This window comes from Kitasatospora sp. DSM 101779 (genome assembly GCF_025655475.1).
Lineage (GTDB): Bacteria > Actinomycetota > Actinomycetes > Streptomycetales > Streptomycetaceae > Kitasatospora.
In genome coordinates this window covers 4,563,743-4,618,653 of sequence record NZ_JAHTIK010000001.1, presented here as the reverse complement: position 1 = coordinate 4,618,653, position 54,911 = coordinate 4,563,743, and the positions used below count along the sequence as shown (strand labels likewise).

The 54,911-nt window shown below is 75.3% G+C and carries 53 protein-coding genes and 1 pseudogene (1 of these 54 cut by a window edge); 22 read left to right on the top strand and 32 right to left on the bottom strand.

From position 1 onward, the window contains the following. Positions 1–342: the final stretch of an MDR family MFS transporter gene (locus KSNIM_RS21060; protein WP_263104747.1), read on the top strand. It extends 1,008 nt beyond the left edge of the window; only the last 342 of its 1,350 coding nucleotides appear in the window; its start codon lies beyond the left edge, outside the window; the stop codon is at positions 340–342. Between the two features lie 39 nt (positions 343–381). On the opposite strand, the gene KSNIM_RS21055 is transcribed toward KSNIM_RS21060, so the two are convergent. Then, the gene (locus tag KSNIM_RS21055) at positions 382–948 is read right to left on the bottom strand and encodes a YbjN domain-containing protein (RefSeq protein WP_263104746.1); all 567 of its coding nucleotides are present in this window, start codon (positions 946–948) and stop codon (positions 382–384) included. Positions 949–1,042: 94 nt separating this feature from the next. Next, positions 1,043–2,323 carry a D-inositol-3-phosphate glycosyltransferase gene (gene mshA / locus KSNIM_RS21050; RefSeq protein WP_263108047.1) on the bottom strand — a complete coding sequence of 427 codons (1,281 nt, stop codon included), beginning with the start codon at positions 2,321–2,323 and terminating at the stop codon, positions 1,043–1,045. A 443-nt stretch (positions 2,324–2,766) separates the two neighbouring features. Here mshA and KSNIM_RS21045 point away from each other — a divergent pair, with 443 nt between their 5' ends. Continuing rightward, positions 2,767–3,585, top strand: coding sequence for a class I SAM-dependent methyltransferase (locus KSNIM_RS21045; protein ID WP_263104745.1), 819 nt, complete (start codon positions 2,767–2,769; stop codon positions 3,583–3,585). 318 nt (positions 3,586–3,903) lie between these two features. Here the strand turns inward: KSNIM_RS21045 and KSNIM_RS21040 are convergent, their stop codons facing one another. After that, a complete protein-coding gene (locus KSNIM_RS21040; RefSeq protein WP_263108046.1) occupies positions 3,904–4,452 on the bottom strand; it encodes an O-acetyl-ADP-ribose deacetylase in 549 nt (182 codons plus the stop codon). 216 nt (positions 4,453–4,668) lie between these two features. On the opposite strand from KSNIM_RS21040, the gene KSNIM_RS21035 reads away from it, so the two are divergent. Beyond that, entirely contained in the window at positions 4,669–6,279 is a 1,611-nt protein-coding gene (locus KSNIM_RS21035; RefSeq protein ID WP_263104744.1) for a PP2C family protein-serine/threonine phosphatase, read from the top strand. Between the two features lie 86 nt (positions 6,280–6,365). Here KSNIM_RS21035 and KSNIM_RS21030 read toward each other — a convergent pair whose 3' ends face one another. The 5 genes from KSNIM_RS21030 to KSNIM_RS21010 all read right to left on the bottom strand — a co-directional run bounded on the left by KSNIM_RS21030 (position 6,366) and on the right by KSNIM_RS21010 (position 9,310). Then, a complete protein-coding gene (locus KSNIM_RS21030) occupies positions 6,366–6,695 on the bottom strand; it encodes a DUF2516 family protein (RefSeq protein ID WP_411543877.1) in 330 nt (109 codons plus the stop codon). Between the two features lie 123 nt (positions 6,696–6,818). Then, positions 6,819–7,379, bottom strand: a complete 561-nt coding sequence (locus KSNIM_RS21025) for a hypothetical protein (protein ID WP_263104742.1) — start codon at positions 7,377–7,379, stop codon at positions 6,819–6,821. A gap of 83 nt (positions 7,380–7,462) precedes the next feature. Then, a complete protein-coding gene (locus KSNIM_RS21020) occupies positions 7,463–7,849 on the bottom strand; it encodes a helix-turn-helix domain-containing protein (protein WP_263104741.1) in 387 nt (128 codons plus the stop codon). 127 nt (positions 7,850–7,976) lie between these two features. Next, positions 7,977–8,864: a nucleotidyltransferase gene (locus KSNIM_RS21015; protein ID WP_263104740.1), complete on the bottom strand. Its 888-nt coding sequence runs from the start codon at positions 8,862–8,864 to the stop codon at positions 7,977–7,979. After that, positions 8,861–9,310: a MarR family transcriptional regulator gene (locus tag KSNIM_RS21010; protein WP_263104739.1), complete on the bottom strand. Its 450-nt coding sequence runs from the start codon at positions 9,308–9,310 to the stop codon at positions 8,861–8,863. The genes KSNIM_RS21015 and KSNIM_RS21010 overlap by 4 nt, the downstream gene beginning before the upstream one ends. Positions 9,311–9,374: 64 nt before the next feature. Between KSNIM_RS21010 and KSNIM_RS21005 the strand changes: the two genes are divergently transcribed. Further along, positions 9,375–9,932 carry a MarR family winged helix-turn-helix transcriptional regulator gene (locus KSNIM_RS21005; RefSeq protein WP_263104738.1) on the top strand — a complete coding sequence of 186 codons (558 nt, stop codon included), beginning with the start codon at positions 9,375–9,377 and terminating at the stop codon, positions 9,930–9,932. Positions 9,933–9,998: 66 nt separating this feature from the next. Here KSNIM_RS21005 and KSNIM_RS21000 read toward each other — a convergent pair whose 3' ends face one another. The 4 genes from KSNIM_RS21000 to KSNIM_RS20985 form a co-directional block, all read right to left on the bottom strand. Then, positions 9,999–10,571 (bottom strand): DUF4291 domain-containing protein, encoded by a 573-nt coding sequence (locus KSNIM_RS21000; protein ID WP_263104737.1) that lies wholly within the window; start codon positions 10,569–10,571, stop codon positions 9,999–10,001. Between the two features lie 86 nt (positions 10,572–10,657). Then, the gene (locus KSNIM_RS20995; RefSeq protein WP_263104736.1) at positions 10,658–11,218 is read right to left on the bottom strand and encodes a carboxymuconolactone decarboxylase family protein; all 561 of its coding nucleotides are present in this window, start codon (positions 11,216–11,218) and stop codon (positions 10,658–10,660) included. Positions 11,219–11,312: 94 nt separating this feature from the next. Beyond that, positions 11,313–11,528: a hypothetical protein gene (locus KSNIM_RS20990; RefSeq protein WP_263104735.1), complete on the bottom strand. Its 216-nt coding sequence runs from the start codon at positions 11,526–11,528 to the stop codon at positions 11,313–11,315. 5 nt (positions 11,529–11,533) lie between these two features. After that, positions 11,534–14,626: a DEAD/DEAH box helicase gene (locus tag KSNIM_RS20985; RefSeq protein WP_263104734.1), complete on the bottom strand. Its 3,093-nt coding sequence runs from the start codon at positions 14,624–14,626 to the stop codon at positions 11,534–11,536. A 143-nt stretch (positions 14,627–14,769) separates the two neighbouring features. Between KSNIM_RS20985 and KSNIM_RS20980 the strand changes: the two are divergent. The 4 genes and pseudogenes from KSNIM_RS20980 to dmpI all read left to right on the top strand — a co-directional run. Continuing rightward, positions 14,770–15,281: pseudogene (locus KSNIM_RS20980) on the top strand (DinB family protein); the annotation flags it as partial. 319 nt (positions 15,282–15,600) lie between these two features. Beyond that, positions 15,601–16,218, top strand: a complete 618-nt coding sequence (locus KSNIM_RS20975) for a YceI family protein (protein ID WP_263104733.1) — start codon at positions 15,601–15,603, stop codon at positions 16,216–16,218. A gap of 129 nt (positions 16,219–16,347) precedes the next feature. After that, complete coding sequence (locus tag KSNIM_RS20970; protein ID WP_263104732.1) at positions 16,348–17,256, top strand: LysR family transcriptional regulator; 909 nt, start codon at positions 16,348–16,350, stop codon at positions 17,254–17,256. Between the two features lie 26 nt (positions 17,257–17,282). After that, on the top strand, positions 17,283–17,579 hold the full coding sequence (gene dmpI, locus KSNIM_RS20965; RefSeq protein WP_317634112.1) for a 4-oxalocrotonate tautomerase DmpI: 297 nt from the start codon (positions 17,283–17,285) through the stop codon (positions 17,577–17,579). Between the two features lie 29 nt (positions 17,580–17,608). Here dmpI and KSNIM_RS20960 read toward each other — a convergent pair whose 3' ends face one another. Continuing rightward, positions 17,609–18,580 (bottom strand): LysR family transcriptional regulator, encoded by a 972-nt coding sequence (locus tag KSNIM_RS20960; RefSeq protein ID WP_317634041.1) that lies wholly within the window; start codon positions 18,578–18,580, stop codon positions 17,609–17,611. A 131-nt stretch (positions 18,581–18,711) separates the two neighbouring features. Between KSNIM_RS20960 and KSNIM_RS20955 the strand changes: the two genes are divergently transcribed. After that, entirely contained in the window at positions 18,712–19,998 is a 1,287-nt protein-coding gene (locus tag KSNIM_RS20955) for an MFS transporter (protein ID WP_263104731.1), read from the top strand. Between the two features lie 91 nt (positions 19,999–20,089). Then, on the top strand, positions 20,090–20,572 hold the full coding sequence (locus KSNIM_RS20950) for a macro domain-containing protein (protein ID WP_263104730.1): 483 nt from the start codon (positions 20,090–20,092) through the stop codon (positions 20,570–20,572). Here the strand turns inward: KSNIM_RS20950 and KSNIM_RS20945 are convergent. Next, a complete protein-coding gene (locus tag KSNIM_RS20945; protein WP_263104729.1) occupies positions 20,560–21,087 on the bottom strand; it encodes a GNAT family N-acetyltransferase in 528 nt (175 codons plus the stop codon). The two genes, KSNIM_RS20950 and KSNIM_RS20945, sit on opposite strands and share 13 nt — an antisense overlap. A 233-nt stretch (positions 21,088–21,320) precedes the next feature. On the opposite strand from KSNIM_RS20945, the gene KSNIM_RS20940 reads away from it, so the two are divergent. Beyond that, a complete protein-coding gene (locus KSNIM_RS20940; RefSeq protein WP_263104728.1) occupies positions 21,321–22,100 on the top strand; it encodes a TetR/AcrR family transcriptional regulator in 780 nt (259 codons plus the stop codon). A 44-nt stretch (positions 22,101–22,144) separates the two neighbouring features. Here the strand turns inward: KSNIM_RS20940 and KSNIM_RS20935 are convergent, their stop codons facing one another. The 6 genes from KSNIM_RS20935 to KSNIM_RS20910 form a co-directional block, all read right to left on the bottom strand. Next, complete coding sequence (locus KSNIM_RS20935; protein WP_263104727.1) at positions 22,145–23,449, bottom strand: GNAT family N-acetyltransferase; 1,305 nt, start codon at positions 23,447–23,449, stop codon at positions 22,145–22,147. Between the two features lie 224 nt (positions 23,450–23,673). Continuing rightward, the gene (locus tag KSNIM_RS20930) at positions 23,674–24,885 is read right to left on the bottom strand and encodes a hypothetical protein (protein ID WP_263104726.1); all 1,212 of its coding nucleotides are present in this window, start codon (positions 24,883–24,885) and stop codon (positions 23,674–23,676) included. 56 nt (positions 24,886–24,941) lie between these two features. Next, positions 24,942–26,783, bottom strand: coding sequence for a threonine/serine exporter ThrE family protein (locus KSNIM_RS20925; protein ID WP_411543748.1), 1,842 nt, complete (start codon positions 26,781–26,783; stop codon positions 24,942–24,944). A gap of 118 nt (positions 26,784–26,901) precedes the next feature. Beyond that, a complete protein-coding gene (locus KSNIM_RS20920; RefSeq protein ID WP_263104724.1) occupies positions 26,902–29,250 on the bottom strand; it encodes a hypothetical protein in 2,349 nt (782 codons plus the stop codon). A gap of 157 nt (positions 29,251–29,407) precedes the next feature. Continuing rightward, the gene (locus KSNIM_RS20915; RefSeq protein WP_263104723.1) at positions 29,408–31,240 is read right to left on the bottom strand and encodes an ATP-binding protein; all 1,833 of its coding nucleotides are present in this window, start codon (positions 31,238–31,240) and stop codon (positions 29,408–29,410) included. Between the two features lie 23 nt (positions 31,241–31,263). Further along, positions 31,264–32,511 (bottom strand): TetR/AcrR family transcriptional regulator, encoded by a 1,248-nt coding sequence (locus KSNIM_RS20910; protein ID WP_263104722.1) that lies wholly within the window; start codon positions 32,509–32,511, stop codon positions 31,264–31,266. Positions 32,512–32,669: 158 nt separating this feature from the next. Between KSNIM_RS20910 and KSNIM_RS20905 the strand changes: the two genes are divergently transcribed. Both KSNIM_RS20905 and KSNIM_RS20900 read left to right on the top strand, forming a co-directional pair. Further along, complete coding sequence (locus KSNIM_RS20905; protein ID WP_263104721.1) at positions 32,670–33,827, top strand: acyl-CoA dehydrogenase family protein; 1,158 nt, start codon at positions 32,670–32,672, stop codon at positions 33,825–33,827. 13 nt (positions 33,828–33,840) lie between these two features. Continuing rightward, a complete protein-coding gene (locus tag KSNIM_RS20900; protein ID WP_263104720.1) occupies positions 33,841–35,520 on the top strand; it encodes a class I adenylate-forming enzyme family protein in 1,680 nt (559 codons plus the stop codon). A gap of 45 nt (positions 35,521–35,565) precedes the next feature. Here the strand turns inward: KSNIM_RS20900 and KSNIM_RS20895 are convergent, their stop codons facing one another. Beyond that, a complete protein-coding gene (locus tag KSNIM_RS20895; protein WP_263104719.1) occupies positions 35,566–35,838 on the bottom strand; it encodes a hypothetical protein in 273 nt (90 codons plus the stop codon). A gap of 112 nt (positions 35,839–35,950) precedes the next feature. Here KSNIM_RS20895 and KSNIM_RS20890 point away from each other — a divergent pair, with 112 nt between their 5' ends. Continuing rightward, complete coding sequence (locus KSNIM_RS20890; protein WP_263104718.1) at positions 35,951–36,283, top strand: cupin; 333 nt, start codon at positions 35,951–35,953, stop codon at positions 36,281–36,283. A 6-nt stretch (positions 36,284–36,289) separates the two neighbouring features. Here the strand turns inward: KSNIM_RS20890 and KSNIM_RS20885 are convergent, their stop codons facing one another. After that, positions 36,290–36,892, bottom strand: a complete 603-nt coding sequence (locus KSNIM_RS20885; protein ID WP_263104717.1) for a TetR/AcrR family transcriptional regulator — start codon at positions 36,890–36,892, stop codon at positions 36,290–36,292. 109 nt (positions 36,893–37,001) lie between these two features. Here KSNIM_RS20885 and KSNIM_RS20880 point away from each other — a divergent pair, with 109 nt between their 5' ends. From KSNIM_RS20880 to KSNIM_RS20865, 4 genes are all read left to right on the top strand, one after another. Next, on the top strand, positions 37,002–38,576 hold the full coding sequence (locus KSNIM_RS20880; protein WP_263104716.1) for an MFS transporter: 1,575 nt from the start codon (positions 37,002–37,004) through the stop codon (positions 38,574–38,576). 122 nt (positions 38,577–38,698) lie between these two features. Continuing rightward, entirely contained in the window at positions 38,699–38,977 is a 279-nt protein-coding gene (gene tatA / locus KSNIM_RS20875) for a Sec-independent protein translocase subunit TatA (RefSeq protein ID WP_263104715.1), read from the top strand. Positions 38,978–39,099: 122 nt separating this feature from the next. Next, positions 39,100–40,365, top strand: coding sequence for a hypothetical protein (locus tag KSNIM_RS20870; RefSeq protein ID WP_263104714.1), 1,266 nt, complete (start codon positions 39,100–39,102; stop codon positions 40,363–40,365). Further along, positions 40,362–40,895, top strand: a complete 534-nt coding sequence (locus KSNIM_RS20865; RefSeq protein ID WP_263104713.1) for a potassium channel family protein — start codon at positions 40,362–40,364, stop codon at positions 40,893–40,895. The genes KSNIM_RS20870 and KSNIM_RS20865 overlap by 4 nt, the downstream gene beginning before the upstream one ends. A gap of 9 nt (positions 40,896–40,904) precedes the next feature. Here the strand turns inward: KSNIM_RS20865 and KSNIM_RS20860 are convergent, their stop codons facing one another. The 5 genes from KSNIM_RS20860 to KSNIM_RS20840 all read right to left on the bottom strand — a co-directional run bounded on the left by KSNIM_RS20860 (position 40,905) and on the right by KSNIM_RS20840 (position 47,028). Further along, the gene (locus KSNIM_RS20860; RefSeq protein WP_263104712.1) at positions 40,905–42,458 is read right to left on the bottom strand and encodes a protein kinase domain-containing protein; all 1,554 of its coding nucleotides are present in this window, start codon (positions 42,456–42,458) and stop codon (positions 40,905–40,907) included. A gap of 63 nt (positions 42,459–42,521) precedes the next feature. Further along, positions 42,522–44,690 carry a bifunctional polysaccharide deacetylase/glycosyltransferase family 2 protein gene (locus tag KSNIM_RS20855; RefSeq protein ID WP_263104711.1) on the bottom strand — a complete coding sequence of 723 codons (2,169 nt, stop codon included), beginning with the start codon at positions 44,688–44,690 and terminating at the stop codon, positions 42,522–42,524. A gap of 10 nt (positions 44,691–44,700) precedes the next feature. Beyond that, the gene (locus KSNIM_RS20850) at positions 44,701–45,171 is read right to left on the bottom strand and encodes a hypothetical protein (protein ID WP_263104710.1); all 471 of its coding nucleotides are present in this window, start codon (positions 45,169–45,171) and stop codon (positions 44,701–44,703) included. Between the two features lie 280 nt (positions 45,172–45,451). After that, the gene (locus KSNIM_RS20845; RefSeq protein WP_263104709.1) at positions 45,452–46,297 is read right to left on the bottom strand and encodes a hypothetical protein; all 846 of its coding nucleotides are present in this window, start codon (positions 46,295–46,297) and stop codon (positions 45,452–45,454) included. Then, a complete protein-coding gene (locus KSNIM_RS20840; protein WP_263108043.1) occupies positions 46,294–47,028 on the bottom strand; it encodes an RNA polymerase sigma factor in 735 nt (244 codons plus the stop codon). The genes KSNIM_RS20845 and KSNIM_RS20840 overlap by 4 nt, the downstream gene beginning before the upstream one ends. Positions 47,029–47,247: 219 nt before the next feature. Between KSNIM_RS20840 and KSNIM_RS20835 the strand changes: the two genes are divergently transcribed. Together KSNIM_RS20835 and KSNIM_RS20830 are read left to right on the top strand one after the other, a co-directional pair. Further along, the gene (locus KSNIM_RS20835; RefSeq protein ID WP_263104708.1) at positions 47,248–47,937 is read left to right on the top strand and encodes a DUF4304 domain-containing protein; all 690 of its coding nucleotides are present in this window, start codon (positions 47,248–47,250) and stop codon (positions 47,935–47,937) included. Between the two features lie 112 nt (positions 47,938–48,049). Further along, positions 48,050–48,745: a tyrosine-protein phosphatase gene (locus KSNIM_RS20830; RefSeq protein ID WP_263104707.1), complete on the top strand. Its 696-nt coding sequence runs from the start codon at positions 48,050–48,052 to the stop codon at positions 48,743–48,745. A gap of 18 nt (positions 48,746–48,763) precedes the next feature. Here the strand turns inward: KSNIM_RS20830 and KSNIM_RS20825 are convergent, their stop codons facing one another. Then, positions 48,764–49,333 (bottom strand): GNAT family N-acetyltransferase, encoded by a 570-nt coding sequence (locus KSNIM_RS20825; RefSeq protein WP_263104706.1) that lies wholly within the window; start codon positions 49,331–49,333, stop codon positions 48,764–48,766. A 16-nt stretch (positions 49,334–49,349) separates the two neighbouring features. Between KSNIM_RS20825 and KSNIM_RS20820 the strand changes: the two genes are divergently transcribed. After that, the gene (locus KSNIM_RS20820) at positions 49,350–49,796 is read left to right on the top strand and encodes a GNAT family N-acetyltransferase (RefSeq protein WP_263104705.1); all 447 of its coding nucleotides are present in this window, start codon (positions 49,350–49,352) and stop codon (positions 49,794–49,796) included. A gap of 43 nt (positions 49,797–49,839) precedes the next feature. Here the strand turns inward: KSNIM_RS20820 and KSNIM_RS20815 are convergent, their stop codons facing one another. Continuing rightward, entirely contained in the window at positions 49,840–50,334 is a 495-nt protein-coding gene (locus tag KSNIM_RS20815) for an NUDIX domain-containing protein (RefSeq protein WP_263104704.1), read from the bottom strand. Positions 50,335–50,471: 137 nt separating this feature from the next. Continuing rightward, the gene (locus KSNIM_RS20810) at positions 50,472–50,750 is read right to left on the bottom strand and encodes a hypothetical protein (RefSeq protein ID WP_263104703.1); all 279 of its coding nucleotides are present in this window, start codon (positions 50,748–50,750) and stop codon (positions 50,472–50,474) included. Between the two features lie 244 nt (positions 50,751–50,994). Here KSNIM_RS20810 and KSNIM_RS20805 point away from each other — a divergent pair, with 244 nt between their 5' ends. Next, complete coding sequence (locus tag KSNIM_RS20805) at positions 50,995–53,370, top strand: lysylphosphatidylglycerol synthase transmembrane domain-containing protein (protein ID WP_263104702.1); 2,376 nt, start codon at positions 50,995–50,997, stop codon at positions 53,368–53,370. 179 nt (positions 53,371–53,549) lie between these two features. Here KSNIM_RS20805 and KSNIM_RS20800 read toward each other — a convergent pair whose 3' ends face one another. Both KSNIM_RS20800 and KSNIM_RS20795 read right to left on the bottom strand, forming a co-directional pair. Then, positions 53,550–53,774 (bottom strand): hypothetical protein, encoded by a 225-nt coding sequence (locus KSNIM_RS20800; protein ID WP_263104701.1) that lies wholly within the window; start codon positions 53,772–53,774, stop codon positions 53,550–53,552. Between the two features lie 92 nt (positions 53,775–53,866). Then, positions 53,867–54,793 carry an AraC family transcriptional regulator gene (locus KSNIM_RS20795; RefSeq protein WP_263104700.1) on the bottom strand — a complete coding sequence of 309 codons (927 nt, stop codon included), beginning with the start codon at positions 54,791–54,793 and terminating at the stop codon, positions 53,867–53,869. Between the last annotated feature and the right edge of the window lie 118 nt (positions 54,794–54,911).

The following is a 54,911-nucleotide window of genomic DNA, read 5'->3' as shown; positions in this document are numbered from 1 at the left end:
TGGACGATCGGCGAGATCATGGCCGCGCCGACCATGATGGGCCTGGTCGCCGAACTGTCCCCGGCCCGGGCCCGGGGCCGCTACCAGGGCGTCTACTCGCTCTCCTGGTCGCTGGCCTCGTTCATCGGCCCGGCGGCCGGCGGCTACCTGCTGGAGCACGCCGGCGGCCGGGCCGTCTGGGGCGCCTGCGCCGTCTTCGGCACGGTCGCGGCGGGGGCGTTCCTGCTGCTCGGCCGGCGGCCCGTGCCGGACGCGGCACCGACCACCGCACAGGACGCGGCATCGGCCACGGCCGCCGGCACCGTCCCCGCCGGGCCGACGGCCACCGCGGCGAACAGCTGAGCACCGGTCCACCGGTCACGCCGGTCCGGTCGGTCCGGCTCAGTCGGCGGCGACCGGCCCGGGGGCGTCCGCCGCGGAGGCGTCCACTGCGGTCCCGTCCGCGGTCGGGCCGGTCAGGTGGGTGAAGGCCGCGAGGTTGCGGGTGGACTCGCCGCGCTTGGTGCGCCACTCCCACTCGCGGCGGATCGCGGTGGCGAAGCCCAGCTCCAGCAGGGTGTTGAAGGGCTCGTCGGCGTTCTCCAGGACGGTGCCGAGCAGCCGGTCGACGGCGTCCGGGGTGAGCGCCTCCAGCGGCAGCCGCCCGGCGAGGTAGACGTCGCCGAGCTTGTCGACGGCGTACGCGACGCCGTACAGCCTGGTGTTGCGCTCCAGCAGCCAGCGGTAGACGGCCTCGTGGTTCTCGTCCGGCCGGCGGATCACGAACGCGTTGACCGACAGGGTGTGGTCCCCCACCCGCAGCGCGCAGGTGGTGGACAGCTTGCGGGTACCGGGCAGCGTGGCGACCAGCGTGTACGGGTCGGTCACGGCCGGCTCCCACCCCACCCCGGCCTCGTCGAGCGCGGTGCGCAGCAGGGTCAGCGCCTCGTCCTTGGTACGGAATGCCATGACGCTGACGCTACTCGGCGGTACTGCCCCGCACCCAGCAGGGGCGCGGGGCCGACCGGCGGGGCACGGGGCGACGGGCGCCCCGTGCGACGGCTCAGGCGAGCCGGAGTCCCCCGGCCGGGTGGGCCATGGCCTGGGCGTAGACCTCGGCGGTGGCGGCCGCCGCGGCGTCCCAGCCGAATCCCGCCGCGTGCCGGGCCGCCGCCGTCCCGCGCTCGCGCACCAGCGCGGGACCGCTGGCGTACGGCTCCAGCGCCGCCGCCCACCGGGCGGGGTCGTGGCCGTGCACCAGGGTGCCGGTGACGCCGTCCCGGACGGCGACGGGCAGGCCGCCGACCGCCGCAGCGACCACCGGGGTGCCGCATGCCTGCGCCTCCAGGGCGACCAGGCCGAAGGACTCGCTGTAGGAGGGCATCACCAGGGCGGTGGCGGCGCGGTACCACTCGGCGAGCCGTGCCTGGCCCACCGGCGGGTGGAAGCGGACGACGTCCGAGATGCCGAGCTGGGCGGCGAGCTTGTGCAGGCTCTCCGGCCTCGCGAGGCCGGTGCCGGACGGCCCGCCGACCACCGGGACGACCAGCCGCTCGCGCAGCTCGGGCCGCCGGGCCAGCAGTACGGCGACCGCCCGGAGCAGCACATCGGGTGCCTTGAGCGGCTGTATCCGGCCGGCGAACAGCAGCACCGCGGCGTCCTGCGGCAGCCCGAGGGCGGCGCGGGCGGCCGACCGGCTGCCGGGACGGAAGACGTCCAGGTTGACGCCGGGGTGGACGACCGCGAGCTGTTCGCCGCGGGCGTCGTAGTGGTGCGAGAGCTCGGCCGCCTCCTCGGCGGTGTTGGCGATCAGCCGGTCCGCGGCCTGGACCACCTGCGTCTCGCCGATCACCCGGGCGGCCGGCTCGGGGGTGTCCCCCTCGGCCAGCGCGGCGTTCTTGACCTTCGCCATGGTGTGCATGGTGTGCACCAGCGGCACGCCCCAGCGCTCGGCGGCCAGCCAGCCGACCTGCCCGGACAGCCAGTAGTGCGAGTGCACCAGGTCGTAGTGGCCGGGCCGGTGGCCGGCCTCGGTGCGCAGCACCCCGTGGGTGAAGGCGCAGAGCTGGGCCGGCAGGTCCTCCTTGACCAGGCCCTCGTACGGCCCGGCGGTGACGTGCCGTACGAGCACGCCGGGGGCGAGCTGCACCGTCGGGGCGTCGTCGGAGGCGATCGCCCGGGTGAACACCTCGACCTCGATGTCCAGCTCGGCGAGGCGCTTGGCGAGCTCCACGATGTAGACGTTCATGCCGCCGGCGTCGCCGGTGCCCGGCTGGTGCAGCGGCGAGGTGTGGACGCTCAGCATCGCGATCCGCCTCGGGCGCCGCGGACGCCCGCTGATCAGCGCCTGGAGGCGGCCGCGGCGGGCCGACGGGGCGGTGCCGGCGGCCTGCGCCGGGCCCGTGCCCAGCTGCGCGAGCCGCTCGCGGCGGGCCGCGCGTACGGGGTGCTGCGTCACCTGGCTGAAGCCTCCTCGTGCTCCCCGGTCGATGGTGCATCCGGTCGTGCGGGCAGGGGCGCGGGGCCCCGGCGGGCGGTCGCCCGGCCGCGGCGGCCCGCGTCCGACGCGCGGCCGCCCGGAACCGAACGTTCCGGGCGGACAGACGTCCAGTGTGCCAACCAGCGCACCGGCGGCGGGTATTCCCGGATCACCGGTGAGATCACGGCCCCCCCCGGGGGCGGGCAGCGGCGGGCCGGGGCACAGCCGTCCCGGCCCGACGGTCGGGGAAAGCAGCGGTCCGCCGGACACCCGACCGCCCCCGCCCGGCCGCCGCGTACGCTGCGGGCATGGCCGCCTTCGACCCCTCCCCCGCCCGCGGGCCGCGTTCTACCCGCCCGGTCGGAACGGTGACCCGGGGCACCACCAACACCAACCGGCTGCGCCGGATGGACCGCTGGATCGTCCACACCATGGCCCGGACGCTGCGCGCGGCCCAGCACCCGCCGATCGCGGTGGACCTCGGCTACGGGGCGGCCCCGTGGACGGCCGTCGAACTGGCCGCCAGGCTGCGCGCCGGCCGGCCGGACATCCGGGTGGTCGGCGTCGAGATCGAGCCGGCCCGGGTGGCGGCCGCCCTGCCGTACGCGGACCCGCCGCTGCTCACCTTCCGCCGCGGCGGCTTCGAGGTGCCGCTGGACGGCGCCTCGGCGCACCTCGTCCGGGCCGCCAACGTGCTGCGGCAGTACGAGGAGGAGTCGGTCGCCGCGGTCTGGGAGCGGCTCTGCGGCCGGCTGGCCCCGGACGGCTTGCTGGTCGAGGGCACCTGCGACGAGATCGGCCGCCGCCACGTGTGGGTGGCGCTCGGACCGGAGGGGCCCCGCACGGTCACCTTCGCGGCCCGGCTCGCCGATCTGCAGACCCCTTCCGACCTGGCCGAACGGCTGCCGAAGGCGCTGATCCACCACAACGTGCCGGGGCGGCCGGTGCACGCCTTCCTCGCCGAGTTCGACCGGGCCTGGGCCGCGGCCGCGCCGTACGCCGCCTTCGGTGCCCGGCAGCGCTGGACGGCTGCCTGCACGGCGCTGGCGCAGGACTGGCCGCTGGTGGACACCCGCAGGTGGCGGCACGGGGAGGTCACCGTGGCCTGGTCCGCCCTGGCGCCCTGACCGGTCGGCCCGGCCGCACCGGCGCGCGCCTGCGGAACGGCTCGGCTGTGCGGAGCGGCGGATTCACTCGAACGAGTTATCGAATTCCTCTGGCGTGTTGACGGCTCGTCACGTCACCATGGAATCGATCGCACGAACTGCCGACCGCCACGTGAGGCGCCGTCAGTTCCTCTGCGTCACGCACCACGACCGCCACGCGACGACCCGCAAACAAGCGACCACCCGCACGCGACCGCCCGCACGCGACGACCTGCACGCGACGACCCACCCATCCCCGAACACCCGCGAGACCGGCGCCGCTGCGGACGGGTCGGCCGCTCAGCCCTCCGACTCCAACGCGCGCCATACCTGCTCGAACACTCCGTACACCTCGGCCCCGAACAGCACGAAGCGCACTTCGGCCACCTCGCCGGCCCCGCCCCCTGCCACCTCGTCCGCGACCGTCGTGAGGGCGATCCGCGCCGCGTCGTCCAGCGGCCACCCGTAGATCCCGGCCGAGATCGCCGGGAACGCCACCGAGCGCGCCCCCAGCTCCACCGCCACCCTGAGCGACTCCCGATAGCAGGAGGCCAGCAGCCCAGCCCGTTCCGCCCGATCCTCCGCCAGGAACACCGGCCCCACGGTGTGCACCACCCACCGGGCCGGCAGCCGCCCGGCCGTCGTCGCGACGGCCCGGCCGGTCGGCAACCCCTTGCCGTAGTGCGAGGCCCGCAACCGACGGCAGTCCGCCAGGATGTCCGGACCGCCCCTGCGGTGGATCGCGCCGTCCACCCCGCCGCCACCCAGCAGCGACGAGTTCGCGGCGTTCACCACCACGTCCACCTGCTGATCCGTGATGTCACCCTGCACAAGCGTGATCTGCGTCACCACCACCGACCTCCTGTCAGTCCCCCCTTCGCAGGGCCCTCACGGTAACCGCGAACGCCGCCGACAGCGTGGCAATAACCACAGCAGCGGCCGCCAGTCAGAGAAATCCCCGGAGATCACGTTATGGTCGCGAGAAGCTCCTCGACCCGCGGTGCCAGGCGGGCACTGCGCACGGACGTCAGCCGTTGGGCAGTCGGGGAAAGGAAGGATCGACCAATGCCCGCAACGGGAGACGGGCGGGCATCCGCTGCCGCTGCCAGGTTCGGCACCGCCGATGCCGCCGAAACCGCGCGCCGCGCGGGCACCGGAACGAGCACGCCCACCACCGCCGCGGCCGGGCGCACCGCCGCCGGCCGACCGGTCGCCCAGCGCGCCAAGGGGGCCGCGGACACCGGCGCCCCCGGCAGGTCGGCCCATCCCGAGGGGGCCCGCGAGCCCGCACCGATACCGCATCCGCGGACGACCTCGCCCGAGCGGGGCGAGCCGTCCGACCAGGCGCCGTACCGGCTGCTGGTCATCGCGGACGGCGACACCGAGGACCTCAGCCTGATCGAGTCGCTGGTCGCCGAGAGCGGCGCCCGGGTCGAGCTGCACCGCGCCGAGGGCATCGAGGAGGCCGCCGCGCTGCTGGCCCCCGTCCCGATGGCCGTCCGTCGCAACCGTTCCCGCCCGGTCGACTTCAACTGCGTGCTGCTCGACCTCGCCGCCCCGGCCCACGGCCCGCACGGCGGGCACGCCGTCGACGAGCACTTCCCGTCCGACGGGCTGGACGGGCTGCGCGAGCTGCGCCGCCGCGCCCCGCACGTCGCGCTGGTCGTCCTCACCGACGCGGCCGGCGCCGAGCTCGGTGCCGCGGCGGTGGCCGCCGGTGCCCAGGACTTCCTGGTCAAGCGCGAGACGGACGGCCCGCTGCTGGCTCGCGCCCTGCGGTACGCGGTCGAGCGCAAGCGGGCGGACGAGTCGCAGCGCCGGCTGGTCGAGGCGGAGCTCCGCGGCCAGGAGAACGCCCGCCTGCAGCGGCACCTGCTGCCGACCCCGCTGCTCGACGGGGCCGGGCTGGCCTTCACCCGCCGCTACCGGCCCGGCCGCCGCCGGGCACTGCTCGGCGGCGACTTCTACGACGCCGTCCGCACCGACGACGGCACGGTGCACGTGGTCATCGGCGACGTCTGCGGGCACGGGCCGGACGAGGCCGCGCTCGGCGTGGCCCTGCGGATAGCGTGGCGGACCTTGGTCTTCGCCGGGCTCACCGGGCAGGAGCTGCTCACCACCCTGCAGCACGTCCTGGAGCACGAGCGGCGCAGCGACGAGATCTTCGCCACGCTGTGCATGCTGGTGCTCGTCCCCGGCCCGGGGGCCACCGACGCCGCACCGGCCGACGGCACGGCCCCGAGCGGCACGGCCGACGGCCTGCCGGTCGAGACGGCACGACTGTTCCTGGCCGGCCACCCGGCGCCGCTGCTGCTGGGCCCCGAGGGGCCGCCGCGGCTGCTGCCGGCCGACCAGGCCGGTCCGGCGCTCGGCCTGCTGCCGTGCGACGACGGGCTGGCCGCCTGGCCCGCAGTCGAGCTGGACCTGCAGCCCGGGTGGAGCCTGCTGCTCTACACCGACGGCCTGGTCGAGGGCCGGGTCGGGGCCGGGTCGCGCCGCCTCGGCCAGGACGGTCTGATCGAGCTGATCGCCGACCACCACGCGACCGGGCTCACCCGGGGCCGGCTGGTCGACAGTGCGCTCGCCGAGGTCGAGGAGCTGAACGGCGGCTCGCTGACGGACGACGTCGCCGTGCTGCTGCTCGAGCGCAATCCGGTGCCCGCCCTGATGGGCTGAGCCACGGACGCCGAGAGGGCGGCACCCCCGCGGGGGTGCCGCCCTCTCGGCGTGTCGTCGGACGGAGCGTCGTCGGACGGATGCTCCTACCAGGGCCCGTACGGGCCGATGTTCCGGCGGCCGCCGCCCCGGCCGTCGGTGAGCTGCTTGATCGCGGGCCGCACGTCGACGACGTACACGATGGCCGCGACCAGGCCGATCAGGGTGAGGAAGTTGCCGAGGACGTTGGCACCGAGGAGCAGGTCGAGACCGAGCGCGAGCCCCAGGACGATCAGCCAGAAGCCCTTGGTCTTCTTGTCCGCGGCCCGGTAGGCGTCCTCGCGGCGGATCGCCGCGTCCACGAAGGCGAACAGCTTGAAGCCGATGATCGCGACGGACAACCACCAGAAGGGGTTGAGCACGTCGAAGAGCAGGATGTGGAACACTGCGGACTCCTCACTGCGGCCTCGGCTCCTCCGCCCATGGTGGCACGGCGGACGCCCCGCGTCGGGGACAACGATCCGAACCGCCCGGGCGTGCCCGGGACGGCGGACCGGGCGTTACTTGCCGGTGGACTTGCGGGCCCGGGTGGCCTTCTTGGCGGTGGAGGCCGACGCGGCCGCCCCGTTCTGGGTGCTCTCCTCGGCGGGCTCGACCTGGGCCGGCTCGGCGTCGAGGGCGACCTCGGTCACCTCGGCCTCGGCGGCCACCTCGCCGGCGGGCTCGGCGGAGCCTCCGCGGTTCTTCTCGACGACGGCCTTGCCCCGCTCGGCCAGCTCGTCGTAGGCCTCCTTGGCCTTGACCGCGAACTCGGCGGCGCGGCCGACCTGCTGCAGGGCGAAGGTCTGGGCCTTCTCCTGGAGCTCCTTCAGGTCCTTGAGCTCGGCCGGCAGCGCGGTGACGGCCTCGGTGACCTTGCCCTGGGCCTCGACCAGCAGGCTCTGCGCCTCCTGCAGCCGGGCGGCGGCCTTCTCCTGGGCGGCCTTGCGGTCGGCGGCGAGCGCCTCGACCTTGCCGGGAACTTCGCGGAGCTTCTCGTACGCGAGGTCGCCGGCGCCGGCGAGGGCGTAGAGCGGGGTCGGGTCGCTGAGGGTCTTCTTGATGTCGTCGGTGATCGGCATGGCCGGTCCTCCCGGGCGTTGCTGGTGCGTGCGGTGGTCTCGTGCGGTTGCCGCGGTCGGGGCGCCTTCGTCCCGACGGCGGGTCAGTCCTCTGCGGCAGGAGACGCGTCGGGAGCGGGTCCGCTCTCGCGGTTCTCCTTGAGGAAGGCGTCGTAGACGGCGAGCAGGGCCTGCTTCTGCCGCTCGTTGATCAGGGGGTCGGCGAGGATCGCGACGCGGAGTTCGAGTCCTTCCTCGCGCCGCTCCTCCAGGATTCCGGCCTGCACGTAGAGCGTCTCGGCCGAGATCCGCAGCGCCTTGGCGATCTGCTGGAGGATCTCCGCACTCGGCTTGCGCAGCCCGCGCTCGATCTGGCTGAGGTAGGGGTTGGACACCCCGGCAGCCTCGGCCAGCTGCCGCAGCGAGAACTGTGCGTTCCGCCGCTGCTCGCGGATGTACTCGCCGAGCGAGCCGACGTTCAGTGAGGCCATGCCACCAGCATGCACAGCGCTGCTTGCAATTGCAAGCACGCTGCTAACTGCAGCAATCGCGTCGTCCGTACGCCGCCCGTCCGCCCGTACGCCCGGGCAGGGGGCACAAGAGCACGCGGGCGGCGCATCAGGGGCGGGGCGCCTTGCGACCGTGGACGGCGGTGTACTCGGCGGCGAGCCAGGGGGCCAGATCGGTGACGAGGAGGGTCAGCACGGCGGGGTCGGGGGTGGGGGTGCGGGCGGCGACAGCGGCCAGCCGCATGTGTTCGGCGCGGGCGGGGTAGCGGGCGGCGAAGATCTCGGCGGACCGGGCGAGGTCGCTCGTCCAGCCGTTCCAGTCCGGCATGACCAGGGTGAAGCCCGTCCGGACCAGCCTGCGGGAGATCCCCCGGACGAGCCGACGGCGGTCGTCGTCCCCGGCGGCCGCGGCGATCCGTTCCCGCCAGCAGGGCAGGGCGAGCGCCAGGTCGCCATTGGTCTCGCGGGCGAGCACCCGGCCGGGCCGGTAGCGGGGCAGCCGGACGGCCAGGTCGTCCCCGATCAACGGCGTACAGAGGCAGGCGACGAAGAAGCCCAGGTCGTGCCGTTCCAGCGGGCTGAGCAGGGCGTCGGCACCGAAGACGAGCACCCCGGCGCCGTCGACCACCGGGAAGTCCCGGTCGAGGCCGGCTCCGAGGGCCTCCGCATCGGTGCGGTCGACCGCGGTGGGCTCCCGCCGCAGGGCGAGCAGCAGGTCGAGGTCGGAGACCCCGGGGACGGCCGTCCCGCGCGGGATGCTGCCGTAGAGGTAGGCGCTGTGCAGCCGGTCGGGTCCGAAGAGCGCGGCGATCCGGGTACGAGTGGTCTCGACGAGCGCCCGGAACACCGTCGGGACGCGGTCGAGGGACCCCTCGCGGGCGATGGTTCCGTCCGGGGCGAGCCCGCGCCCGGCAAGGTTCTTGTCACCGTGGCCGCCGGAGCCGCTGTGGCCGCCCGAGCCGTCGAAGCCGTCGGAGCTGCTGTGGCCGGCGGTCATCCGGAGCGTCCGGCGCGGCGCTCGAGGTTGTCCGCCATGACGGCGAGTACGCCCACGGTCTCGGCGTACTGATCACGGGTCAGCCCGGCGAGGACGGCGGTCCGCAGCTCCGCGACCCTTGTCTCGACCACGCCGTGGAGGTCGTGGCCGGCGTCGGTGAGGCGGACCGCACCGCCGCCCGCGGGTTCTGCCCAGCCGCGCGCCACCAGGCCGGCGGGGCCGTGCAGCAGGCTGTCGACACCGGCCCGTGCGTCGGGCCAGAACGGGGCCAGGGCGGCGGCGAGGCCGTCCGGCGCGAGCGGGCCGCCGGCCAGGGTGTGCAGGGCCTGCCACTGGCGCCGGTCGACGCCCAGGTCGGCGAGGTCGGCGGCGAAGCCGTCCTCGAGGAGGTCATGAAGGTGCTTGAGCCAGTAGCCGATGGGGCGGCGGGTCGGGTCGGTCTCCATGGCAGCTCCCCCATATCCATGTAGAGTCACATGTAATTGTTCTCTACTATGGACCTGGACGGCGATGGACCGCAAGGACGTTCCCGGGGCCCCGCAGGCCGCCGCACCGCAGGCGGCCGACGTCGCCGAGATCGCCCGGTCGCTGGTGGCGCTCCGGCGCAGCCGGTCCCGGCGGACGCTCGCACGACTGGCCGCCCGTCGGACGGGACCGGCCGCCGTCGGCGCCGCGACCACCCCGCCCGACGGCGTGGTCGAGCTGCTGGACGCGGTGGAGGACGCCTCGGCGCTCACCGTCACCGAGGCAGCCGCCGCGCTCGGTGTGGACCAGCCGCGGGCCAGTCGGCTGGCGGCCCAGGCGCTGGCCGCCGGGCTGCTTCGTCGCGAGGCCGACCAGGCGGACGGCCGCCGTTCACTGCTGCGGCTCACCGCGGACGGCCGGGCGCTGCTCGACCGGGTGCACGCCTTCCGCCGCGGGGTGGTGGCCGAGACCACGGCGGGCTGGAGCCCGCAGGACCGCGCCGACCTGGCCCGTCTGCTGGGCCGCTTCGTGGCAGACTTCCGCGCGGTCACCGGCGCCGACCGCCCCTCACCCGAGAACCCGCGCCCGAGTACCCGCGACTGAGACCCCGCACGTGAGACCCCGCATCTGAGAATCCGCACCCGATGATCCGGGCCCGGCGTGCGGCCGTCAGCGGCGCGGCGCGATCCCGAGGCTGCGGGCCAGTTCGGGGGCCAGCGGGTAGGGGCGTTCGGGCGGCAGCAGCCTGACGGCCTGGGCGTTGCGCCCCGCCCGGATGAGCCCGGCGATCCGGTGCACCTGCGGGGTGAGGTCGGTGACCGAGACGATCCACTCGTCGACAAAGGCGCCGATCATGGCGCGGCCCACCCCGATCTGGATGCTGTAGTGGTTGAGCGCGGCACCGGCGGCGGACCGCTCCGGGTCCCACTGGACGTGCACGGCGGCCCGGGCGAGCGCATCCGGGTCCCCGGTGGTCGGGGCGGCCGCGGCCAGCGCGCGCTCCCAGCCCTCGCGGGTGATCCGGACGGCCAGCACCCGTTCCTGGCCCGGCTTGCGGGCCCAGTTGCTGCGGTGCATCAGCCAGCGGAAGGAGGGCTTGATCCAGGTCATCCGACCGCGGGAGAACGGCTCGACGAACCGCCCGGCGGCGACGGCCGGGCCGGCGATCGCCGGCCCGTACGCCTGGTAGACGACGATGGTGCGCTCGTCGAAGTCGGCCCGGATCTGGCGCAGTTCGGTCATCGGCCAACCCTGTCAGCCGGCCGTCCGGCCGCGCAGCGGGTTTTCCGCCGCACCGCGCCGACCGGACGCGGCGGAGCGCGGCCCGCCTAGGCGGCCGGGGCCGGGACGGCGCAGGCCGTGGAGAAGCCCTGGCTGGTCAGGCCGAAGGCGCTGTTGATGCGGGAGCGGAAGTTCTCCAGCGCGGCCATGACGGTGAGTTCGACGAAGGCGGCCTCGCCGAGCCGGGCGAGCAGGGCGGCGGCGAGTTCGTCGGTGACGGCGGGTTCGGTCTCGGTCATCGCCTCGGCGTAGGCCATCACCTGCTGTTCGAGTTCGGTGAACACCTCGGTGTGCTCGCGCCACTGCGGCACCAGGGCGATCCTGTCGAGCGGCAGGCCGAGTCCGTCCGCCGCCCAGTGGCCGAAGTCCAGGCACCAGGAGCAGTTGATCCTGGCGGCTGCGGCCATGACGGCGAGGTGCTTGAGGCCGGGGTCGAGGGCGTTCCACCGGGCGACGCCGCGCTCCATCCGGACGAACGACATCAGGACCCGGCCGTTGTGGCCGAGGGCGAGTCCCGGGTCGAGGACCTTGCCGTACGTCCGGCGGGAGTACCAGGCGCCGATGCGGTTGAGCAGGGTGCGGGGCGGGGTGAGCGGTATGCGGGTCATGGCCGGTGCCTCCTGGGTCTCGCGATGGTGTCGGAGGGTGGACGGCGCGGCGCCCGGAAACGTGACATCGGGGCGTGCGTGGGTGCGGGTGCGGTCAGTCGGCGCCGGTGAACCGCCGGTAGGCGGGGGCGAGGAGGTCGGCGAGGTCGCGGCCGCGAACGGTGCGGCCGGACGGGCCGAGCGGGTCCAGGGCGGGGGCCGCCGGCCGGTCGTCGCCGTCCGCGCGGAGGGTGAAGTCGCCGTCCCAGAAAGCGCGGTCGGGTCCGGCCGTGGCGCCGGGGGGACGTCGGGCGGGCTGCTCGTCGGTCATGGCGGTCAGGCTCCGATGGCGTCGGCGGAGAGGGTGAGCAGGTCGCGCAGGGCGTCGGAGGAGAGTTCGGTGAGCCACTGCTCTCCCTCTCCGACGACGGTGTCGGCCAGGGTGCGCTTGGCCTCGATGAGGTCGGCGATCCGTTCCTCGACGGTGCCGGTGCAGACCAGCCGCCGGACCTGGACGCCGCGGCGCTGGCCGATCCGGTGGACGCGGTCGGTGGCCTGGTCCTCGACGGCCGGGTTCCACCACCGGTCGAGGTGGACGACCTGGTTGGCGGCGGTGAGGGTGAGTCCGGTGCCGCCGGCCCGCAGCGAGAGCAGGAACACCCCCGGCCCGTCCGGCTCCTGGAAGCGCCGGACGAGCCGCTCGCGCTCGGCGCGGGGCGTGCCGCCGTGCAGGTGGAGGACCTCGGTGCCGAGCCGCTCGGCGAGGTGGGGGCGGAGCCGGGCGGTGAACTCGGTGTACTGGCTGAAGACGAGGGTGCGCTCGCCACCGGCGAGGGCCGCGGCGAGGATCTCCTCCAGCCGGTCGATCTTGCCCGAGCGGCCGGCCAACGGGCCGCGGTCGCGGACGAGTTGGGCGGGGTGGTTGCAGACCTGCTTGAGCCGGCCGAGGGCGGAGAGCACCGCACCCTTGCGCTCGACGCCGCGGACGCCGTCGAGGCGCTGCAGCAGGTCGTCGACCACGGCCCGGTAGAGGCCGGCCTGTTCGGCGGTGAGCCCGCACGGGACGGTGAACTCCTGCTTGGCGGGCAGGTCGAGGGCGATCGCGGGGTCGCTCTTGACCCTGCGCAGCAGGAACGGCCCGGCGAGCCGGCGCAGCCGTTCGGCGGCGGCCGGGTTGGCGTTCTGCTCGACGGGGACGGCGAAGCGCTCGCGGAAGGACTCGGCGCTGCCGAAGAGTCCCGGGTTGGCGAAGTCGAGGACGGCGTGGAGTTCGGCGAGCCGGTTCTCCACGGGGGTGCCGGTGAGGGCGATCCGCGGTCCGGAGGGCAGCGAACGCAGGGCGCGGGAGCGGTCGGTGGCGGTGTTCTTGACGGCCTGGGCCTCGTCGGCGACGATCCGCCGCCAGCGGACGCTGCCGAGGTCGGCGGCATCGCGCCGGACGGTGTCGTAGCTGGTGACGACCAGGTCGGCGGTGGCCGCGGCGGCGCGCGCGGTGCCGCGGTCGGGGCCGTGGTGGAGCCGGACGCGCAGGCCGGGGGTGAAGCGGGCCGCCTCCCGCTGCCAGGTGCCGACCATGGAGGTCGGGCAGACCAGCAGGATGGGTCCGGTGGCGCCCTCGGCGTGCTCGCGGGCGAGCAGGGCGAGGGTCTGCACGGTCTTGCCGAGTCCCATGTCGTCGGCGAGGACGGCGCCGAGGCCCAGCCGGCCGAGTGCGTGCAGCCAGGCGGTGCCCCGCCGCTGGTAGGGCCGGAGTTCGCCGTGGAAACCGGGTGGGGCGGCCTCGTCGGAGGTGCGGGCGGGGCCGGAACCGGCCCGGCCGGCGAGCAGGTCGCCGATCGGTCCGTCGGCGTGGACGGCGGTGACGGGGAGGCCGGCGATGTGCGCGGTGTCGTCGAGGGCGAGCCTGAGCAGGTCGGCGCGGTCCATGGTGCCGGTGGCGTGCCGGGTGAGGAAGGCGTGGGCGGCGCGGATCTGGGCGGTGTCGACCTCCGTCCAGCGGCCGCGGAGTCGGACGAGCCCTTGTTGGGCGGCGGCGAGTTCGGCGAGTTCGCCCTCGGTGAGGGGGGTGTCGCCGAGGGCGGCCTGCCAGCGGAAGGCGAGCAGGTCGTCGCGGTCGATGCGGGCGGGCCGGTCGACGGCGCCGGGGGTGGCGGTGCGGGCGGTGAGGGTGAGTCCGAGCCGGGGGCGGCGCTGCCACCAGGCGGGCAGCAGGATGCCGAATCCGGCGCGGTCGAGTTCGGGCGCGGCGTCGCGGAGGAAGGCGAGCGCGCCGGCCCGGTCGAGGGCGAGGCCGGTGGGCCGGATCTCGCGGGCGGTGGCGCGCAGGGCGGGGTAGAGCAGGGCGGCCCGGTCGAGTTCGGCGGCGAGTGCGGCCGCGGGCTGCGGGACGGTGCGGGCGAGTGCGGCGTGGCCGGGGCCCTCTGTCCACAGGTCGGCGGCGGGGACGAGCAGCGACGGCCGGTCGGCGGCCCGGAGCAGCAGGTCGATCCGCCAGTCGTCGTCCGGGCGGCCCTCGGGTTCCTCCTCGGTGGGGCCGAGCGGTTCGACGAGGCGCAGCACCAGGCGGACGGCGGGGTCGGCGGGGACGCGGGCGTGCCAGGCGGCGAGGCGTTCGGCGAGGCCGTCGGGGACTGTGTCGAGGCGGCCGTCGGGGGCGTGCAGCGCGGTCAGCCAGGGGTCGTCGCCGGGTGGGGTCGGGAGGTCGGCGAGGGCGGCCCGGGCCTCCAGGTCGGTGAGGGTGTCGAGCGCGTCGGCGAGCAGGGTGTCGGCGCGGCGGCGGCCGGCCGCGGCGGCCGGGTCGGTGGCGAGGCAGACCCGGGGGCAGCCGGTGGCGAGGGCGGCGGCCTCGGCGCGGTCCTCCGCGTCGGGTGCGGGCCGCCAGCAGGCGTACGGGGTGCCGTCGGCCTCGCGCAGTGCGGGCAGGACGCGGCCGCGGCCGACCATCCGCCAGGCGAGGTCGTGCACGGCGGTGAGCCAGCGCAGCGAGGAGCCGTACGCGATCTCGGTGGCCGGGCCGTCGTCGGGCTGACAGTGGGCGGTGGCGCGGTGCGGGTCGAAGAGGGCGCCGAGCAGTTGGGCGGTGTGCGGGCCTTCGAGGACGAGGACGGGCACCCGCCAGGGGGTGGGGGCGGCGCCCTGCGGGCGGGTGCCCGCCGGCAGTTGCGGCGAGGCGGCGGGGGCGCCGCCGAGCGAGGGCAGATGCAGGGTGGTCCAGCGTTCGGCCGCTTGGGCGGCGAGCCAGCCGGGGCCGGGACCGAGGCCGGCGAGCAGTCGGGCGGTGGCGGCGGCGGGGAAGGCATAGGGGTGTGCGGCGGGGCCGCCCCCGGGCCCGGGGGCGGTGCGGGTCGGCCGGTCGCGGTAGGCGGCTCCGCTCTCGGCCCAGAGGGCGAGCCGGCCGCCGTCCTGCCAGAGGGCGTGCAGCGCGTCCATGGGTGAACCTTCCGTGGGCCGATCGGTTCACCCTAACCGGGCGGCCCGGCCCCGCCATTGAGGACGGAAGGTGTCCGCAGCTGTCGATAGCGTCGGTGGTACCGAAGCCGGCGAGGCGGGCGAGGCGACGAGAGGGGGCCGGCATGCCGACCCTGGTGAACGCGGAGACCGACGAGCGCGGCGCCCTGCCGTCCTTCCTGGACGCGCAGCGCGGCGGTCTGCGCCGTGCCGCCCTCGGGCTGACCGAGGAGCTGGCGGCGGCCGCGCCGACGGTGAGCACCTCTCGCTGGCGGTGCTGGTGCGGCACGCGGCCCGCACCGAGCGGTACTGGATCGACCCGCTGATGGGGCGCGCCGAGGAGGGCCCGAAGGGCTGGGCGGAGGAGTACCGCTTGGGCGAGGGCGAGACGGTGGAGTTCTGGCTGGCGGAGTTCAAGCGGGTGGCGGCGGAGACCGAGAAGGCCGTCCGGTCGCTGCCGGACCTGGAGGCGGACTTCGCGCTGCCATAGGCGCCGTGGTTCCCGCCGAACGGCCGGCGGACGGCGCGCTGGATGCTGCTGCACCTGATCCAGGAGCAGGGACGGCACGCCGGCCACGCGGACATCATCCGGGAGACGATCGACGGCCGGACGGCCTTCGAGCTGGTGGACCTGGCCGGCGCCTGGGAGCCGCCTCCCAAGGCGCAGGGGTGGTCGAGTCGGGTGCGCGCGGGGGCACCTCCCGGCCGAAGGCCGGGGAGAAACTGCACGGTCCGGGGGCGGCGGCTGTCACGACAGTTCGGATCGAGCCGTGGCCTGTACGGCGGTCCACATCCGGCGGGGCGGTTTCCGGCTCTCCGGGGGCCGCCGCGCCGCCGTTCTCCGGTCGGGCGAAATCGGGACGAAACCGGTGGTTGAACTTTGAACCAGATGGGGTTATGGTGGAGCCAACAAGTTGAAGCCTAAACAATATGGCTTCGCACCAGAGGAGGAAGTCATGGGCATCTTCAGCCGCCGCAACGAGACCGCCACCGCCGTCGCCACCACCCCGGCCGCCGCCGTCAACGGCCCGGACCTGGGCCACCTCAGCGGCGAGTGGGCCATCGACCCCGCGCACAGCCGGATCGGCTTCGCCGTCCGCCACGCGATGGTCACCAACGTCCGCGGTGAGTTCACCGAGTACGACGGCAAGCTCAAGCTGGACGGCGCCGAGCCCGGCAACTCCTCCGCCGAGCTGGTCATCAGGGTCGCCAGCGTGGACACCAGCCAGGCCCAGCGCGACGAGCACCTGCGCACCGGTGACTTCTTCGCCGCCGAGACCTACCCGGAGATCCGGTTCACCTCCACCTCCGCCGAGCGGATCGGCGAGGACACGTACCGGATGACCGGCGACCTCACCATCAAGGACGTCACCAAGCCGGTCGTCCTCGACCTCGACTACACCGGCCACGCCACCGACCCGTACGGCGCCGCCCGGATCGGCTTCGAGGGCCGTACCACCGTCGACCGCACCGAGTGGGGCCTGACCTACAACGCCGCGCTGGAGACCGGTGGTGTGCTGATCGGCGAGAAGGTCAAGCTCACCTTCGACATCTCCGCCGTCAAGTCCGCCTGACGGCCGGACGGTTCGCAGCACCCGGCCACGCCCCCGCCGACGTCGACGGCGGGGGCGCCGCCGTGCCCGGGCCCGGCCCGGGCGATCCCCGTTCGGCTACAGTCGCAGGTCGAGTGGGGGGGGACGACCATGGAACTGCGGCAGTTGCACTGCTTCGTCGCCGTCGCCGAGGAACTGCACTTCGGCCGGGCGGCCGAGCGCCTGCTGCTCGGCCAGCCCGCCGTCAGTCAGCAGGTCCGGCGGCTGGAACGGGAGTTGAAGGTCGAGCTGTTCGACCGTTCGCCCCGCCACGTCCGGCTCACCCCGAGCGGCGAACGCTTCCTGCCCGCGGCCCGCGCCGTCCTGGACGCCGAACGGTCCGCCCGCGCGCTCGCCGCCTCGCTCACCACCCCGGACCGCCTCCGCCTCGGCACGGTCACCGGCCTCGGCGCCCGGCTCGACCGCATCCTCGACGCCTACGAGCGGCACGCCCCCGGGGTCGAGGTGGAACTCTGCGCCCTTCCCGCCGCCGAACGGCTGGCCCGGCTCGCCGACGGCCGGCTCGACGCCGCCTTCGTCCGCGGCATCCCGCCCGGGCAGGACGGGGAACTGCGCCACCTCCCCCTCTGGGAGGACGAGCTGACGATCGCCCTGCCCGCCCGGCACCCGCTCGCGGCGCAGGACGCGATCGACCTCGCCGACCTCGCCGGGCTCCCGCTGCGGCTCACCGAGCGGCGCAACCACCCCGCCCTGGTCGACCTGGTGACGGACGCCTGCCGCGGGGCCGGCTTCGAGCCCGTCCCCGGCCCGGCCTCCGGCACCCTGCAGGACACCCTCGCCGCCATCGGATCGGGCCCGGCCACCTGGACGGTGGTCTACACGGAGAACGCCCGCAGGACGGTGTCGGGCCGGGTGGCCTTCCGCCCGCTGCGCACTCCCCGCCTCGCGCTGCCGACCGCACTCGCCGTCCGGCGCGGCACACCGCTGCCCCGGCTGCTGCTCGCCGCCTGCCGCCAGGAGCCGACACGATCGGCCGAACCCTCGAAGAACCGGCTCTGACCTGCAACGATCAGGGTTCGTGATCGCTGCCGGAGCCGATCGGGTCTGGGTCGCGCCCCGTCTCCGGGTGTGGACTCGTCCCAGGAGGCCGGACCGGGCGGAGGAGCCGCACCGGACGGCCGAGGACCGAGGAGAGAACCGTGCCGATCGTCACCGTGCAGCAGGGCCCGCGCACCGTCGAGCTGAAGCGCGAGCTCGTCAAGAAGATCACCGACGCCTTCGTCGAGGCGTACGAGATCCCGGCCGAGACCGTCCAGGTGTGGATCCACGAGGTCCCGGCCGACAGCTGGGGCGCCGCCGGCACCCTGATCGCGGACAAGTAGCCGGACGCATCGCCGCCGGGGCGGGCGGGTCACCCCGCCCCGGGCAGCAGGGCGGCGTCCGCCGCCGGCAGCCAGCTGCCCGGCGGGCGGCGCAGCCAGCCCTCGCGGCGTCCCAGGTCCGCGGCCGCCGTGAGCAGGGCGGTCAGCCCGGGGTGGCGCAGGCCGGGCCGGTGCACCAGGCCCACCAGGCTGAGCGGCACCGGGTCGACCAGCGGCCGGGTGACGCAGCCCGGCACTTCGGGACCGCCGACGGTGGTCAGCACCGGCTCGCGGTGCCGCGCGAGGTAGCGAGCGAGCTCCGGCACGCCGACCGGCGGGGCGTGCCCGGGTGCCGCCGTCAGGCCGTGGGCGGCGAGCAGTTGGAGCCCCAGGTCCGTCCACTCGGTGGTCGCCGGATTGCCCGCCAGGACGTCCACGGGGTGGCCCGCCAGGGCCGCGAGCGGGACGGCCGCCCGCGCCGCCAGCGGGTGGTCGGCCGGGAGGAAGACCGCCATCGGCTCCAACCGGACGGGGACGTGCGCGAGCCCGGAGCGCACCCGGGCGGGCAGACCGGCCTGCCGGCCGAAGGCCACGTCCAGCCGGTGCGCGAGCAGCTCCGCTGCCGCGGCGGCCAGTCCGCCGTGGAACCGGGCGAGCAGCTCGGCCTCCGGCACGGCCGCCCGGGCCGCGGCGAGCAGTCGGTCGGGCGTCAGGTCGGAGCCATCCACGTCGTTGCCGAGGTCGACCAGCAGCGGTCTGGCCCGGACGGCGGAGACGATCTCGTCGTGCAGGGCCAGCAGGCGGCGGGCCTGCGGCAGCAGGGCCTCCCCGGCCGGGGTGAGCTGGACGCTGCGCGTGGTGCGGTGGAACAGCACCACTCCCAACTGCCGTTCCAGCGTGCGGACGTCCCGGCTGAGCGCCTGTTGGGCGAGGTGCAGCAGGGCCGCCGCCCGACCGAAGTGCAGGGTCTCGGCGGTCGCGACGAAGCCGCGCAGCAGGCGGGGGTGCAGGTCCTGGGGCATGATCACGGCAGCGTAGGCAACCGCCCGGCGATTGACAACGCAGTTGCGTGAATCGGGCCGAACAGGTGTTGGACCGGCGGCCCGGTCGGCGGTGAGGCTGGTGCTACCGCCGATCCTCGACATGGAGCCCCGTGTTCGCCTCGTACCGCCGCATCCTCGCCCTGCCCGGGGCGCTCGCCTTCACCCTCGCCGGGCTGCCGGCCCGGCTCTCCATGTCGATGAGCGGAGTGTCCGCCGTCGTCCTGATCGCGGAGCGGCGCGGCTCCTACGCGCTGGCCGGTGCCGTCTCCGCCGCCGGGCTGGTCGCCCTCGCCGTCGTACTGCCGCTGCTGGGCCGCCTGGTCGACCGGTACGGGCAGGCGCGGGTCGCGGTGCCCGCCGTCCTGGTGGGCGCGGTGCCGATGGCGGGGCTGCTGTTCTGCGTCCGCTCCGGCGCACCCGACTGGACGCTGTTCCTCTGCTGGGCGGCCTGCTCGACGGCGCCGAACGTCGGCGGGATGGTCCGGGCGCGCTGGGCGCACCTGCTGCGCGGCGACGAGGCCGGCCGCCACCTCGCCAACTCCCTGGAGCAGGCGCTGGACGAGCTCTGCTTCATGCTCGGCCCGGTGCTGGCCGTCCTGCTGTGCCGGGCGCTCACCCCGGAGGCCGGACTGCTCACCTCGGCCGTGCTCTGCGCGACCGGCGTTCTGCTGCTCGCCGCGCAGCGCGGCACCGAGCCGCCGCCCGCCCCGGCGACGGGCGCTCCCGGTGCCGGCCGGACAGGCGGGACCGGCCGGCCGGCGGGCGGCCGCGGCAGCCTCCGGGTGCTGCTGCCGATGTTCCTCGCCACCGGGGTGGTCTTCGGCTCGATGGAGGTCACCACCATCGCGTACACCGATGCGACCGGGCACGGCTCGCTGGCCGGGCTGCTGCTGGGTCTGGTGGCGGCCGGGTCGTGCGTGTCGGGGCTGGTGTTCGGCCTGCTGCGGCCGCGCCGGGGCCCGGTCGCCCGGCTGCTCGGCGAGGTCGCGGCGATGGCCGGCCTGATGCTGCTGCCCGCGGCGGCCGGGCTCTCCGGCGCGGGGCCGGCGCTGCTGGCGGCGGCCCTCTTCCTGGCGGGTTCGGGCACCGCGCCGACCATGGTGAGCGGGATGACGCTCGTCCAGCAGCTCGTGCCGGCGGGCCGGCTGAACGAGGCGATGGCGGCGGCGGTCTCGGCGATCCTGGTCGGCCTCTCCGCCGGCTCGGCGCTCGGCGGCGCGGTCGCCCAGCGCCTCCCCGACGGAACCGGCTACCTCGTCCCGGCCGCCGCTGCGGCCGCCGCGCTGCTGATCGCCGCCACCGGCGCCCGCCGGCTGCGCGCCGCGGCCCCCTCCGCAGCCGGGGACGCACACGCCGCCGACCTGCCCGTCCCGGCCGCGGCCGGACACGCCGACTGACCCCGCGTCACCCTCACGCCGCGAGGCACCCGTACGGGGCGGCCGGACAATTCGGTGCCCGCTGTCGGCACCGGGCGCTAGCGTCGCGGGCATGGCAGCGACAGAGATCACGTACGTACGCGGGGACGCCAGTGCGCCGCAGGGCGGCGGGGTCAAGGTGATCGCGCACGTCTGCAACGACCTGGGCGGCTGGGGCAGGGGCTTCGTGCTGGCGCTGTCGCGGCGCTGGCCGGAGCCCGAGGCCGCCTACCGGGCGTGGCACCGCGAGCGGGCGCGGAACGGCTTCGGGCTCGGCGCCGTGCAGCTGGTCCAGGTGGAGAAGTACGTCTGGGTGGCGAACATCGTCGGCCAGCGTGGCATCCGGACGGGCCGCTCCAGCGGGGTGCCGGTCCGGTACGAGGCGATCGACAGCGGGCTGGCGGAGCTCGCCGGGCGCGCCCGGCGGCTCGGCGCGTCGGTGCACATGCCGCGGATCGGCTGCGGGCTCGCCGGCGGCCGGTGGGAGCGGGTGGAGCCGCTGGTCCGCGCCCGGCTGGCCGGGCGCGGGGTGGCCGTGACCGTCTACGACCGGTGAGCCGGGCCCGGCCAGCCGTACTCGTACTCGGCGACCTCGTGGCCGCCGGGGAGGACCGCGGTCCGTTCGGCGGTGCGTACCGCGCCCTCGCGCTCGTAGAAGGCGACGGCGCGGTGGTTGTCGCGCAGCACCTCCAGGCGGAGGGCGGCGGGTGCGGCGCGGTCGAGGGCGGCGCGCAGCAGCCGGGTGCCGATGCCGCCGCCGGTGCGCCCGGGGCGGACGTGCAGGTTGTCGAGCAGGACGCGGCCGTCCGGTTCGGGCACCAGGTAGGCGAAGCCGACGGGCCCGCTGCCGGGCTCGTCGGCGATCAGCAGGACGGGGGTGTGCTCGGGGCCGCCGTAGTCGACGGTGAGGCGCAGCTCCCAGATCTCCCGGCGCTGGGCGGGCAGCCCGTCGCCGAGCGCCTCCGCGGGGATGAGCCCGGCGTAGGCCGTCCGCAGGCTGTCGGCGTGCAGGGCGGCGACGGCGGGCGCGTCGGCGGGGCCGCCGTCGCGGAGGGTGATGGCGGAGGTCATGCCCCGAGCCTTTCACGGCTCTTGCGGACGGGTCCGGCGCGGCCCGCGGCCGATACCGCTTGAAGTCGTGCCGGGGGCGCCTCTAGAGTCTTCCGGGGGCAGGTTTTGAACGCGTTCGAAACCTGCCGGCGCGTGGCCGTACCGGGTGCGGAGGGGAGATCCGGTACGGCCGCGCCCGCCCGTGGCAGCCGGTCCGGACGGGGCACCCCCCGCACCCGGCTAGGCTCAGGCCCGTGGACGAGCAGAAGGGCGGCACCCCCGGCATGGACGAGCGCGCCCAGGACGCTGTGCTCGGGGCGGAGCTCCCGGGCGGCCGGGCGCGCCCCAAAACCGGCAAGAGCGAGCAGACCCGCGCGCTGATCCTCGAGACCGCGATGCGCCTGTTCCAGGAGCGCGGCTACGAGAAGACCACCATGCGCGCGATCGCGGCCGAGGCCGGGATCTCGGTCGGCAACGCGTACTACTACTTCGCGTCGAAGGAATTCCTGATCCAGGGCTTCTACGACGGCATGACGGTCGAGCACGCCGTGGACGCCGCACGCCGGATGCAGGGCCACACCGAGTTCGCCGACCGGCTGTTCCTGGCGCTCTCCTCCTGGCTGGACACCGCCGCGCCGTACCACGAGTTCGCCGCCCAGTTCTTCCGGACGGCTGCCGACCCGAACAGCTCGCTCAGCCCGTTCGCCAACGAGTCGCACCGGGCCCGGGCGACCGCCGTCGGGCTCTTCCGGGACGTGCTGACCGGCTCCGACGTCGCGCCCAAGCTGGACCCGGAGCTCCGCGACCTGCTGCCGGACCTGCTCTGGCTGCACCTGATGATCATCGTGCTGTACTGGGTCTTCGACCACACCCCGGACCAGGAGCGGACCCGCGAGTTCGTCCGCCGGTCCACCCCGATGGTCGCCAAGGTGGTCGTGCTCTCCCGCTACCGGGTGTTCCGGCCGCTGGTGCGGGACGTGAAGGGCCTGATCCAGGACTTCATCCTGCCGACGATAGGCCGCGCCGCGACCTGAGGCCGCGGGCCGGTCGGTGTCCCGCGCCGGCCCGGGGCGGCGGCTCAGAAACCGTCCGGGTTCCAGGCCTGGACGGCGGTGCGCAGCAGCAGGTCGGCCCGGTCCGCCGCGCCCGCGGTCGGCTCGGTCAGCAGGCCGGCCGCGTGCAGCCGGACGGCCGACTCGGTGCCCAGGTACAGCGACGCGAGCGCCGAGGCGTCCAGCACCAGGTCGGGCGCCTCCCCGGTCGGGGTGCAGCGGCCGGTGCCGTCGGCGGCGGTCTCCAGCGCCCAGCGGCCGGCCGCCCAGCCGTCCGGATCGGTGACCTCCAGCACGAGCCGGCCGGGGGCGCGGTAGCTCCGGGCGGCGAAGGCGGCGGGCAGGTCCAGCAGCCGCAGCCAGAGGAAGTCGGAGCTGTCCCGCCCGGGGACGGCCGCGCGCGGGTCGGTGAGCAGCAGCGGCAGCGGGTCGTCGGGGGCGAGGTTGTTGATCGCGACGGTGCGGACCCAGTCCACCGAGAACGCCAGGCGCCACAGCGCCACGGCGGCCTCGCGGTCCAGCGCCAGGAAGTCGAGGACGGTGAGGGTGCAGTTCGGCAGGTTGGCCTCCCACGCGTCGTCCACCGTGTAGACGATCAGACCGGTGACGGTGCCGCCGGCGTCGCGGTGCAGCGCGAGGAAGGGCTCCTTCCAGTCGAAGCCGGGCAGGGTGACCTCGCCGGTGTGCAGCTTCCACCAGGCGTCGCTGCGGCCGATCGCGCCAGGCCGCGTCCGCCGCCAGCGCTCGTGCAGTTCGGCGCCGTGCTTGCGGGCCTCGGCCATGGTGACGAAGTCGGTCCGCCCGCCGGAGACCGGCAGGTCCGCGCGGAGCCCGCCGCGTCCGAGGTCGACCGTCCAGGACTGGTTGCGGGTGGCCGGGCCGAAGCCGTACCGGCCGTAGATGGGGTGCTCGGCGGCGATCAGGATCGCCGCCGCGCTGCCGCGGTCCTTCGCGGCCGCGAGGTCCTGCCCCATCATCCGGCGGAGCAGGCCGCGGCGGCGGTGCGTGGAGTTGACCGTCACGGCGGTGATCGCGTCGACCGGCAGCAGGGCGCCGCCGGGCACGGTGAGCTCGGTGTCGAAGCTGCGGAAGGTGGCCACGCAGCGGCCCGGGTCGTACGGGTCGAAGGCGCCGAGGAAGCGTCCCGGTTCGAAGGTCAGCCGCCGGTACTCGGTGGCCTCGGCGAGGTGGGGGCGGAGGAATCCGCGGGCCACCGCACGGTCCCACAGCGGGAGTTCGTCCGCGGTGACGGCCCGGATCCCTACGGCGTCGGGATCGGTCGGCCGCCCCTCGGTGTGCCGGCCGGCCCCGGCCGGTGCGTCCTTGCTCATCCGGCCACGGTACGGCGGGGGCGGAGGCCCGGCATCCGAATTTCGGCCCGGCCCGCGGCACCGGCGGTGCCACGCTTCCGGGGGCCGCGGCGTCCGCCCGGTACGGGCCCGCGGCGAGGGCGGCGCCGGGTCGGAGGGAGCAGGGCGATGAGGATTCTCCTGACGGGAGCGACCGGGGTGCTCGGGCGGAAGACGTCGGGGAGCTGACCGCGGCCGGTACGGGGTCACCGGGATCGGCCGGGGACCGGGAACGCGCTGCGCGCCGATCTGCCGGACCGCGCGGCAGTGCTGCGGGCGGTCGACGGGCACTCCGTCGACGCGGTCGTGCGCGCCGCGACCGCCCTGCGGGGCAGGTCGACGATGCGGCACCAGGACCTGGCCGGCACCGACGCGCTCCGCCGGTTCGCCGCTCTCGCGGGCCCGCACCCCGGTCGTGGCCCGACGGTCAGACCTGTCGGCGCGGCTGCGGGTGCGGCAGCCGCGGGTGGCGGTAGGGGGCGTACGGCTCCGGGGTCTCCGCGGCGGACGGACGGGCGGCGTACACCCGCTGCCGGCCGGCCCGGACGGTCCGGCGGCGGGCGTGCGCGGGCGAGCGCCCTGGCGTGCTGCACGTCGAGGTGGGCGGTGGCCCGGGCGGCCATCCGCTCGGCGACCCGGTGGGTGGCGGTGTGGTGCGCCGGAACCTTGTCCGGGGCGCCGGCGATGAGGTCGAACAGCCAGGTGCGGGCCACGTCGGCGCGGGCGTGCAGCCGCCGCTCGCGGCGCACCGCGCGCTGCATCCGGCGCGGCCGGGAGCGGTAGCGCCAGCGGGCCCACGGGCTGCCGGGCCGGGCGAGGCGGACGGCGCCGACCCAGGCGAGACCGGGCACCATGATGCCGAGCAGGCCGGTCCACATCTTGCCCTTGACCAGGGCGACCATCGAGACCAGCGCGTTCACCGAGATCACCGCGACCAGGCCCCACCGGCCCTCGCCCGTCGCGGAGGTCTGGCCGGGCACGACGCCGAGCGGGACGTAACCGGTGAGCAGCAGCGCCGTCCCGAGCAGGACGAGCACGACGGCGTCCACCGACTTGCGGCCCTGTTCGCTCCAGTAGACGTCGTCCAGGTGCAGGATCAGCGCGAACTCGTCCAGCACCAGGCCGCAGCCGATGCCGAAGCACAGGCCGAACCAGTCGATCCAGGGGTGGCCGCCGTTGGTGGCGAACACCCCGATCCCGCCGACCAGCAGGAAGCCCAGTCCGAAGACCATGTGGTGGATGTGCAGCCCGCCCGGGGTGATGTTGCCCGGCCACCAGCGCACCTGGGCGCGGATCATCCGCACGCTGAAGCGGATGCCGACGAAGGACACGATGAAGCCGACGAGCAGCAGGAAGAGCGGCTGCTTGTGGGCGTCGACGATGTGCTCGCGGTAGCCGTCCAGCAGGTCGTTGATCACGGGTGGTGCCTTCGTTCTCGGGTGGTGCTCCGGGGCGTCGAGGGGCCAACGACCGGTCAGAACCCGCGGGTGCGTTTGGCGGCCCGGCGGGGGACGAGCAGGTGGGGCGCGAGCGGCTCGGTCGCACCGGGGGTCTTCAGGAAGAGCCGGGCGACCTCGCCTCCCAGGTTGACGCCGATCGCCAGGGCCATCGCCAGCGCGGCGGCCCGGGTGACGGAGACCAGCCCGGCGCTGGCGTGCCCCTGGGCGAAGGACAGCATGCCCAGGTAGAGCGCCGAACCCGGCATCAGCGGGCCGATCGCCGCCGTCACGTACGGCAGCGCGGACGCCCTCCGGTAGCGCGCCGTCAGCTGGCCGAAGAGGCCGACCAGGCCGGCCGCAACGCCGGTCGCCGCGATCGGGGAGACCCCGGCGTTCGTCAGCACTCCGTACGTCGACCAGCCGATCCCGCTCATCAGCACGGCCATCGGCAGCGTCCGCCGCTCGGTCTGCAGCAGCACCGCGAAGGCCAGCGCCAGCACCATCGCGGCGAGCAGCTGGATCGGCGGGTCGACGGCGCCGCCGATCGACTCGTCCGGGCGGAGCTTGGCGTTGTAGTTGACGCCGAGGTAGAGCACCGACATCACGCCGATCACGATGCCGGCGATCAGGTAGAGCACCTCCAGCAGGCGGGCGGCGGCGGTGATGTAGAAGCCCGTCAGGCCGTCCTGAACAGCGGCGACCAGCGCCCGGCCGGGCAGCAGGGCGAACAGGCCACCGGTGATCACCACCGAGCCGCGCAGGTGCAGGTCGTTGAAGGAGAGCACGATGCCGATCAGCGCGGCCGGCGTCGCCGCGACCACGAACTGGTAGAACTCCGGCAGCCCGCGGCGGGCGATCAGCGAGGCGATCCGGTCGCCGACCACCGCGGCGAGGAACGCGCCGGCGAAGACCAGCCATGCCTTGCCGTCGATCCGCCCGCCGACCAGGAAGGTCGCCGCCCCCGCCAGCAGGCCGGTGGCCAGCGCCAGCAGCCAGGCCGGGTAGGGGTGCCGGTTGCGGCGGATCACGGCGAGTCGCCGGTAGGCGTCGTTGACCGGGATCTTCTCCGCCGTGATGTCGGCGACCAGCCGGTGCACCGCAGCCAGCCGGGTGTAGTCCGAGGTGCGCCGGCGGACGGTCCGGGCCGCGCTCACCGGCGGGTCGATCAGCGACGGGTGGTACGAGATGGAGATCAGCGTGAAGGTGACCTGCGGCTCGCAGTGGTCCAGCCGGTAGGCGTGCGCGATGCCCAGCATCGCCGCCTCGACGTCCTCGGCGGCCTCGCCGCTGGCGAGCAGCAGTTCGCCGATCCGCAGGGTGAGGTCGAGCACCCGGGGGACGTGCCGGGCGGCCGACGGGTGCAGGTCGCGCGGGGTCCGCTCGAAGGCGGGCCGCTCGGTCATCGGGGTGCGCAGCAGGGTGCGCATCCGGTCCGGCCAGGGCGCGGAGCCGGGGGCTCCGGCCTGCAGCTCCGACAGGTCCACGCCGTGGGCCGGGGTGTAGCCGGCGGCGCGCCAGTCCTCCGGGGTGAGGGTGTCCTCGGGCCCGCCGGTGGGGACGAGCAGCCCCTCGGTGGGCGGGGGCGGCGGGGCGAGCGGCACCGCGGTCCGCGGCGAGCGGGCGGGTGCGGCGGACCCGAGCAGGCCCTCGGTGGGCGGCGCCTGCCCGGCCGGTCCACGGGCTGGCCGCTGCGGAGTCCCGTCGGCGGGCGGCACGACGGGGGCCGCGGCGGGTCTGCGGCCGCCCCTGGCCTTCTTGCCGCCGCCCGGCCGGCCCCGCTTCGGCACGTCCGCCACTCCTCGCCGCCCCTGGTGGCCGCGCCGGCCACGCTCCGATCCTGCGCCCCACCTTGCCCGATCGAACGCGCGGACGCACATGTCCGCCGTGGCGGGACCGCGCGGCGGCCGCAGCCCGGGCGGGTGGACGTGACGGACATCACGGACACCCGCCCCCGGGCGTGAGGGGTACCGGGCCCGGTCCGGGCCCGTTCCCCGCTCAGAGCCCGTAGCGCCGCACGGTCTCCTCGTGCCGGGCCGTGTCCGCGCCGGCCGCCTTCGCCAGGTCGAGCCAGCTCAGCGGGTGTTCCCAGCCGGCCGTCAGCCGCTGCAGCAGGGCGTCGGCGTCCGCCGAGGTGGCGGTCGGCGGCACGCCGAGCGCGGCGTAGATGCCGGGCAGGCTGTCGCCGCCGGCCGGGTCGGTGACGGCGTACTGGTCGCCGCTGTACGCCCACAGCCCGTACTGCTCCTCGGCGAGTGCCTCGCGGAGCGCGTACCAGGCGGCGTCGCCCGGCCAGGCGCCGTCCACCCAGTGCGTGGTGTAGCCGGCCGGGTCGAGCAGCGTCAGCTGCCGGAAGACCGGACGCCAGGCCTCCTGCTCGGCCTCGCCCTTGGGGCGCTCGTTGAGCACGGCCGGCCCGAACACCACCACGTCCCGGTGGTTGAGCGGCACGTCCTCGCCGAGCACCGGCAGGATCCGCGCGGTGGCCGGGCCGGTGCGGACGGCGGGAAGGTCCACGCTCGCCCCGTTGGCCCGGGTGGTGCGGACGGTGACCATCTGCCACTCCTCATCCACCGGGCCCTCGTCGGCGTCGAACTCGATGCCGATCAGCGCGCCGGTGCTGCGGACGACCGCCCAGTCCCGGTTGGCCGTCGCGGCCGTGATCAGGTGCCACAGGTCGGGCTCCTGGACGGTGTGGTGCTCCTCGTCCTCGCCCGCGAGGTCGGCGGGCACCGCGTGCTCCAGCAGCTCCTGGTAGAGCCGCTGGGCCCGCGCGTGGTCGTCGAGGCGGGTGGCCGCGGTGGCGGCGAGCCGGCGGGTGTTCAGCGCGTCCGGCTCATGCGCGAGGACGCCGTCGCAGTGCTCTCCGACCTCCTCCCACCGGCCCTGGGCGGCGGCCCAGCGGGCCCGGATCCAGTGCGCCTCGGAGGGGTTGGCGGGCATCAGCCGGTCGGCGAGCCGCCGGATGCCGTCACCGTCCTCGGCGTCGATCAGCACCTGGCCGAGAATGCCGGGCAGGTGCTCGTCCGCCGGGTCCTCGTCGAGGCGGGCCCAGAGCAGGTCCGCGGCGGCCCGCGGGTGGCCGAGCGCGTCCAGGGCCCGCGCCCGCTGCAGGACGAGCGCCGCCGCGGCCTCGGCGGACTCGGCGCTCGCCGCGGTGAAGTGGTCCAGCGCCTGCTCGAAGGTGACCCGGCGGGTGCCGAGCCACTCGGGCAGTTCGGCGGCCGGTACCGGGGTCTCGGGCAGCGGCAGCGCCTCGGCCGCGGAGCGCAGCTCGGCGAGCCGCTCGGCGACGCCGTCGGTGCGGCGCAGTCGGCCGAGCTTGCGGTCGCCGGTGGCGACGAGGGTGAGCGCGACGGTCCGGGCGCCACGGGCGACGGCCAGCCGGCCGGCGATCAGCAGCAGGTCCAGGCAGGGCCGGTGCGAGCCGGCGGTGTCCAGGTAGGCCACCCACTGGGCGAGCCGGACGCCGAGGGCGGCGTCGTTGTCGAGCTCGCCGTGCGGCAGCGCCCCTGCCTCGGCGAGGGTCTGGACGGCGGTCGCCCAGCGGTGCCGGATGTCGGGGTAGCTGTCGGCCTCCTCCGCGTCCGGCAGCTGCCCCAGCGCCTCCTCGCTGCGGCCGAGGGCGGCCAGGGCGACGGCCCGGCCGACGGCGAGCTTGCGCCGGTCGTCGTCGTCCGGCTGGTGGCGGGCGGCGTAGGCGCGTTCCGCGGTGTCGTACGCCGCCAGGGCGTCCTCGGGCCGGCCGAGGTTCATCAGCGCGGCGGCCCGGCTGTGGCCGAAGGCCAGCGAGACCTGCTCGCCGGCCGCCTGGATCCGTGCCTGCGCGCGATCGAGGTGGGCGAGGGCGTCCGCGGGCCGGCCGTCGTCCTCCAGGGTGTCGGCGTACTCCCGTGACAGGCAGTCGAAGCAGGCGCGGGCGGGCTCGACCCGGGCCAGCGTCTCCTCCAGCACGGCCAGCCGCTCGGGCACGTAGCCCGGTCCGTCGATGTTGGCGTGGCAGATGGTGAAGTCCTGCACGGCGCAGACCGACTGGGGGCAGGAGACGGTCTCCTCGCGGTGCGCGAACTCCAGCAGGTCGACGGCCTCCGCCATCGCGGCCTCGCCCTGGTGGCGCTTGTTCAGCAGGTTCTGCATCCGCCAGTGCCGCAGGAACACCTCGACCCAGGGCAGGCCGAGCGCCCGGGCGGAGGCGAGCGCCTCCGGGTACATCGCGTCGAGCTGCTCGTTGCGGCCCTCGACGGCGTGCCCGGCGATCTCCACCAGGGCGGCGGCGAGGCGGTGGTGGCCCGCCTCGGACAGCTGCTCGTGGGTGTCCCGCACCCAGGCCCAGATGTCGGTGGTCATACGGTGTGAACTCCTCACGGACGAAGGATGGGCAGCCCTCATTGGCGCGGGTGGTGCACCCTCAGCGGCGGGTTCGGTACGAACCCGGGCCGGCCCCTGATACGCACAGTGGCCCGCATCCGAATCGCGCGGTTCCCCGCGCCCCTGGGTGCTCTCCCTACTCCCAGGTCAGGGCGGCCACCGCGGTGCCGATGCCGGCGAGCGCGGCGGTGAGGTCGCCGTTGGCGGACCCGCCGGCGGCGGCCATGATCACCTTGAGCGAGCGCAGCAGCCCGGCGGCGGTGGCGCTGCCGGTGTGCCCCGCGCGGTAGGCGGTGAGCAGGTCCTGGACGGCCGGCGAGGCGAGGTTGAGGTAGAGCCGGGCCTTGACGGTGCCGTCGGTTCGGGCGGTGAACGCCCGGGCGAGCCGCAGCGCCGCGGAGGGGATCCGGGCGTCCGCCTGGTCGTCCTCGATGCGGGCCTTGAGTTCGGCCTCCCGGTCGGGCACCAGGACGAGCGGCAGCCCAGGCGGGTCGAAGCGGGCGGGTACGAGCTGTTCGCCCTCGTCGGCGAGGGCTGCGGTGAGCCAGGCGGTCTCTTCCGCGGCGAGCGGCTCCGCGGGGTCGCGGAAGAGCTCGCGGTTGCCGCTCTCGCTGCCGAGTTCGACGATCCGGCAGTCCTTCAGCTGGGCGTAGCGCCGCAGGAACGGCAGGACGGCGTACCGGTCGCCGCGAGCGATGGGCACCTGCATGGCGCGGTAGAGCATCTCCTCGAAGCCGCCGCCGCTGCCGAGGGCGACGTGCAGGGCGCCGCGGCCGGCGGCGCGCAGGGCGCCGGCGGTGAGGTCGCCCTGGGAGGTGGGGACGGGGACGTCGTCGGCGAGCAGGGTGAAGAGGCGGTCGTCGCAGAGGGCGGCGCCGAGCAGGTCCTGGCCGTGCCGGGCGAGGATGCGGCGCCAGGCGGCGGGGTGCAGCCGCGCGGTCTCGTAGAGGCCGTCGACGACGGCGTCGGCGAGGGCCTTCTGCAGGGCGCGGTAGTGCTCGTCGCGCTGCAGGTCCTCGCGGCTGGCGGTGGGGGTGAGCCGGCTGGACTCGACGACGCCGCCGATGAATCCGGCCCAGCTGGGCAGCAGGTCGCGGGCGTCGTCGGCGAGCAGCATGCCGCGCAGGTAGACGGCGAGGTCGCGGTTGTCGGTGGAGCCGTAGGTGCCGCCGTCCTGGACCCAGAGCAGGCCGACGGCGTCGGTGGCGCCCTCGACGGGGGTGACGGGGAAGGCGGTGAGCGGGTCGAAGCGGCGGCCGAAGGCGGAGGCGAAGCGCATCCGGGCGGTGTGCAGGTCGCCGTCGACGCTCTGCCGCCAGGGCACCAGGACGTCGTTGACGGGCCGTTCGTCCTCGCCGACGTACACCGGGATCGGCAGCAGGACGCAGTAGCGGCCGAGGACCTCGCGCAGCGCCTCCTCGTCGGCGAGGTGGCCGTGCTCGGCCTTGAGGCGGAGTTCCACGGCGGTGCCGGGGGCGGGCCGCGGCTCGACCGGTTCGACGCTGTACTGCTCGCCGCCGCGGCTGCGGTAGCGGTGGCCGAGGCCGGGTTCGCGGTGCGAGGTGGTGGTGACGGTGACTTCGTCGGCGACCGAGAAGGCGGAGAGGAAGCCGAGGCCGAAGGCGCCGATGAGGTCCTGGTTGCCGGTCAGGTCGCGCAGCATCCGGGTGTAGCCGGTGCCGACGGTGGCGAGGTAGGCGTGGATCTCGGGCTCGGTGAGGCCGGCGCCGGTGTCCTCGACGGTGAGGGTGCGGCGGGCGGTGTCGGCCCGGACGCGGATCACCGGGACGGCGGTGGACTCCGGGTCCTCCAGCCGGCGGCGGGTGTGCGAGTCGTGGGCGTTCTGGACGAGTTCGCGCAGGGCGACCAGCGGGGTGGAGTAGAGGTGGGTGGCGAGTACGCTCACCAGCCCCCCGAGGTCGACCTCGGTCGTGCGCAGATTGTCGGCGGGCGGCAGACCTTGGGACATGAGGTCGGATTCTGCCAGTACGACTATCCGTCGACCAGCTCTTTTCCCGCAGTGGGTGGCGAGGCCGCGGGCAGTCCGAGGACGGCGCGGGCGGCGGGCTCCAGCAGACCGGCCGCGGCGGGTCCGGTGCCGCCGGGGCGGTGCCGGACGCCGTCGTTGACGACGGCGAACATGGCGTGCACGCGGATCCGGGCCTCGGCGGTGTCGTAGTCGGGCCGCACCTGCTGGAGCAGGCCGACCCAGACTCGCAGGAAGTCCCGGCGGAAGTCGACGGCGGCCCGCCGGTCGGCCGGGTCGAGGCGTTCGGTCTCGCTCAGCATGGCGCCGAGGTAGTGGCTGTGCCGGCGGGCGAAGTCCAGGTAGGCGCGCAGGCCGGCGTCCAGTGCCGCGGCCGGCCCGGTGCTGTCGGCGATCGCCCCCTCGACCTCGTGCCAGAGCCGTTCGCGGCTGCGGACGAGGGCGGCGGCGAGCAGCTCGGCCTTGGTGGCGAAGTGCTTGTAGACGCTGGGCCCGGCGATGCCGACGGCGGCGCCGATCCGGTCGGTGGAGACGTTGTCGAAGCCTCGCTCGTGGAACAGCCGGACGGCGGCGAGCAGCAGTTCCTCCCGGCGGGACTCGGTGCCGGCGGGGGCGGCGGTCTGCGCGGCGCGGGCGGCGGCCGGTCCGGCGCGGTCCTCGTCCTGCGGTGCGACGGCGAGCAGTTCGCCGCCGATCCGCCGCAGCAGCGTCTCGAACCAGCGCCGCGGCGGGGCGAACGTGTGGTACGAGAGGCTGCCGTACCCGGAGAGCAGCGACCAGCAGAGGAACTCGGCCTGCCCGTCGGGGAGTTCGGGACGGGATCGGGCGAGGGTGCGGGCCATCGCGCGGACGTCGGCGCGCAGGTCTCGGCGGAGAGCGGCGCGCTCGGCCGGGGCGAGCAGCCGGGCGTCGCGGTGCCAGAGGGTGCCCAGGGCCCGGTGGTCGACGGCCACCGGGGCGAGTGCGGCGCACAGCTCGGCGGGGCTGCCGGCGCCGGCCCGGACCGCGGTCCGCAGCGCCTGGAGGTCGGTGGCGACGGCGCGCAGCAGCAGTTCGGGCTTGCTGCGGAAGTGCCGGTAGAGGGCGGGTGCGGTGATGCCGACCTCGGCGGCGACGTCGGCCATGGACACCAGGTGGTAGCCGCGCCGGTGGAACTGCTCCGCCGCGGCGGCGAGGATCTGCGCCTTCCGCCCGGGCGGCCGGCGCACCACCCGCCCCGCCGCGCCCGCCCCGGGTACGCGCTCCGCCGCCACGTGCGCTCCTCCACCTCGCCGATGATCGACGCCAGGGTAGCAAGGATTCACTTATGCGCCTGTGACCTGCGCGGAAATGCCGCCGCGATGCTTTACAGCCGCAGCTACCGGCGATTAACTTGTCTGGCGATCAGCCGCCGAACGAAGGGAGCGCCGCCGTGCGCCGGACGGTGTTCAACGAGGACCACGAGGCGTTCCGGGCGACCATCCGGGACTTCATCGCCAAGGAGGTCGTCCCGGTCTACGAGAGCTGGGAGGCGGCCGGCCACCCGCCGCGCGACTTCTACCGCAAGCTCGGCGCCCTCGGCGTGTACGGCATCGAGGTGCCGGAGGAGTACGGCGGCGCCGGCGAGAGCGGTTTCAAGTACCAGGCGGTCGTCACCGAGGAGGTCGCCCGGGCGGGCGTGAGCTTCGGCTCGTCCGGCGTGCACACCGGCCTGGTGCTGCCGTACCTGCTGGAGTACGCGAACGAGGAGCAGAAGCGGCGCTGGCTGCCCGGCTTCGTCTCCGGCGACATCATGACGGCGATCGCGATGACCGAGCCGGGCGCGGGCTCCGACCTGGCCGGCATCTCGACCACGGCGAAGCTCTCCGAGGACGGCACCCACTACGTCCTCAACGGCGCCAAGACCTTCATCACCGGCGGCGTGCTGGCGGACCTCGTCCTGGTGGTGGCCCGCACCGCTCCGTACGATCCGGCGAACCGCCGGGCCGGCCTGTCGATCCTCTGCGTGGACACGAAGTCCGAGGGCTACGCGGTCGGCCGCAAGCTGCAGAAGATCGGCCTGCGCACCTCCGACACCGCCGAGCTCTCCTTCACCGACGTCAAGGTGCCGGTGGAGGACCTGCTGGGCGAGGAGGGCAGGGCCTTCACCTACCTCACCCACAACCTGGTGCAGGAGCGCCTGGCGATCGCCGTCGGCGCCTACGCCGCCGCGGCCGCGGCGGTGCGCTTCGCGGTGCAGTACGTGAAGGACCGCAAGGTCTTCGGCCAGGCCGTCGCCGAGTTCCAGAACACCAAGTTCACCCTGGCCGACTGCGAGGCCCAGGTGGTCGCCCAGCAGTCGATGGTCGACCGTGCCCTGGAGCTCTACCAGAACGGCGACCTGACGGTCGCGGACGCGGCGGCCGCCAAGCTGTTCTGCACCGAGTCGGCCTCCGAGGTGATCGACAAGTGCCTGCAGCTGCACGGCGGCTACGGCTACATCCTGGAGTACCCGATCGCCCGCCTCTACACCGACAACCGGGTGTTCCGGATCTACGGCGGGACCAGCGAGGTCATGAAGACCATCATCGCCAAGTCGCTCGGCCTGTGAGGCCGGAGGGCCGATGACCGCCGCACCAAAGGACTCGCTCGCCGCCGCCGCCCGCGCCCACGCGTCACTGGCCGCGCCCGGCGCGCCGTTCGAGGCGGCGCCCGGCCCGCGGGGGCCGCGGTACGTCCGCGGTCCCCGCACCCTGCGGGAGGTGTTCGACGCCTCCCTCGCCCACGGCGACCGCCCGTTCCTGGTGGCGGGCGACCGCACCTGGAGCTTCGCCGAGCACCACGCCGCGGCCTCGGCCCTCGCCCACCGCTGCCGGACGGAGTACGGGCTGCGCCCGGGCGACCGGGTGGCGATCGCGATGCGCAACCTGCCCGAGTGGCAGGTCGCGTTCTGGGCGGCCCAGGCCGCGGGCCTGGTCGCCGTCCCGCTGAACGCCTGGTGGGGGCCGCAGGAGCTGGCCCGGGCGCTGGACGACTGCCGGCCGGGCCTGGTGGTCGCCGATCCGGAGCGTGCCGCGCGGACGACGGCGTGGGCGGCGACCCGCGGGGTGCCGCTGCTGACCGTCGGCGCCGACGGTCCGCACGACCGCTTCGAGGACCTGCCGCTGACCGGCCTGCCCGCCCCGGAGCCGTCCGTCGGCCCGGACGACCCGGCCACGCTGATCTACACCTCGGGCACCACCGGCCGTCCCAAGGGCGTGGCCGCCAGCCACGCCAACTGGTGCGCCGGCGCGCTCACCCCGCGCTTCTTCGCGGCCGGCGCGGCGCTCTGCCGGGGCGACTCCCCGCAGGCCGCGGCGCCGCCGACGGTGCTGATGACCTTCCCGTTCTTCCACGTCGCGGCCTTCACCTCGGTCTTCCTGGTGATGGCCGCGGGCGGCACGGCGGTGCTGATGCACCGCTGGGACCCGGACGCCGCCCGGCAGCTGATCGCCCACCACCGGGCCACGATCTTCGCGGGGGTGCCGACCACGGCGCTCGGCCTGTTGGACGCGGCGGACGCCGCCGGCGACCCGCTGGCGAGCCTGACCATGATCAGCACCGGTGGCGCCCCCGCCCCGCCGGGCCTCGCGGGGCGGATCGCCCGGCAGTTCGGCGGCAGGGTGGAGGCCCGCAACGGCTACGGCCTCACCGAGACCTGCGGCGGGGTGACGGCCCAGGTCGGCGCCCGCTACCTGGCCCGGCCGGAGTCGATCGGGCGCCCGTGCCCGGCGGTGGAGGTGCGGATCGCGGACGCGGAAGGCGCACCGCTGCCGGACGGCGAGATCGGCGAGCTCCTGCTGCGCGGCCAGCCGGTGTTCGGCGGCTACCGGGGCGACCCGGACGCCACCGCCGCCGCGTTCACCGCCGACGGCTGGTTCCGCACCGGCGACCTCGCCCGGCTGGCGGACGGCGAGGTGTACGTGGTGGACCGGCTGAAGGACGTGGTGATCCGCGGCGGCGAGAACGTCTACTGCGGGGAGGTCGAGGGCGTCCTGCTGAGCCATCCGGGCATCGCGGACGCCGCGGTGGTCGGTGTGCCGCACCCGTTGCTGGGCGAGGAGGTGGCCGCGGTGGTGGTGGCGCACGCCGGCACGGAGCCGGACGCGGCGGAGGTCCGGGCGCACGTGGCGTCCCGGCTGGCCGCGTTCAAGGTGCCCGCCCACGTGGTCTTCCGCGACGGGCCGCTGCCGCGCAACCCGACCGGCAAGATCCTCAAGCAGGCACTGCGCCAGGAGGCCGGGGCGGCAGTGCCCCGGCCCTGACGGCGAGCCCCGGTCCGCGCACCGCGGTTCGGCTGCGGCGGGGGCTCAGTTGGCGGAGGCCGACCGGGCCTCGGTCCGCCAGGCCTCCAGCCCGGCCAGCGAGGCGGCCTTGGCCTGCTGCATCGCCCGGCGCGCCTGCTCGCTGGGCGGGGTCTCCATCCGGTTGACGTAGTCGCGGCCCGCCGAGGCGAGGGTCGCGCACGCGATCGCCGTGCCGGCCAATGAGAGCACGGTGCCGATGCCGGCGAGGACCACGCCGGTGCCGAGCATGGTGCGGTTGACGCGGAATCCGCTGCTGAACTTCTGGTTGGTCGCCATGCATCCACGATCGGGCCGCTCCGCGCGGGCCGCACGCCGAGCGGGTGCGGGTGCGGCCGGACGCCTGACAGGTGTCTCATGGATCGGAGCGCCGAGCCGCAAGGAGGCCGCGATGACCGAACCCGTCCGCGTCGACATCGACGCGCTCGCCGACGAGCACGCCGCACTCGCCGCCGCTCACCCGCACGGGCGCAGTGCCCACCTGGTGCTGCACGACGGCGTGCTGCGGCAGACCGTGATCGCACTGACCGCGGGCAGCTCGCTGGACGAGCACAACGCCCCGGTCGCCGCCAGCCTGCTGGTGCTGCGCGGCCGGGTGTCGCTGACCATCGCCGGGCGGCAGCAGGAGGCGGCGGCGGGCGAGCTGCACGGCATCCCGCAGGAGCGGCACGGCCTGCTCGCGCACGAGGACTCGGTCGTGCTGCTGACCGCCGTCACCAACTGACGACCGTCAGCCGGCCGCCGCGCGGATGCCGGCGGCCGACAGCACGGAGGCACCGACCAGTCGCAGGCCCTCCAGGAACTCCCGTCCGTCCGGGGCGAGTTCGGGCGAGACCAGCCACTGGGTGGCGAGCCCGGCGAGCAGCGCCTGGTAGAAGGCGCCGCGGGCCAGCTCCTCCGGGGTGTCGGGCACCTCGGGCAGGCCCTGGAACATCGCGGAGAGCCCGAGCCGGGCCTCCTTCTGCGCGCCGCCGAGCACCTCGCGCAGCTCGGGCGAGTGCTCCATCTGCGCGAGGATCTCGATCTGCACCGCCCACAGCCCGCGGTGCTCGGTGAAGCTCTCCAGCACCTTGTCCCAGGCGGCGACGAAGCGCTCCTGAGGGTCCGTCTCCTCGCCGAGCGCGGCCAGCACCCGGCCGAGCTCGTCGCCCCACTCCCCCATGGCCTCCATCATCGCCCTGGTCAGCAGGGCGTCCTTGGAGCCGTAGTGGTAGCCGATGGCGGCCAGGCTGACGCCTGCGGCCGAGGCGATGTCCCGGGCGGTGGTCCGCCCGTAGCCCTTCTCCAGGAGGCAGCGCTTGGCGCCGACCAGCAGGTCCTCGCGATTTCCCATGCCCCGATGCTACCGCCGGACTGGACGGACGTCTTGCACGATCGAGTGAGACAAGCGATTTAGACGCTTGTACTAGACAATCGTTTCATACGCTCGTACAGTCACTGCCATGACCGCCACTCACGGCCGTGCCGGCCGACGCGAATGGACCGGACTCGCCGTCCTCCTGCTGCCGACCCTCGTCCTGACCATGGACATGGGCGTGCTCTTCTTCGCCGTCCCGTTCATCTCCACCGACCTGCGACCGAGCGGCACCCAGCAGCTGTGGATCATGGACATCTACTCGTTCCTGCTGGCCGGGCTGCTGATCCCGATGGGCGCCCTGGGCGACCGGATCGGCCGGCGGCGGCTGCTGATGCTGGGGGCCGCCGGGTTCGCCGCGGCCTCGCTGCTCGCCGCCCGGGCGGACGGGGCCGGCGGACTGATCGCCGCCCGGGCGATGCTCGGGGTGGCCGGGGCCACCGTCATGCCGTCCACGCTGGCGCTGATCCGCAACATGTTCCACGACCCCAAGCAGCGGCAGGCCGCCCTCGGCATCTGGACGGCCGCACTGATGGGCGGTGCCACCCTCGGCCCGGTGGCCGGCGGGCTGCTGCTGGACCACTTCTGGTGGGGATCGGCCTTCCTGGCCGCCGTCCCGGTGATGCTGCTGGTGCTCGTCGCGGCGCCGGTGCTGATGCCCGAGTACCGCGCACCGCGGCAGGGCCGCTTCGACCTCCTCGGTGCCGCACTGTCGATCGCCGCCGTCCTGCCGATCGTGTACGGCATCAAGACCCTGGCCGTGGACGGCTGGGCCGCGCCGCCGCTCGCCGCCCTGGCCGCCGGGGCGCTGGCCGCCGCCGCCCTCGTCCGCCGGCTGCGCACCGCCGAGCACCCGCTGATCGACCCGGCGCTGTTCCGGATCCGCACCTTCACCGGCGCGATCACGGTCAACACCGTCGCGATGTTCGCGATGATGGGCTTCACCCTCTACACCTCTCAGTACCTGCAGCTGGTGAAGGGGATGAGCCCGCTGACCGCCGCGCTCTGGGCGCTGCTGCCCTCGGTCGGCGTCGCCGCGGCCGCCGGCTCGGTGGGCGCACTGGCGGGCAGGGTCCGGCCGGCCGTCCTGATGACCGCCGGGTTCCTGACCGGGGCGGTCGGCTACGCGCTGATGGTCCTCGTCCGCCCGGACACACCGCTCTGGCTGCCGCTCACCGCGGCCGGGGTGATCGCGGCCGGCTCGGTCGGCACCATGACCCTCACCACCGAGATGGTCGTCTCGGCCGCGCCGCCCGAGCAGGCCGGCGCCGCCTCCGCCGCCTCGGAGACCGCCTCCGAGCTGGGCGGTTCGCTGGGCATCGCGGTACTCGGCACGGCCGGCGCCGCGGTCTACAAGTCCCGACTGGAGCAGGGGCTCCCCTCCGGGCTGCCCGGCGACGCCGCCCGGGCGGCGCACGACACGCTCGGCGGTGCCGTCACGGCGGCAGCCCGGCTCGGCGGCGGCACCGGCGCCGACCTGCTGACGGTGGCCCGTCACGCCTTCGCCGACGGCATGCACGTCGCCGCGGTGGCCGGTGCGGTCTTCCTGATCGGTGCCGCCCTGGTCGCCCACCGCCTCATGAAGCACCTGCCGGCCGGTCCGACCAGCCGCCCCACGCCCGAAATGGTCCAGACCACCACCCAGGAAACACCTGCATTTTGACCGTGGTTTCCGGACCGGTGTATACGCCCGACGACTCGGCCAGGCATACTGGCCGGAGTCGGGCACAACCGTCCGGCGTCCAAGAAGCGACGAGAACTCCTCGGAAGGACCGGTGGTCAGGGATGTTCCGTAACGGTCTCGAGCCCTGGCACATCCTCGTGATGGTGGCAGTGCTCGTCCTGCTGTTCGGCTCGAAGAAGCTGCCCGAGATGGCCCGTGGACTCGGCAAGTCCATGCGCATCCTGAAGGCCGAGACCAAGGCGCTCCGCGAGGACGACGCCCAGGCCGAGGGCCAGAACACCACCGCCTCCTCGACGGCGGCCGACCAGCCGCGTCCGGCGGTCAGCCCGACCAGCGTCACCACCTCGGCCGAGACCACCAAGTCGGCCACCAACGCCTGAGACCACCCCGGAGCCGCCGGTACGTCACCCGACGTGCCGGCGGCTCCGGCGTTCTCGCCGACTGGCCCGACCGTCGGAGCCGGTGTCTGCTGGGACGGACGCATCCCCGTGTGGAGGCACCGATGGCCAGCAGCCCGCCGGACGGGCCGGACGGGCCCGCTCCGACCCCGTCACCGGCACGGCGACCCCTGCGCTCCGCAGCGGCCGCCGTGCTGATCGTGCTGGCGGTGCTGCTCACTCCCCCGGCCGTCGTCGCCGCCTGGGCGAAGTCGGAGATCAGCGACCCCGACCGGTACGTCGCGACCATGGCGCCGCTCGCCCACGACCCGGCGGTGCAGGCCGCCGTGACGAACCGGGTGACCGCGGCCGTCGTCGAGCGGCTGCCCGTCGACTCCCTGGTCTCCGACCTCGCCCCCGGCGGCGCACCACTGCTGGACGCGCTGCTGCAGCGGCTCGGCTCGGCACTGGACAGCGGCGTCACCGGGCTCGTCCACGACGGCGTGCAGCGGCTGGTGCGGAGCGACGCCTTCCCGGCCACCTGGGAGGAGCTCAACCGCAGCGCGCACGCGGCCGTCGACCGGGCGCTCACCGGCGAGGGCGGCGGCGGCGTCGAGGTCCGCGGGAACACCGTCACCCTCGACCTCGCGCCGGTGATCGACCGGGCCAAGCAGGCGCTGGTCGCCGACGGCGTGCAGGTCGCCTCGCGCATCCCGGAGATCCACACCTCGTACGTGCTGGTCCGATCCGACCAGGTGACGCACGTCCGGACGCTGCTGCGGCTGCTGTCCCTGGCCGGGTACTGGGTGGCCGTGCTGGCGGCGGCCTGCGCGGTGGGCGGGGTACTGCTCGCGGTGCGGCGGCACCGGGCCGCGGTGGCCGCGGCGCTCGGGGCGGCAGCCGCGGCCGGACTGCTCGGCCTCGGGCTGACCGCGTTCCGGGCGGTCTACCTGGACCGGCTGCCCGCGGGCGTCGACCAGGACGCCGCCGCCGCGGTCTACGACACCCTCGTCCGCTACCTGCGGGACGCCGTCCGGCTGGTGATCGCGCTCGGCCTGCTGGCCGCCCTGGGCGCCTGGCTGTCCGGCCGGGGACGCTCGGCGGGCGCGGTGCGCGGCCTGTGGGAGGCCGGGCTGGGCGGCGTCCGCACGGCCGCCGAGCGGATGGGGCTGCGGCCCGGGCCGGTCGGCCGCTTCGTGCACCGGTTCAAGGCCTGGCTCTGCTGGGCGGCGGTCGGCGCGGCCGTGCTCGTGCTGCTGCTCTGGGACCGTCCGACCGCAGGGGTCGCGGTCCGGCTCGGGGTGGCGCTGCTGGTCGTCCTCGCGGCGGTCGAACTGCTCAACGAGCCGGGCGACGCACCGGCGGCCCCGGTGATGGAGGTGCGCCCGTGAGGCAGCGTCCGAACATCCTTGGCCTGGTGGCCATGCTCGGCGGGCCGGCCCTCATGCTGACGGCGTGGTTCCTGGTGCCGATCGGCGTCTTCGGCCCGGAGCACCCGGCGGTCAGCTGGACGACGTTCGCCCTGGCGCTGGTCGCCCTGGCCGCCGCGCTGATGCACGAGATCTGGTCCGAGCTGACCGAGCGGCCCGGCCACCCCGCCTTCGTGATCATGCTGCTGATCGCGGGGGCCCTGATCGTCTTCGCGACCGCCTACCTGTCGCTGGCCCGCACCCCGGGGACGTTCGAGGGCATCCTGACGACCCGGCTGGACGCCCTGTACTTCACCGTGATCACCATGGCCACGGTCGGCTACGGCGACATCACCCCGGTCAGCCAGGAGGCCCGGGGCATCGTGATGCTGCAGATCCTCTACACGCTGATCTTCCTGACCGCGGGCGCCACCTCCGTCAGCCGGCGGACCCGCAACCTGGTGGGACGCCGGATCGGCCGCACGCCGGAGGGGCCGTCCGGCCCGGACTGAGCGGGCCGGTCAGTCCGCCTTGGCGTGCACCGCGGCGGTGATCGCCGCGAGGCGGGTCTGCCAGGAGGCGAAGGTCGCCGGCGGCAGCGCGTGCCGCTTGCCGAGGTCGCGGACCGTCCGCTGGGCCGACTTCAGCCTGTCCTCCGCGGCCGAGAAGTCCTCGCTGCTGATCGCGTCCGAGGCCGCGTCGAGGGTGCGCAGCAGCGACTCCTTGCGGTCCTTCTCCTTGGCCAGCTCGGTGCCGGCGATGTCGGAGCGCAGGTCCGCCAGGGCCGCCGCCGCCGCGCTCAGCCGGCCGGCGGAGGGCGAGGCCGAGCGGGAGGGCGAGGCCGAGGCCGTCGGGCTGGGCACCGACGAGGGGGCCGCGGGGGCCGTGGCGGTGACCGACGCGCCGGGGGTCGCGGCCGCCGCGGTGCCCTCGCCGTCCGGACCACCGTTGAACACGAACGCCGCCACCGCGGCCACGCCCACCAGTACGGCTGCGCCGGCACCGGCCAGCAGCCAGGGGTTGCGGCGCTCCGGCTCGGACTGCTCGTCCGCCTCGTCCGCCCACGCGGGGGCGGCGGTGGGCGGCATGTCCATCTGCGGCAGCAGCGAGGTGCGCTGCTGCTCCACGTACGGCTGCTGACCGGCGGCGGGGAAGGACGGGGGCGTCGGGAAGCCGCCCTGCGGGCCGGCCACCGGCGGGAGCACCTGGGTGGCGGCGCCGAGCAGCTCGCTGGTGCGGTCCTGGGCGGCGGCGACCGGGACGGCGGCCAGCAGCTCGGCCCGGGCGGCACCGGCGCTCACCGGGCGGTCCTCGGGGTTCTTGGCCAGCAGCCGCATGATCGCGACGTCCAGCGCGGGCGGGATCTCCGGGCGGTGCAGCGAGACCGGGGCGGGCTGCTCGGAGACGTGCTTGAAGGCGATCGCGACGGGGGTGTCGGCGGTGAACGGCGGGGCGCCGGTGAGCATCTCGGTGAGTACGCAGCCGACCGCGTACAGGTCGGAGCGGCCGTCCAGCGGCGCAGCGGTGGCCTGCTCCGGCGAGAGGTAGGAGGCGGTGCCGAGGACGGAGGCGCTCTGGGTGAGCTGCTGTCCGGCGGAGGCGTTGGCCCGGGCGATGCCGAAGTCCACCACCTTCACGCCGCCGTCGTCGGAGATCATGATGTTGCCGGGCTTGACGTCCCGGTGCACCAGGCCGGCGGCGTGCGCGACCTCCAGTGCCTCGCAGACGGCGGCGGCGATGCCGACCGCGCGCTCCAGCGGCAGGATGCGCTGCTCGGCGAGCAGGGCGCCGAGCGTCCGGCCCTGCACCAGCTCCATGACAATGTACGGGGAGCCCTGGTCGACACCGGAGTCGAAGACCATGACGATCCGCGGGTGGACCAGCATGGCGGCGAGCTGGGCCTCGCGGCCGAAGCGCTCGGCGAAGCGGGGGTCGTCGGCGAGGCCGCCGTTCAGCACCTTGACCGCGACCTGGCGGCCCAGCTGGTGGTCCGTGCCGCGGTACACGGTGGCCATGCCGCCGACGCCGAGTATCTCGGTCAGCTCGTAGCGGCCGTTCAGCGCGCGTCCGATCACCCGTCCGGCTCCTCTCGCTTCCGTGGTCCGGGCCTCGGCGCCCGCCTCGTGCACCTGTGCACCCTAGCGGCCCGCCGCTGCTCCAGCCGACGGCGGCGGAACGGAGAGGCTGCCGTAGCGCTGCATCCGCTGCCAGCGCAGCCGGGATCCGGCCAGGGCGGTGCAGACCGACTGGATCACCACCAGGTACATCAGCTGCCGGTAGACGACCTGCTGCAGCGGCAGTGTCCAGAGCGGGCCGAGCTTCTCGCCGTCCAACCGGAAGGCGTAGCCGCCCATGGCGACCTGCATGAGCATGAAGGCCAGCCAGAGGCCGGTGATCCGGACGGGGTCGAGGAAGACCAGTCCGTACAGGGTGAAGACGTCGACCACCGGCGCGAGCAGCGGCAGCAGGACCTGGAACATCAGCAGGTAGAGCAGGCCGCGGCGGCCGAGCTTGCCGGCCTGGCCGCGCTGGCGGAGCGCGCCGCGGTGCTTCCACATGGCCTGCAGGGTGCCGTAGCACCAGCGGTAGCGCTGCCGCCAGAGGGCGCCCAGCGAGGCGGGGGCCTCCGTCCAGGCCTTGGCCCGCTCCTCGTAGACGACCCGCCAGCCGGCCCGGCACAGGGCCATGGTGAGGTCGGTGTCCTCGGCGAGGGTCGACTCGCCGACGCCGCCGATCCGCAGCAGCGCGGAGCGACGGAAGGCTCCGACCGCTCCGGGCACGGTGGGCATGCACTCGGCGAGGTCGAAGAGCCGCCGGTCCAGGTTGAAGCCGACCACGTACTCGATGTGCTGCCAGCGGCCGAGCAGGCCGCCGCGGTTGACCACCTTGGCGTTGCCGGAGACGGCGCCGACCCGGCGGTCGGCGAACGGCTGGACGAGCATCCGCACGGCGTCCGGCTCGAACACGGTGTCGCCGTCGACCATGACCACGAGCTCGGCACGGGCGTACCGCAGGCCCAGGTTGAGGGCGGCGGGCTTGCCGGAGTTGGGCTGCCGGAAGACCCGGACGTACGGGAGGTTCAGCGACTCGACGAGGTCGGCGGTGCCGTCGGTGGAGCCGTCGTCGACGACGATCACCTCGACCGGGTGGTCGGAGGCGAGCAGCGAGCGGACGGCGGCCTCGATGCCGGCGCTCTCGTTGTAGGCGGGGACGATCACCGAGACGGGTTCGGTGACCGGCGGCCCCCAGCCGCGGGCCCGCAGCCGCTTGTGCCGATGGGCCGCGACCAGGAGGGCGATCGCGCGCAGCACGCCGATCGCGCCGGCCGCCCAGAGCAGCCAGTCCAGCAGGTCGAGCAGCCGGGAACTGGCGCCGAGCACAGCGATCAGTGCGAGCCCCTGCCAGTGCTCGGCGGCGGTCGCGGCGCGTACGGGCTCGGTCGTGCCGACGGCGGCGGAGACGGTGTCGAACTTCCAGCCGGCCGCCTGCAGCCGCGGCAGCAGGACGTCCAGGGCGGCCACGGTCTGGCTGCGGTCGCCGCCGGCGTCGTGCATCAGCAGTACCTGGCCGTCGCGGCCCTTCGGGGTGGCGGCGGCGACGATCGCCTCGGTGCCCGGCCGGCGCCAGTCCTCGGTGTCCTGGGTGGTCAGGACGGTGAGGTAGCCGTCCCGGCCGGCCTGCCGGACGGCGTCCCAGCCGGCGTCGGTGAGCGCGTCGTTCCCGGCGGAGTAGGGCGGCCGGAAGAGCGTGCTGGTCACTCCGGTGGCACCGGCCAGCGCCAGCTGGGACTCGCGGAGCTCCAGCGTGCGCCGCCAGGGCGCGACGGCCGAGAGGTCGGTGTGGGTGAAGGTGTGCACACCGATCTGGTGGCCCTCGGCGACGATCCGGCGGGCGAGGCCGGGTTCGGCGGCGACCTGGGTGCCGACGGTGAAGAAGGTGGCGTGCACGCCGTGGCGGCGGAGCACGTCGAGGATCTGCGGGGTCCAGCGCGGGTCCGGGCCGTCGTCGAAGGTGAGGGCGATCGTCCCCGCAGCGGGGCGGGCGGTGCGGGCGGTGCCGTCCTCGGCCGCCGCGATGACCGGGCCGCCGGTGCTCACCTCCTCGGGGACGGCCGCGCTGCTGCCGCCCGCGGGGGCGGCACCGTCGGCGGTGTTCCCGTACATGTGCCGGGTGTAGCCCTGCAGCAGCAGGGCGGCCGCCAGGGTCAGGACGAGCACGGTGAGCAGCAACCAGTGGGTGCGCAGCGGCGTCTGCCGGGCGGCGGCCCGGCGGCCGCGGCTCCTGCGGGGGCGAGTGGCGGTGGTCACGGGGTCGCGCTCACGGGGTCTTGGTGGGCTTGCGGCTGGGCTGTGCGGTGGGGCGGCCGTGGGTCGGGCTCGGCGTGGTCGTCGCGGTGGCGGTCGCGGGCGTGGTGGTGGGCGTGGTGGTGGGCGCCGTGGTACGGCTGGCGGGCGCCGTCGGCCGGCCCGTGGCGGTGCGGATGCCGGTCGGTCCGGCGGCGCCGGGCGCCTGCGCGGTACCGGCCGCCTCCGGTGTTGACGGCGCTGTGGGCACGGTGGCCGCCGGCGTCACGGAGGGCGCGGGCAGGGCGGGCAGGAAGGGGGCGTTCAGGGTCGGGCCGCCGACCAGGCTGGAGGCGAGCAGGCCGAGGTAGCCGGCGGCGGGCACGGTGAGCAGCCAGCCCGCCCGGCGGACCAGGCGCCGGCGGCGGCCGCTGCCGTCCACGAACACCGGGGCGTCCGGTGGTGGCACCGCCACGCGGGGGATCCGCAGCGTGTCCTCGGTCACGGGTGCTCCAATCGTCGCCCGCGGGTCCGGCGCGGGCCGGACGGGCGGTGGACACGGGGGAATCCACCGCCCGCCCGGGGCTCCGTGGCGCCCGCCCGGGGCGGATCCGGACGGGCGCAAGGACCCGGGGGAGTTCCTGCGCCCGTCCGGAGCGGTTCCCGGGGAGGCGGTGGGCACGGGGGAACCCACCGACCCCCCGGAGTCTTCGGGGTGGTGCGGTCACCGGACGGCCGCCGGGCCCGGGGGGAGTGTGCCCGCCGGCCGTCCGGAGTCTCTGAGGTCACCTCACCGCGGCACCGACCTGGCCGGCGACCTCGGGGAGGTCCTGGGTGGCGGTGCGGGCCGGGGTCCGCTCGCCCTTCGTCGGGGAGGCACTCGGCTGGCCGCCGTGGCCCGCGCCGGTGGTGGCGGACGGGCTCGCCGTGGCGGTCCCGCCCTTGCCCGACTTGCAGTACGAGTCGACCTTGGCGGCACCCCCGGCCGCCGCGACCAGCGGTGCCATCCGCGGCTCGGCCAGCAGGTCGCGCTGTTTGGTGCCGCTGTGCGAGCGGTCCGTCCAGACCTGGCAGAGCGCCGTGAGGTCGGGCAGCGCGGAGGCCGGTGCCGAGGCGGAGCCGGCCGAGGGGGAGGCGGCGGTGTCGGTGCGGTCGGCGCTGCCGGACGCCGTCGGCCGCCCGCTCGGGGTGCTGCCGGCGCGGGACGCGGAGGCCGGGTCGGCCGGGGAGGCGGCCGGTGCGACGGAGGCGTGCCCCTTGGCCGGGCTGCCGCCGAGGGCCTCCGGCAGGTTGCCGGTGCCCGCGGCGACGGCGACACCGCCGACGGCGGTCACGGCGAACGCCGCGACGAGTGCCTTCAAGGTGAAGGTCCTCCTTCGCGCGTGGTCCGCCATGGTCGCTCTCCCGGGGTGCGGTGCAGGTGTGCGACGAGCCTCCCGGAAGGCGGCCACGGCCTGTTCCTCCCCGGGCAGTGCGCCGTCGGTGGGTGGTGCTGCCGCGGCGGCGAGCAGCCCGGCGAGGGCCGCATGACCGGTGAGGGAGGCCGGACCGGCCTCCGAGCCGACCGCGGCGCCGCCGAGCAGCTGCTCGGCCGTGTCCCGGTCGATCCGGTGGGATCGGTTCTTGCTCATCTCATGTCCTTCAGCGTCGCGGTCCGCGCGGGCGTCACACCCCGCGCGGAATTTTTTTCGGGAGGCTGCTGCCGGGGCAGTCCGGCGGCCGGGCCGCCGGTCTGTTCGAGCAGCTTGGCCAGCCGCTTCAGCCCGCGGTGGGCGGCCATCCGGACGCTGCCGGAGCGCTTGCCGAGCACCCGGGCGGCGCTCTCCGCGTCGAGCTGGAACATCACGCGCAGCAGGACGGCCTCGGCCTGGTCGCGGGGCAGCCGGGATATCAGGGCGAGCGCGTCGGCGGTGGTGACGGTCGCGATGGCGCTGTGCGCGGTGTCCTCGGCGGCCGCGAGGTCGAGCAGATGCTCGACGGGCAGGTCGGCGACCGGGCGGCGACGCTGGCGGCGCAGGTGGTCCATGGCGCGGTTGCGGGCGATGGTGGCCACCCAGCCGCGGAAGCCGTCCGAGTCGCCCCGGAAGCCGTCGAGGTCGCGGGCGATCTGCAGCCAGGTCTCGGAGGCGATGTCCTCGGCGTCCTCGGGTCTGCCGCCGACCAGGACTCTCAGGTAGCGCAGCAGTCCGGGCTGGACGGCTCTGAACAGCAGGCGGAAGGCCTGTTCGTCGCCGTTCCGGGCGGCCGCCACGGCCGCGGTGAGGTCCGCCGTCCGGCCGGGCGGGTGGTCCGGGCTGGTGGTGTGGCCCGCCGGGTCGCCGACGCCCGGCCCGTGGTGATCTGCACTGTGCACCCGCCACATCATGGGCCATCACGGTGCGGCCGTGGGGCGACAGGGGCGAGGTCCGCGGTGCGGGCCCGAGGTCCGCGGCCGACGGGACCAATGTCCTGGCAGCGGCTGTCATTCGTCCGCAGCCGACAGAGGTGACCGGGGCATACGTTGGACCGGGCCGCTCCACCCCCTCGCGGCCCGCCCGGTCCCGCCCACCCACCGGACCCCGCCTACCCTCAGGACACCGTGATGACCACTGCCCGGACGCTCTTCGCGGAGGGCATGCGCGACCATCTCGCGCCCGCCCTGCGCGCCATGGGCTTCACCGGCTGGCGGCACACCTTCGCCCTGCCCGACGAGGAGCACTGGGCGCTGCTGGGTATCGAGCTCGGTGTCGCCGACGACCACCTCGTCCGCTACACCGTGAACCTCGGGCTCACCCCCAAGTCGGCCTGGGCGGCCGACCGGTCCCGGCGGGCACTGCGGCCGAACCCGAACGCGGTCACCGGTCTGGAGTCCTGGCGGACCGGGATCGGCGGGCTGCTACCGGTCGGCGGCGACGTGTGGTGGCAGATCACCCCCGGCCCGCGCTGGGCGGTCGCCGTCCAGGACACGGTGTCGGCCGTCCGCCACTACGGGCTGCCCGAGCTGCTCCGCCGCCTGGAGACGGCCTCCGGGGCCACCGAGGGCTACCTCGCGCCCGAGGAGCTGGTGGACGTCAACGCGGCGCTGCGGCTCGCCGACGTCGCCCCGATCCGCCGGACCGAGCTGACCGGCCGGACGCTGCGGCTGTACGGCGACTGGTCGCCGGCGGACCCGGTCGCCCGCGAGGTGCTCCGCGGCGCCGCCACCGGCTTCCTCTCGGTCGGCGACACCCGCTTCGCCGCCGTCGGCTGCCGCGACACGGCCGGCCGGGACCTCTGGTCCTTCGGCGCCTGAGCGGCCGGGCGCCGGTGCCGGACGGTGCCGGGGGAACCATCGGTGCACCCCCGGGAGTCTGATCTCCGGGGGATTCGCAGGGACCCCCGCAACGGCATGGGGGGAACGGGACATGACGGACGACCGGCGCCTGGTGTGGGACGGCTGCCTCAATGTGCGCGAGCTCGGCGGGCTGCCCACCCGGGACGGCCGGCGGACCCGGCGGGGGGCCGTCGTCCGCGCCGACAACCTGGACCGGCTGACCGCCGAGGGCTGGGCCGCACTGCAGGCGTACGGGATCCGCACCGTGATCGACCTGCGCAACGAGGAGGAGTACCGGCCGCTGCTGGAGCGCCCGGACGGCGTGGAGCTGGTGCGGGTGCCGCTGGACGAGCTGGCCGGACCTGACTGGTGGGCCCGGTTCGGCGGCCTGGACGGCACCCCGCTGGCCTTCCGGCCGTACCTGGACCACTGCCCGCGCGCGGTGGCGGAGGTGGTGGCCGCGGTCGGCCGGGCGGCGCCCGGCGGTGTGGTGGTGCACTGCGGGGCGGGCCGCGACCGCACCGGGCTCGCCGCCCTGGTGCTGCTCGCGCTGGCCGGGGTGACGGCCGACGCGATCGTCGACGACTACCTGCTGAGCGCCGGCAACCTGCGTCCGCTCTGGGCGATGCTGGGCCGCCCCGACGAGACCGCCGAGATCGAGGCGGTACTGGACCGGGCCGGCACCACGGCCGAGGCGGCGCTGCTGGAGACGATCGCCGAGTTCGAGCCGGCCGCCTTCCTGCCGCCGGCCGACACCGCGGCGGTCCGGACTCGGCTGCTGGGCTGACCGCCCGGGCGGGGCCGGCTACCAGAGGCGGTCGACCGTGCCCGGGTGGAGGTCGATCCGGGCACGGTCGAAGCCGCTCCGGCCGGCCCGGCCGTGCGCGGAGAAGAACCCGGCGAGGACCACCTTGTCGAAGCCCGGCCGGTCGCTCGGGAAGGGCTCCTTCGCCGTACCGCCGACCAGGACGGCGCCGGGCAGCACCTCCCAGCCGGCCCGCTCGTAGAACCCGCACAGCGGCCGGTCGCAGGTGAACAGGCCGAGGTCGGCGCCGAGCGCGGCGATCCGCGCACGGGCCGCCGTGACGAGCGCCAGCCCGTGACCCCGCCCCCGGACGGCCGGGTCGGTGACCACCGCGGACAGGCCGCGCACGGCGAACACCTCGCCGCGGTGCCGGAGTTCCTTGCCGAGCAGGTCGAGGGCGGCCACCACCCGCGGCCCGTCGACCAGCAGCATGCTCCGCGGGTCGAGCGCCCGGTCGTGGCTGACCCCGGGGTCGGGCCCGCCGGTGGGCCAGGCCTGCTCCTGCAGGGCCCAGACCTGGGCGCGCAGCCCGGCCGGCACCTCGGCCTCCGGGTACTCCAGGATCTCCATCTGCCAGACTCCCCCTGTGATCGTCCGTACCGCCGCCCGCGGCGACCTGCCCGCCGTGCTCGCCCTGCTCGCCGACGAATCCGCTGTCACCGATCCGGCCTCGGTGCAGGTCGGGGCAGCGTACGAAACGGCCTTCGCCGCCATCGAGGCGGACCCGCGCAACGAACTGCTGGTGCTCGACGAGGGCGACGGCACCGTGCTCGGCTGTCTGCAGCTGACCCGCATCCCCGGCCTCGGCCGGGGCGGGGCCGAGCGGGCGCTGATCGAGGCCGTCCGGGTCCGGGCCGACCGGCGCGGCGGCGGGCTGGGCCGGCTGCTGCTGGCCCGGGCGATCGACCGGGCCCGCGAACAGGGTTGCGGCCTCGTCCAGTTGACCAGCAACAAGCGCCGGACGGAGGCGCACCGCTTCTACGCCTCGCTGGGGTTCGAGCGCAGCCACGACGGCTTCAAGCTCGTCCTGTGAGGCTGCGACCGCTGCTCGACGACCGCTGATCAGAGACCGCTGATCAGAGACCGCTGACCGGGCTGGTGACGATCCTGGTGCGGCCGTCGGCGCGGGCGGCGAGGCCGGCCGACAGGCGCAGCGAGCGGGCCGGGCCGAGGAGTTCGAGCGCCTCGTCGACCTCCGCCCAGCGGTGGTCGTCGAGTTCGCCGGCGGGCAGGGTGATCGGGGTGTCGGCCGGCAGGGTCCCCAGGTCGAAGAGGAAGTGGCAGGCGGGGTGGTCGAGTTCGCCGGACGGGTTGGTCCAGGCGACGGCCAGCAGCTCGCCGGCCTCCTTCTCGATGCCGGTCTCCTCGTGCAGTTCGCGGGTGGCGCACTGCTGCGGGTTCTCGCCGAGGTCGACGGTGCCGCCGACGAACTGCCAGTGCTCGCGGTAGCCGGCCTTGACGATCAGCACCCGGCCCTGCGGGTCGGTGATCAGGCAGCCGGCGGCCGCGTACACCCTGGGCAGCGAGGCGAGCCACTCCTCACGGGTCTGCAGCAGGGGGCTGTCGGACATGCGGTGCTCCTCCGCGTCGGGAACGGCCGCCGGGCGGCGGCACGGTGCCCCACTCTTCCGCATCGGCGTCCTTCCGCGGCGGCGCACGGCCGCGCCCCGTCGTCGCCGGCGGGGCGCGGACGGGTACGGGCGGGGGCTCAGTGCGCCGAGTGCTTCTCGGCGCCGCGGTGCCGGTGGCCCGGCAGTTCGACGTGGTGGGCGACGCCGGCCATCGGCCCGGCAGTGGTGGAGGCGCGGCGCCCGCCGTGACTGAACATCGCGTCGCCGAAGTACGGCCCACTGCGGGCGGCGGAGGCGGTGTCGGTGTGCATCTGCGGGGCGAGCGGGCCCGGATTGCTCGCCATACCGCGGCGTTCGAGGAGTTCCTGGGTGCCGCGGCGGAGCTTGGTCATCTTGCCCGTGGTCTGCTTGGCCATGGTCGGCCTCCCTTCGGCAGCCGGGCCGCCCGCGGGGGGCCGCGGGGCTCGGGAACGCCGGCCGCACGGGGTGTTATGTCCGGATTTTAGCGTTTTCACTCCTCCCTGCACCCCCGGCCGGCCGGGCCGCACCTCCGGCCCGGACACCCGGCCCAGACGCACGCACGGCGGGCGGCCCGGCGGGCGAACGGATCCCGTGACCGGCGTCGCACTCCCCCGTCCGGGGGATGTGGGAGCATGCCGCGTGGCCACGCTGACCCCCGCAGGAGAACTGCGGACCGCGCCCGCGACACCGCGTCACCGCCGGGTGCGGCACCCGGCGGCGCTGATCCGCGCCCTGATCGGGCTCGCCGCGATCGGCCTGCTCCTGCTGCTCGCCCAGTACGCCCAGGGCACCGCCGGTGGCCTGGACGCCGACGTCGTCGAGGGCACCGGACTGCTGCCCCGGCCGCCGGTACGGCTGCTGGCCGCCTGCAGCGCGGCCGCCCTGCTGCTCGTGCCACTGGCCTTCGCCGTCGGCCGGGTACTGCGCCGGGCCGGCCGGCAGGTCGCCGACGGCGTGCTCGCCGCCGTCCTCGCCTACACCGTCTCGCTCCTGCTCGACCTCGCGGTCGGCGGCCTGACCGCGCTCACCCACCCCTTCCCCGAGGGCCCCGGCCGCACCGACCCGGTGTACGGGCACCTGGCCCCGGTACTGGCCTTCATGACCGCCGTCGGCACCGGCGGACTGCCCCGCTGGCGGGCCTCACTGGCAGCCACCCTCACCGCCGCCGGCCTGTCCGGACTGCTCACCGGCTACGCCACCCCGCTCTCGGTGCTGCTCGCCCTGCTGGTCGGATGGACCACCGCCCACCTGGTCGCCTGGGCGGTCGGCGAACCCACCCGCGAGCCGTCCGAACTGCAGCTGTGGGTCACCCTGCGCAACGCCGGAACCCGCCCGAACACCGTGCGGGTGGCCGGCCCCTGCCGGTACCTGGTGACCCAGCACCAGGACCGCCCCGACCTGGACGTCCGGCTGCTCGACCGGCGCGCCGCCGCACTCGGCCTCCCGCAGCACGTCTGGCAGCTGCTGCGACTGCGCACCGCACCGCTGCCGCTCGGCCTGCGTTCGCTCCGCGAGGGCCTGGAGCACCAGACCCTGGTGGCGCACGCCGCCGTCGCGGCCGGGGTGCGCACCCCGGAACCGCTGGCCGCCGCCGAACTCGGACCGGACGCCGCCCTGGTGGCCTACCGCCACCTGCCCGGCCGACCGCTCGGCGGCGTCCGCGCCGAGGAGGTCACCGACGAGGTCCTGCACGACGCCTGGCGGCAACTGCGGCTGCTGCACCGGCGCAGCATCGCCCACCGCACCCTCGGACCCGACACCGTCCGGCTCGGCCCGGACGGCGAGGTGCAGCTCACCGAACTCGCCCACGGCGAGATCGCGGCCGGCGAACTGCTGCTGCGCCTGGACGTGGCCGGGATGCTCACCGCGCTGGCGCTGCGGGCCGGGGCGGAGCGAACGGTCGCCGCCGGCGCCGCGGTGCTCGGGCCTGCCGCGATCGGCGGCGCCCTCCCGCTGCTGCAGCCGATCGCGCTGCCCCGGGCGACCCGGGACGCGCTCGCCGAGCAGCCCGAACTTGCCGCCGCGATACGCGCGGAGGTGCTGCGGCTGCGCCCGCAGGCGCCGGTGGAACCCGTCCGGCTGGAGCGGCTCAGGCCGCGCACCCTGGCCACCGTGGCGGCCGGGATGGCCGGCGGGTACCTGCTGCTGCAGGCGCTGTTCGGCTCCGGCCTGGACTCCTTCCGCGCGGTGGCCGACGCCGACCCGCTCTGGCTCTCGGCCGCCGTCGTGGCGGCGGCCGCCAGCTACGGCGCGGCCGCCCTCGGATTCATCGGCTTCGTCCCGGAACGGCTCGACCCGCGCGGCGCACTGGCCGCCCAAGTGGCGGGCTCCTTCGTCAAATTGGTGTCGCCCGGCGGGGTGGGCGGTATCGCGCTGAACACCCGCTTCCTGCAGGCAAGCGGGATCCCCACCGCACAGGCGCTCTCCAGCGTGGGCGCCTCCCAGCTGGTCGGCCTGGCCCTGCACATGCTGCAACTCGCCTTCTTCACCACCCTGGTGGGCCTCGGGCCGCAGACCGAACTGCCCAGCCCGGCCTGGCTCGCGGCCGGACTCGGCCTGGTCGCCGCCGTCCTGCTGTCCGCGCTCGCGGTGCCCTGGCTGCGACGGCGGATCGCCGGCCTGCTGAGGCCGCTGCGGGCCGAGGTGCTGCCGCGGCTGCTGGACCTGCTGCAGCAGCCGGGCAAGCTGGCGGCCGGCATCGCCGGCCAACTGCTGGTGTCCACGGCCTTCGTGGCCTGCCTGTACTGCTGCGCGCTGGCGGTCGGGGCCCGGCCGTCCTTCAGCGCGGTCGCCGTGGTGTTCCTGGCCGGAAACGCGGCCGGCTCCGCCGCACCCACGCCGGGCGGCGCGGGCGTGGTGGAGGGCCTGCTGACGGAGGGCCTGGCGCACACCGGCGGCATGGACCAGGGCAGCGCCTTCGCCGCGGTGATGCTCTTCCGGCTGCTGGTCTTCCTGCTGCCGGTCCTCCCCGGCTGGCTCGCCTTCACCTGGCTCCAGCGGCAGCGGGCGCTGTAAGCCCCGCACCGTATGCAGCACCCGTCAGGGCAGCACCCCAGGGGCGCGGGGAACTGCGCAATTCGGATCGGGCTGCCGTACGGATCGGCGCTCGGCCCGAATTCTGTGGCGTACCCACTCCCGGCCTGCGCAGTTCCCCGCGCCCCTGAGCGGCTCCCGCCGCCCCTGAGGATCGTGCCTCAGTCCCGGTAGTCGTCCTCGTCGAGGGAGACGACCATGGACTGCTCGACGGCGTCGCCGTCGTCGGCCTGGTCCGCGCCGAGGGCCCGCCGCTCGCGCAGTTGCTCCAGTTCGTCGCCCTGGCGCTCGGCCACCTCCCGCTCCTCGTCCTCCGCCTCCATGACGGCCGGCGACTCCTCGTCGTAGTCTTCGGGGAACTCCGGGTTCTCTGGGTTCTGGACCATGGCGCCAGTATCCGCCGCGGACCGTCCGCACGCGCCCCCTCGGCCGACCTCGGCGTGTTGGACGCGGTGGGCCGGCGGCGCCCGTCCCCGGGTCAGGCGGCGTCTCGGGCCCGGCGCCGGTACTGGCCGGGCGGCAGCCCGTACGCCCGTTTGAAGGCCTTGGCGAAGGCGAACTCCGAGCGGTAGCCGACCCGGTCGCCGACCACCGCGATCGGGGTGTCGGAGTGCCGCAGCAGTCCGGCCGCGGTGGTCATCCGCCAGCGGGTGAGATAGGCCAGCGGCGGTTCGCCGACCAGGCCGGTGAACCGGCGGGCGAACGCCGCCCGGGAGAGGCCGACGCCGGCGCCGAGACTCTCGACCGTCCAGGCGCCGCCGGGGTCGGCGTGGATCGCCTTCAGCGCGGGGGCGATCGCGGGGTCGCGCAGGGCGGCGGCCCAGCCGACCGCGGCGGCGTCCGGCTGTTCGTCGAGCCAGGCGCGCAGGATGTAGAGCAGCAGCAGGTCGATCAGCTGGGCGACGATGCCGTCGGAGCCGGGGCCGGGCTGCTCCAGTTCGGCGGCGAGCAGGTCGACGGCGGAGGCGAGCGCGGTGTGGCGGCCGCGCCGGGCCGGCAGGTGGATCAGCGGGGGCAGGGTGGCGACCAGCGGGTGCGGGCGCTCCTGGTCGAGGAGGTAGGAGCCGCAGAGGATCGAGGTGGCCGGGCCGGTGCCGGGATCGGCGGGGCTCGGTTCCGGCAGCCGGGGCCAGCTGAGGTCGGCCCGGTAGTCGACGACCGGGGAGCCGGGGTCGTCGGCGAGGACGTGCTCGCGTCCGCTGCGCGCGAAGACGATGTCGCCGGGGCCGAGCGGGGTGGCCGCGCCGCCCGGCTCGATCAGCCAGCAGGTGCCGGAGAGCACCACGTGGAAGCCGGCGCCTGCCTGCTCGGCGAAGCGCAGGCCCCAGGGCGCCCGGCAGTCGGTGCGGGCGGAGACGGGCTTCCCGGTCCGTACGGAGGCGACGGCGTCGGTGAGGATGTCCACCCGGCGAGCCTATCCGCCCGTCCGCCACGAAGAGACGATCGGACATCGAATCGAGTCGATCAGCCATTCATCGTCTCCCTCGGGGGTTCCTACGGTGGACACCGACCCGATCGGCGGG

What these genes read in the sequence shown, in the direction of transcription:
- KSNIM_RS20880 (WP_263104716.1), top strand. Translation starts at nt 37,002, where the DNA reads ATGACCGCCACTCACGGCCGTGCCGGCCGACGCGAATGGACCGGACTC.
- KSNIM_RS20800 (WP_263104701.1), bottom strand. Translation starts at nt 53,774, where the DNA reads ATGGTCCAGAACCCAGAGAACCCGGAGTTCCCCGAAGACTACGACGAG.
- KSNIM_RS21000 (WP_263104737.1), bottom strand. Translation starts at nt 10,571, where the DNA reads ATGACCGAACTGCGCCAGATCCGGGCCGACTTCGACGAGCGCACCATC.
- KSNIM_RS21005 (WP_263104738.1), top strand. Translation starts at nt 9,375, where the DNA reads ATGGACCGCAAGGACGTTCCCGGGGCCCCGCAGGCCGCCGCACCGCAG.
- KSNIM_RS20985 (WP_263104734.1), bottom strand. Translation starts at nt 14,626, where the DNA reads ATGGACGCGCTGCACGCCCTCTGGCAGGACGGCGGCCGGCTCGCCCTC.
- KSNIM_RS21055 (WP_263104746.1), bottom strand. Translation starts at nt 948, where the DNA reads ATGGCATTCCGTACCAAGGACGAGGCGCTGACCCTGCTGCGCACCGCG.
- KSNIM_RS21025 (WP_263104742.1), bottom strand. Translation starts at nt 7,379, where the DNA reads ATGCCGATCACCGACGACATCAAGAAGACCCTCAGCGACCCGACCCCG.
- KSNIM_RS20895 (WP_263104719.1), bottom strand. Translation starts at nt 35,838, where the DNA reads ATGGCGACCAACCAGAAGTTCAGCAGCGGATTCCGCGTCAACCGCACC.
- KSNIM_RS20885 (WP_263104717.1), bottom strand. Translation starts at nt 36,892, where the DNA reads ATGGGAAATCGCGAGGACCTGCTGGTCGGCGCCAAGCGCTGCCTCCTG.
- tatA (WP_263104715.1), top strand. Translation starts at nt 38,699, where the DNA reads ATGTTCCGTAACGGTCTCGAGCCCTGGCACATCCTCGTGATGGTGGCA.
- KSNIM_RS20835 (WP_263104708.1), top strand. Translation starts at nt 47,248, where the DNA reads ATGACCACTGCCCGGACGCTCTTCGCGGAGGGCATGCGCGACCATCTC.
- KSNIM_RS20815 (WP_263104704.1), bottom strand. Translation starts at nt 50,334, where the DNA reads ATGTCCGACAGCCCCCTGCTGCAGACCCGTGAGGAGTGGCTCGCCTCG.
- KSNIM_RS20890 (WP_263104718.1), top strand. Translation starts at nt 35,951, where the DNA reads ATGACCGAACCCGTCCGCGTCGACATCGACGCGCTCGCCGACGAGCAC.
- KSNIM_RS21035 (WP_263104744.1), top strand. Translation starts at nt 4,669, where the DNA reads ATGCCCGCAACGGGAGACGGGCGGGCATCCGCTGCCGCTGCCAGGTTC.
- KSNIM_RS20975 (WP_263104733.1), top strand. Translation starts at nt 15,601, where the DNA reads ATGGGCATCTTCAGCCGCCGCAACGAGACCGCCACCGCCGTCGCCACC.
- KSNIM_RS20970 (WP_263104732.1), top strand. Translation starts at nt 16,348, where the DNA reads ATGGAACTGCGGCAGTTGCACTGCTTCGTCGCCGTCGCCGAGGAACTG.
- KSNIM_RS20935 (WP_263104727.1), bottom strand. Translation starts at nt 23,449, where the DNA reads ATGAGCAAGGACGCACCGGCCGGGGCCGGCCGGCACACCGAGGGGCGG.
- KSNIM_RS20950 (WP_263104730.1), top strand. Translation starts at nt 20,090, where the DNA reads ATGGCAGCGACAGAGATCACGTACGTACGCGGGGACGCCAGTGCGCCG.
- KSNIM_RS20900 (WP_263104720.1), top strand. Translation starts at nt 33,841, where the DNA reads ATGACCGCCGCACCAAAGGACTCGCTCGCCGCCGCCGCCCGCGCCCAC.
- KSNIM_RS20840 (WP_263108043.1), bottom strand. Translation starts at nt 47,028, where the DNA reads ATGTGGCGGGTGCACAGTGCAGATCACCACGGGCCGGGCGTCGGCGAC.
- KSNIM_RS20845 (WP_263104709.1), bottom strand. Translation starts at nt 46,297, where the DNA reads ATGAGCAAGAACCGATCCCACCGGATCGACCGGGACACGGCCGAGCAG.
- KSNIM_RS20990 (WP_263104735.1), bottom strand. Translation starts at nt 11,528, where the DNA reads ATGACCGACGAGCAGCCCGCCCGACGTCCCCCCGGCGCCACGGCCGGA.
- KSNIM_RS20995 (WP_263104736.1), bottom strand. Translation starts at nt 11,218, where the DNA reads ATGACCCGCATACCGCTCACCCCGCCCCGCACCCTGCTCAACCGCATC.
- KSNIM_RS20925 (WP_411543748.1), bottom strand. Translation starts at nt 26,783, where the DNA reads ATGTGCGTCCGCGCGTTCGATCGGGCAAGGTGGGGCGCAGGATCGGAG.
- KSNIM_RS21045 (WP_263104745.1), top strand. Translation starts at nt 2,767, where the DNA reads ATGGCCGCCTTCGACCCCTCCCCCGCCCGCGGGCCGCGTTCTACCCGC.
- KSNIM_RS20960 (WP_317634041.1), bottom strand. Translation starts at nt 18,580, where the DNA reads ATGCCCCAGGACCTGCACCCCCGCCTGCTGCGCGGCTTCGTCGCGACC.
- KSNIM_RS21015 (WP_263104740.1), bottom strand. Translation starts at nt 8,864, where the DNA reads ATGACCGCCGGCCACAGCAGCTCCGACGGCTTCGACGGCTCGGGCGGC.
- KSNIM_RS21010 (WP_263104739.1), bottom strand. Translation starts at nt 9,310, where the DNA reads ATGGAGACCGACCCGACCCGCCGCCCCATCGGCTACTGGCTCAAGCAC.
- KSNIM_RS20915 (WP_263104723.1), bottom strand. Translation starts at nt 31,240, where the DNA reads ATGTCCCAAGGTCTGCCGCCCGCCGACAATCTGCGCACGACCGAGGTC.
- KSNIM_RS20825 (WP_263104706.1), bottom strand. Translation starts at nt 49,333, where the DNA reads ATGGAGATCCTGGAGTACCCGGAGGCCGAGGTGCCGGCCGGGCTGCGC.
- KSNIM_RS20830 (WP_263104707.1), top strand. Translation starts at nt 48,050, where the DNA reads ATGACGGACGACCGGCGCCTGGTGTGGGACGGCTGCCTCAATGTGCGC.
- KSNIM_RS20810 (WP_263104703.1), bottom strand. Translation starts at nt 50,750, where the DNA reads ATGGCCAAGCAGACCACGGGCAAGATGACCAAGCTCCGCCGCGGCACC.
- KSNIM_RS20870 (WP_263104714.1), top strand. Translation starts at nt 39,100, where the DNA reads ATGGCCAGCAGCCCGCCGGACGGGCCGGACGGGCCCGCTCCGACCCCG.
- KSNIM_RS21020 (WP_263104741.1), bottom strand. Translation starts at nt 7,849, where the DNA reads ATGGCCTCACTGAACGTCGGCTCGCTCGGCGAGTACATCCGCGAGCAG.
- KSNIM_RS20920 (WP_263104724.1), bottom strand. Translation starts at nt 29,250, where the DNA reads ATGACCACCGACATCTGGGCCTGGGTGCGGGACACCCACGAGCAGCTG.
- KSNIM_RS20945 (WP_263104729.1), bottom strand. Translation starts at nt 21,087, where the DNA reads ATGACCTCCGCCATCACCCTCCGCGACGGCGGCCCCGCCGACGCGCCC.